Annotated in this window: 51 protein-coding genes, 1 other RNA gene and 1 pseudogene (2 of these 53 only partly in view); 38 read left to right on the forward strand and 15 right to left on the reverse strand. The window is 65.0% G+C overall.

Annotated elements, in window-relative coordinates; genetic code table 11:
• A protein-coding gene (locus HDG39_RS03820) for an ArnT family glycosyltransferase (protein WP_184003394.1) crosses the window boundary here: on the reverse strand, positions 1 to 422 show its start. The gene continues 1423 nt to the left of window position 1, outside the view; 422 of the gene's 1845 nt are visible here — the first part of the coding sequence; its start codon is at positions 420 to 422; its stop codon lies off the left edge, out of view.
• Between the two features lie 109 nt (positions 423 to 531).
• Positions 532 to 906, reverse strand: coding sequence for an Mth938-like domain-containing protein (locus HDG39_RS03825; protein WP_184003396.1), 375 nt, complete (start codon positions 904 to 906; stop codon positions 532 to 534).
• Positions 907 to 1361: 455 nt separating this feature from the next.
• Between HDG39_RS03825 and HDG39_RS03830 the strand changes: the two genes are divergently transcribed.
• From HDG39_RS03830 to moaE, 6 genes are all read left to right on the forward strand, one after another.
• A complete protein-coding gene (locus HDG39_RS03830) occupies positions 1362 to 2609 on the forward strand; it encodes a pyridoxal phosphate-dependent aminotransferase (RefSeq protein ID WP_018418157.1) in 1248 nt (415 codons plus the stop codon).
• A 103-nt stretch (positions 2610 to 2712) separates the two neighbouring features.
• Positions 2713 to 4044, forward strand: coding sequence for a homoserine dehydrogenase (locus HDG39_RS03835; RefSeq protein WP_184003400.1), 1332 nt, complete (start codon positions 2713 to 2715; stop codon positions 4042 to 4044).
• A gap of 8 nt (positions 4045 to 4052) precedes the next feature.
• On the forward strand, positions 4053 to 5504 hold the full coding sequence (thrC, locus tag HDG39_RS03840; RefSeq protein WP_184003402.1) for a threonine synthase: 1452 nt from the start codon (positions 4053 to 4055) through the stop codon (positions 5502 to 5504).
• Between the two features lie 244 nt (positions 5505 to 5748).
• On the forward strand, positions 5749 to 6975 hold the full coding sequence (locus HDG39_RS03845) for a molybdopterin molybdotransferase MoeA (RefSeq protein WP_184003404.1): 1227 nt from the start codon (positions 5749 to 5751) through the stop codon (positions 6973 to 6975).
• A 45-nt stretch (positions 6976 to 7020) separates the two neighbouring features.
• The gene (gene moaD / locus HDG39_RS03850; protein ID WP_184003406.1) at positions 7021 to 7278 is read left to right on the forward strand and encodes a molybdopterin converting factor subunit 1; all 258 of its coding nucleotides are present in this window, start codon (positions 7021 to 7023) and stop codon (positions 7276 to 7278) included.
• 56 nt (positions 7279 to 7334) lie between these two features.
• Entirely contained in the window at positions 7335 to 7811 is a 477-nt protein-coding gene (gene moaE, locus HDG39_RS03855) for a molybdopterin synthase catalytic subunit MoaE (protein ID WP_018418152.1), read from the forward strand.
• A gap of 74 nt (positions 7812 to 7885) precedes the next feature.
• Here moaE and HDG39_RS03860 read toward each other — a convergent pair whose 3' ends face one another.
• On the reverse strand, positions 7886 to 8440 hold the full coding sequence (locus HDG39_RS03860; RefSeq protein WP_184003408.1) for a group III truncated hemoglobin: 555 nt from the start codon (positions 8438 to 8440) through the stop codon (positions 7886 to 7888).
• A gap of 252 nt (positions 8441 to 8692) precedes the next feature.
• On the opposite strand from HDG39_RS03860, the gene HDG39_RS03865 reads away from it, so the two are divergent.
• Both HDG39_RS03865 and clpB read left to right on the forward strand, forming a co-directional pair.
• A complete protein-coding gene (locus HDG39_RS03865) occupies positions 8693 to 9223 on the forward strand; it encodes an Rrf2 family transcriptional regulator (RefSeq protein WP_184003410.1) in 531 nt (176 codons plus the stop codon).
• Positions 9224 to 9393: 170 nt separating this feature from the next.
• On the forward strand, positions 9394 to 11991 hold the full coding sequence (clpB, locus tag HDG39_RS03870; protein ID WP_184003413.1) for an ATP-dependent chaperone ClpB: 2598 nt from the start codon (positions 9394 to 9396) through the stop codon (positions 11989 to 11991).
• Between the two features lie 194 nt (positions 11992 to 12185).
• Here the strand turns inward: clpB and HDG39_RS03875 are convergent, their stop codons facing one another.
• Positions 12186 to 12725, reverse strand: a complete 540-nt coding sequence (locus tag HDG39_RS03875; RefSeq protein ID WP_409339014.1) for a YidB family protein — start codon at positions 12723 to 12725, stop codon at positions 12186 to 12188.
• Positions 12722 to 13297 (reverse strand): ComEA family DNA-binding protein, encoded by a 576-nt coding sequence (locus tag HDG39_RS03880; RefSeq protein ID WP_184003417.1) that lies wholly within the window; start codon positions 13295 to 13297, stop codon positions 12722 to 12724. The genes HDG39_RS03875 and HDG39_RS03880 overlap by 4 nt, the downstream gene beginning before the upstream one ends.
• Before the next feature lie 310 nt (positions 13298 to 13607).
• Between HDG39_RS03880 and HDG39_RS03885 the strand changes: the two genes are divergently transcribed.
• The gene (locus HDG39_RS03885; RefSeq protein WP_184003419.1) at positions 13608 to 14135 is read left to right on the forward strand and encodes a MerR family transcriptional regulator; all 528 of its coding nucleotides are present in this window, start codon (positions 13608 to 13610) and stop codon (positions 14133 to 14135) included.
• Positions 14054 to 14464 carry a carboxymuconolactone decarboxylase family protein gene (locus tag HDG39_RS03890; protein ID WP_184003421.1) on the forward strand — a complete coding sequence of 137 codons (411 nt, stop codon included), beginning with the start codon at positions 14054 to 14056 and terminating at the stop codon, positions 14462 to 14464. Before HDG39_RS03885 ends, HDG39_RS03890 begins: the two co-directional genes overlap by 82 nt.
• Positions 14465 to 14585: 121 nt before the next feature.
• Here HDG39_RS03890 and HDG39_RS03895 read toward each other — a convergent pair whose 3' ends face one another.
• From HDG39_RS03895 to trxA, 7 genes and pseudogenes are all read right to left on the reverse strand, one after another.
• The gene (locus HDG39_RS03895; RefSeq protein ID WP_184003424.1) at positions 14586 to 15965 is read right to left on the reverse strand and encodes an MATE family efflux transporter; all 1380 of its coding nucleotides are present in this window, start codon (positions 15963 to 15965) and stop codon (positions 14586 to 14588) included.
• A gap of 2 nt (positions 15966 to 15967) precedes the next feature.
• Positions 15968 to 17725: an ArnT family glycosyltransferase gene (locus HDG39_RS03900; protein WP_184003426.1), complete on the reverse strand. Its 1758-nt coding sequence runs from the start codon at positions 17723 to 17725 to the stop codon at positions 15968 to 15970.
• A gap of 307 nt (positions 17726 to 18032) precedes the next feature.
• Complete coding sequence (locus tag HDG39_RS03905; RefSeq protein ID WP_018418142.1) at positions 18033 to 18296, reverse strand: type B 50S ribosomal protein L31; 264 nt, start codon at positions 18294 to 18296, stop codon at positions 18033 to 18035.
• A 178-nt stretch (positions 18297 to 18474) separates the two neighbouring features.
• On the reverse strand, positions 18475 to 19308 hold the full coding sequence (locus HDG39_RS03910; RefSeq protein ID WP_184003428.1) for a M90 family metallopeptidase: 834 nt from the start codon (positions 19306 to 19308) through the stop codon (positions 18475 to 18477).
• A 155-nt stretch (positions 19309 to 19463) separates the two neighbouring features.
• Positions 19464 to 19798, reverse strand: a pseudogene (locus HDG39_RS03915) (MFS transporter); the annotation flags it as partial.
• A gap of 149 nt (positions 19799 to 19947) precedes the next feature.
• Entirely contained in the window at positions 19948 to 21216 is a 1269-nt protein-coding gene (gene rho, locus HDG39_RS03920) for a transcription termination factor Rho (protein WP_026225411.1), read from the reverse strand.
• Between the two features lie 280 nt (positions 21217 to 21496).
• Positions 21497 to 21823, reverse strand: a complete 327-nt coding sequence (gene trxA / locus HDG39_RS03925) for a thioredoxin TrxA (RefSeq protein WP_013089343.1) — start codon at positions 21821 to 21823, stop codon at positions 21497 to 21499.
• A gap of 508 nt (positions 21824 to 22331) precedes the next feature.
• Here trxA and ffs point away from each other — a divergent pair.
• From ffs to HDG39_RS03965, 8 genes are all read left to right on the forward strand, one after another.
• An RNA gene (gene ffs / locus HDG39_RS03930) (signal recognition particle sRNA small type) lies at positions 22332 to 22430 on the forward strand.
• Between the two features lie 182 nt (positions 22431 to 22612).
• Positions 22613 to 25144 carry a DNA polymerase III subunit gamma/tau gene (locus HDG39_RS03935; RefSeq protein WP_184003430.1) on the forward strand — a complete coding sequence of 844 codons (2532 nt, stop codon included), beginning with the start codon at positions 22613 to 22615 and terminating at the stop codon, positions 25142 to 25144.
• 73 nt (positions 25145 to 25217) lie between these two features.
• Entirely contained in the window at positions 25218 to 25544 is a 327-nt protein-coding gene (locus HDG39_RS03940; protein ID WP_027197578.1) for a YbaB/EbfC family nucleoid-associated protein, read from the forward strand.
• 229 nt (positions 25545 to 25773) lie between these two features.
• Positions 25774 to 26370: a recombination mediator RecR gene (gene recR / locus HDG39_RS03945; protein ID WP_018418135.1), complete on the forward strand. Its 597-nt coding sequence runs from the start codon at positions 25774 to 25776 to the stop codon at positions 26368 to 26370.
• 105 nt (positions 26371 to 26475) lie between these two features.
• The gene (locus HDG39_RS03950) at positions 26476 to 27717 is read left to right on the forward strand and encodes a CaiB/BaiF CoA transferase family protein (RefSeq protein WP_184003432.1); all 1242 of its coding nucleotides are present in this window, start codon (positions 26476 to 26478) and stop codon (positions 27715 to 27717) included.
• A 160-nt stretch (positions 27718 to 27877) separates the two neighbouring features.
• The gene (locus tag HDG39_RS03955; RefSeq protein WP_018418133.1) at positions 27878 to 28915 is read left to right on the forward strand and encodes an ABC transporter substrate-binding protein; all 1038 of its coding nucleotides are present in this window, start codon (positions 27878 to 27880) and stop codon (positions 28913 to 28915) included.
• A gap of 127 nt (positions 28916 to 29042) precedes the next feature.
• Positions 29043 to 29855, forward strand: coding sequence for an ABC transporter ATP-binding protein (locus HDG39_RS03960; protein ID WP_184003433.1), 813 nt, complete (start codon positions 29043 to 29045; stop codon positions 29853 to 29855).
• A gap of 71 nt (positions 29856 to 29926) precedes the next feature.
• On the forward strand, positions 29927 to 30751 hold the full coding sequence (locus HDG39_RS03965; RefSeq protein WP_184003435.1) for an ABC transporter permease: 825 nt from the start codon (positions 29927 to 29929) through the stop codon (positions 30749 to 30751).
• A 78-nt stretch (positions 30752 to 30829) separates the two neighbouring features.
• Here the strand turns inward: HDG39_RS03965 and HDG39_RS03970 are convergent, their stop codons facing one another.
• Positions 30830 to 31804, reverse strand: coding sequence for an NADPH:quinone oxidoreductase family protein (locus HDG39_RS03970; RefSeq protein ID WP_184003437.1), 975 nt, complete (start codon positions 31802 to 31804; stop codon positions 30830 to 30832).
• Positions 31805 to 32149: 345 nt separating this feature from the next.
• On the opposite strand from HDG39_RS03970, the gene surE reads away from it, so the two are divergent.
• The 6 genes from surE to rlmD all read left to right on the forward strand — a co-directional run bounded on the left by surE (position 32150) and on the right by rlmD (position 38521).
• Positions 32150 to 32908: a 5'/3'-nucleotidase SurE gene (surE, locus tag HDG39_RS03975; protein WP_184003439.1), complete on the forward strand. Its 759-nt coding sequence runs from the start codon at positions 32150 to 32152 to the stop codon at positions 32906 to 32908.
• Positions 32905 to 34116, forward strand: coding sequence for a protein-L-isoaspartate(D-aspartate) O-methyltransferase (locus tag HDG39_RS03980; RefSeq protein WP_184003441.1), 1212 nt, complete (start codon positions 32905 to 32907; stop codon positions 34114 to 34116). The genes surE and HDG39_RS03980 overlap by 4 nt, the downstream gene beginning before the upstream one ends.
• 5 nt (positions 34117 to 34121) lie before the next feature.
• Complete coding sequence (locus HDG39_RS03985; RefSeq protein WP_184003443.1) at positions 34122 to 35072, forward strand: peptidoglycan DD-metalloendopeptidase family protein; 951 nt, start codon at positions 34122 to 34124, stop codon at positions 35070 to 35072.
• An 11-nt stretch (positions 35073 to 35083) separates the two neighbouring features.
• Positions 35084 to 36172 (forward strand): RNA polymerase sigma factor RpoS, encoded by a 1089-nt coding sequence (rpoS, locus tag HDG39_RS03990; RefSeq protein WP_018418126.1) that lies wholly within the window; start codon positions 35084 to 35086, stop codon positions 36170 to 36172.
• Between the two features lie 4 nt (positions 36173 to 36176).
• Entirely contained in the window at positions 36177 to 36953 is a 777-nt protein-coding gene (locus tag HDG39_RS03995; protein ID WP_184003445.1) for a 3'-5' exonuclease, read from the forward strand.
• 137 nt (positions 36954 to 37090) lie between these two features.
• The gene (gene rlmD, locus HDG39_RS04000; protein WP_184003447.1) at positions 37091 to 38521 is read left to right on the forward strand and encodes a 23S rRNA (uracil(1939)-C(5))-methyltransferase RlmD; all 1431 of its coding nucleotides are present in this window, start codon (positions 37091 to 37093) and stop codon (positions 38519 to 38521) included.
• Positions 38522 to 38614: 93 nt separating this feature from the next.
• Here rlmD and HDG39_RS04005 read toward each other — a convergent pair whose 3' ends face one another.
• Positions 38615 to 39475 carry an outer membrane protein assembly factor BamD gene (locus tag HDG39_RS04005; RefSeq protein ID WP_184003449.1) on the reverse strand — a complete coding sequence of 287 codons (861 nt, stop codon included), beginning with the start codon at positions 39473 to 39475 and terminating at the stop codon, positions 38615 to 38617.
• Positions 39476 to 39513: 38 nt separating this feature from the next.
• Here HDG39_RS04005 and HDG39_RS04010 point away from each other — a divergent pair, with 38 nt between their 5' ends.
• From HDG39_RS04010 to HDG39_RS04065, 12 genes are all read left to right on the forward strand, one after another.
• Entirely contained in the window at positions 39514 to 40764 is a 1251-nt protein-coding gene (locus tag HDG39_RS04010; protein WP_184003451.1) for an RluA family pseudouridine synthase, read from the forward strand.
• Complete coding sequence (gene pgeF / locus HDG39_RS04015; RefSeq protein ID WP_184003453.1) at positions 40761 to 41624, forward strand: peptidoglycan editing factor PgeF; 864 nt, start codon at positions 40761 to 40763, stop codon at positions 41622 to 41624. Before HDG39_RS04010 ends, pgeF begins: the two co-directional genes overlap by 4 nt.
• A 604-nt stretch (positions 41625 to 42228) precedes the next feature.
• On the forward strand, positions 42229 to 44043 hold the full coding sequence (phaC, locus tag HDG39_RS04020; RefSeq protein WP_184003455.1) for a class I poly(R)-hydroxyalkanoic acid synthase: 1815 nt from the start codon (positions 42229 to 42231) through the stop codon (positions 44041 to 44043).
• A gap of 194 nt (positions 44044 to 44237) precedes the next feature.
• On the forward strand, positions 44238 to 45419 hold the full coding sequence (locus HDG39_RS04025; RefSeq protein WP_018418117.1) for an acetyl-CoA C-acetyltransferase: 1182 nt from the start codon (positions 44238 to 44240) through the stop codon (positions 45417 to 45419).
• 227 nt (positions 45420 to 45646) lie between these two features.
• On the forward strand, positions 45647 to 46387 hold the full coding sequence (locus HDG39_RS04030) for a 3-ketoacyl-ACP reductase (protein WP_184003457.1): 741 nt from the start codon (positions 45647 to 45649) through the stop codon (positions 46385 to 46387).
• 137 nt (positions 46388 to 46524) lie between these two features.
• Positions 46525 to 47142: a polyhydroxyalkanoate synthesis repressor PhaR gene (gene phaR, locus HDG39_RS04035; protein ID WP_018418115.1), complete on the forward strand. Its 618-nt coding sequence runs from the start codon at positions 46525 to 46527 to the stop codon at positions 47140 to 47142.
• A 434-nt stretch (positions 47143 to 47576) separates the two neighbouring features.
• Complete coding sequence (locus HDG39_RS04040) at positions 47577 to 48623, forward strand: tRNA dihydrouridine synthase (protein ID WP_184003459.1); 1047 nt, start codon at positions 47577 to 47579, stop codon at positions 48621 to 48623.
• 81 nt (positions 48624 to 48704) lie between these two features.
• Positions 48705 to 50099, forward strand: coding sequence for a 30S ribosomal protein S12 methylthiotransferase RimO (gene rimO, locus HDG39_RS04045; protein WP_184003461.1), 1395 nt, complete (start codon positions 48705 to 48707; stop codon positions 50097 to 50099).
• A gap of 3 nt (positions 50100 to 50102) precedes the next feature.
• On the forward strand, positions 50103 to 51053 hold the full coding sequence (locus HDG39_RS04050; RefSeq protein WP_184003463.1) for a sugar kinase: 951 nt from the start codon (positions 50103 to 50105) through the stop codon (positions 51051 to 51053).
• An 85-nt stretch (positions 51054 to 51138) separates the two neighbouring features.
• Positions 51139 to 52323: a beta-ketothiolase BktB gene (gene bktB, locus HDG39_RS04055; RefSeq protein WP_184003465.1), complete on the forward strand. Its 1185-nt coding sequence runs from the start codon at positions 51139 to 51141 to the stop codon at positions 52321 to 52323.
• 63 nt (positions 52324 to 52386) lie between these two features.
• On the forward strand, positions 52387 to 53067 hold the full coding sequence (locus tag HDG39_RS04060) for a hypothetical protein (RefSeq protein ID WP_184003467.1): 681 nt from the start codon (positions 52387 to 52389) through the stop codon (positions 53065 to 53067).
• 84 nt (positions 53068 to 53151) lie between these two features.
• Positions 53152 to 54336, forward strand: a complete 1185-nt coding sequence (locus HDG39_RS04065) for a cystathionine beta-lyase (RefSeq protein ID WP_184003469.1) — start codon at positions 53152 to 53154, stop codon at positions 54334 to 54336.
• 177 nt (positions 54337 to 54513) lie between these two features.
• Here HDG39_RS04065 and serB read toward each other — a convergent pair whose 3' ends face one another.
• Positions 54514 to 55353 carry a phosphoserine phosphatase SerB gene (serB, locus tag HDG39_RS04070; RefSeq protein WP_184003471.1) on the reverse strand — a complete coding sequence of 280 codons (840 nt, stop codon included), beginning with the start codon at positions 55351 to 55353 and terminating at the stop codon, positions 54514 to 54516.
• A gap of 281 nt (positions 55354 to 55634) precedes the next feature.
• Here serB and HDG39_RS04075 point away from each other — a divergent pair, with 281 nt between their 5' ends.
• Complete coding sequence (locus HDG39_RS04075) at positions 55635 to 56870, forward strand: cytochrome P450 (RefSeq protein ID WP_184003473.1); 1236 nt, start codon at positions 55635 to 55637, stop codon at positions 56868 to 56870.
• 201 nt (positions 56871 to 57071) lie between these two features.
• Positions 57072 to 57671 carry the 5' portion of a non-homologous end joining protein Ku gene (ku, locus tag HDG39_RS04080; RefSeq protein ID WP_184003475.1) on the forward strand. It continues 411 nt past the right edge of the window, so only the first 600 of its 1011 coding nucleotides appear in the window; it begins with the start codon at positions 57072 to 57074; the stop codon falls past the right edge of the window.

Below are 57671 nucleotides of genomic sequence, written 5' to 3' on the forward strand. Positions count from 1 at the left end.
AGCGTATTGAAGTGGCCCATCAGGTTCCAGTACGGCGAACAGGCGAGCACGAGTGCCGCGAACACGCCAGTCGCGGCGTTGAACACGCGGGCGCCGGTAAAGCCGATCAGCAGCACGCCGGCGAAGCCCGTCAGCGCGGTGTAGAGGCGCGCCTGCCATTCGCCGATGCCGAACCACGCGAACGTCAGCGCGTTCGCCCACGTTTGCAGCGGCGGCTTCTCGAAGTACTTGTAGGCGTTGTAGCGCGGCGTGATCCAGTCGCCGGTCAGGAACATTTCGCGCGCCATTTCGGCGTAGCGGCCTTCGTCGCTCGGCAGCAGATGGCGCCAGCCGAGCGGCACGAACCAGATCACGGCGAGAACCAGCACCAGCAACAGGATCGCGGTGCGGTTGAGCGGTAGCCTCGACGGCGTATCGTTCATGAAATATCAACCCTTCTTGTTATCGACGGCGCGCGCACGGGCGCGACGCGGGGGGCAGAACCGGGCCGGCCGGGCGCGCCGGCGCGGGATGCACCGGCGCCGGGCACGCTCAGGCCTCGATCAGCAACGCGGCCGCGACCTTGCGGCCCTCGGCCATCAGAATGTTGTAGGTGCGGCAGGCGGCCTTGAAGTCCATCGTTTCTACGCCGATGCGTTTCGCGCTCAGCGCGGCGGTCAGGCGCGGGTGCGGAAAGCGCAGCCGCTCGCCGCTGCCGAACACGACCACTTCGGGCGCCGCGTCGACCAGCATCGCGAAATGCTCGGCGCCCAACTGCTCGAACGACGAGACGGGCCAGGGAATGACCGGCGCGTCCGGCAGCACGAGAATACTGCCCGCGTGACGCACCAGATTGATTTCGACGTAGTCGGCGCCGTAGCCGGTAACGGTATTGAGCGCGCCGCTGGAATCCTGATGTAATTTCAAATTGGTTTTCCGAAGTCGTCGTGAGACGTCATGCGTGTTGCCGGCCTGACTGCACGTCGCACAGGCCGCGCGGTTCGACGCGTGTGGCACACGAGAAGGCCGAAAAGGCTTGCCGATGCGGGTGGTGCATTGCGGAAGTCGGCCAAAATCCGCTAAATTATAACTTTTTAGCCGCCTTGCGGCGCCCCTCGCTCAAGTGCCGCCACAAGCCGCGCTGGGCGCATCGGCGTGGCCCACCGGCTACCTGGGTTGGCATCGCCCGCTTTCGCTGCGTTTTTCCCACGCCGGAACCCGGAAAGCCGCGGCCGCTCGACAGTTCGACCCCATTTCGCGGCTGGCCGCCGTCGCTGGCGCCGCCGCGTCCGAATTCCCCGTAGCGGCGAATCAGAGCAGCCCGGCGTCGTCAGCCAGGCCCCGTTTGCCCAAGGTTTGCCCCAGCCATCAACCAGGATGAAGTGCCCGCCGTGAAACCGATTCTCAAATCAAACAAGTTGTTGAATGTCTGCTACGACATTCGCGGGCCCGTCCTCGAACATGCGAAGCGGCTCGAAGAAGAGGGTCACCGCATCATCAAGCTGAACATCGGCAATCTGGCGCCGTTCGGCTTCGAGGCGCCGGACGAGATCATTCAGGACATGATCCTGAACCTGCCTAGCTCGTCGGGCTACTCCGACTCGAAGGGCGTATTCGCCGCGCGCAAGGCGATCATGCACTACACGCAGCAAAAGGGCGTGCACGGCGTCGAGCTGGACGACGTCTACATCGGCAACGGCGCGTCCGAGCTGATCGTGATGGCGCTCCAGGGCCTCGTCAACGACGGCGACGAAGTGCTGCTGCCCGCGCCCGATTACCCGCTGTGGACCGCCGGCGTGAGCCTCGCGGGCGGCACGCCGGTGCACTACATCTGCGACGAGTCGAATAGCTGGATGCCCGACCTCGATGACATCCGCGCGAAAATCACGCCGAACACGCGCGCGCTGGTCGTGATCAACCCGAACAACCCGACCGGCGCGCTGTACTCGGACGAACTGCTGCTCGGCCTGATCGAGATCGCGCGCCAGCACGGCCTCGTGATCTTCGCCGACGAGGTCTACGACAAGATCGTCTACGACGGCAAGACGCACACGTCGATGGCGTCGCTGTCCGAAGACGTGCTGACCGTCACGTTCAACAGCTTGTCGAAGAGCTACCGCTCGTGCGGCTATCGCGCCGGCTGGATGGCCATTTCGGGCCTGATCGGCGAGAACCGCCGGCTCGCGAAAGACTATCTGGAGGGGCTCGGCATCCTCGCGTCGATGCGGCTGTGCCCGAACGTGCCCGGCCAGTACGCGATCCAGACCGCGCTCGGCGGCTATCAGAGCATCAACGACCTGATCGTGCCGGGCGGGCGCCTGTACAAACAGCGCGAGCTCGCCTACGACATGCTCACGGCGATCCCCGGCGTGAGCTGCGTGAAGCCGGAAGCGGCGCTGTACATGTTCCCGCGCCTCGACCCGAAGGTGTATCCGATCCAGAACGATCAGCAGTTCATCCTCGACCTGCTGCTCGAAGAGCGCGTGCTGCTCGTGCAGGGCACCGGCTTCAACTGGAAGACGCCGGATCACTTCCGCGTCGTGTTCCTGCCGAACGTCGACGACCTCGCGGATTCGATCAACCGGATCGCGCGCTTCCTCGACGGCTACCGCAAGCGTCACACAGCCTGAGCCGGCCTCGCGTACGATGTGGCGCGTGATGTGGCAAATGAGGCGCGCCGCTCGTGCCACCCCCCGACACCCTTTTCAAACCTCTACTAGAAACACACGCTGCATGGAACCAATCAAAGTTGGACTGCTGGGCTTCGGCACGGTAGGCTGCGGCACCTTCACGGTACTGCGCCGCAATCAGGAAGAAATCAAACGTCGCGCGGGTCGCGGCATCGAGATTGCGCGCATTGCCGTGCGCAACCCGGCCAAGGCGACCGCGGCGCTCGGCGGCGAAGCCGGCAGCGTGGCGCTGACCGATGACTTCAACGCGGTCGTCGGCGATCCCTCGATCGCGATCGTCGCGGAAATGATCGGCGGCACCGGCATCGCGCGCGACCTCGTGCTGCGCGCGATCAACAACGGCAAGCACGTGGTCACCGCCAACAAGGCGCTGCTCGCCGTGCATGGCACGGAGATTTTCGAGGCGGCGCGCGCGAACGGCGTCATGGTCGCGTTCGAGGCGGCGGTGGCGGGTGGCATTCCGATCATCAAGGCACTGCGCGAAGGGCTGACGGCGAACCGCATCCAGTACATCGCGGGCATCATCAACGGCACGACGAACTACATCCTGTCGGAGATGCGTGACCGTGGGCTCGATTTCGCGACCGCGCTGAAGGCCGCGCAGGAGCTCGGCTACGCGGAAGCCGACCCGACCTTCGACATCGAGGGCGTCGACGCGGCGCACAAAGCGACGATCATGAGCGCGATCGCGTTCGGCGTGCCGGTGCAGTTCGACCGCGCGTACGTCGAAGGCATCAGCAAGCTCGCCGCGATCGACATCAAATACGCCGAGGAACTCGGCTACCGCATCAAGCTGCTCGGCATCACGCGACGCACCGACAAGGGCATCGAGCTGCGCGTGCACCCCACACTGATTCCGGAAAAGCGTCTGCTCGCCAACGTGGAAGGCGCGATGAACGCGGTCGTCGTTCACGGCGATGCGGTCGGCACGACGCTGTACTACGGCAAGGGCGCGGGCGCCGAGCCGACGGCTTCCGCCGTGGTCGCCGATCTCGTCGACGTTACGCGTCTGCACACGGCCGACCCCGAGCACCGCGTGCCGCATCTGGCATTCCAGCCGGACAGCCTGTCGAACACCCCGATCCTGCCGATCGAAGAAGTCACGAGCGGCTACTACCTGCGCCTGCGCGTCGCCGACGTGACCGGCGTGCTCGCCGACATCACGCGCATTCTGGCGGACACCGGCATTTCGATCGACGCGCTGCTGCAAAAGGAATCGGAGCTCGTCGACGCGAACGGCAAGGGCGAAACCGACATTCTGCTGATCACGCACGAGACGGTCGAAAAACAGGTCAATGCCGCGATCAGGTCGATCGAGGCGCTGCAGACCGTCGTCTCGCAAGTCACGAAGCTGCGCATGGAAGCGCTGAACTAGGCCGAACTATGAACTACCTCTCCACGCGCGGCGCCGGGGCCGGCGAGCGCCATACCTTCTCCGACATCCTGCTCGGCGGTCTCGCGAAAGACGGCGGCCTGTATCTGCCGGCCGACTATCCGCGCGTCGCCGCGGACGAACTCGCGCGCTGGCGCACGCTGCCATACGCGGATCTCGCCTTCGAGATCCTGTCGAAGTTCTGCGACGACATTCCCGCCGACGACCTGCGCGCGCTGACGCGCAAGACCTATACGGCCGCGACCTACTGCAACGTGCGCGACGACGAAAGCGCCGCGCAGATCACGCCGCTGAAGACGCTCGGCGTCGAAGCCGGCGCGCCGCTTTCGCTGCTCGAACTGTCGAACGGTCCGACGCTCGCGTTCAAGGACATGGCAATGCAGCTGATCGGCAACCTGTTCGAGTACGCGCTCGCGAAGCATGGCGAAACGCTGAACATTCTCGGCGCGACGTCGGGCGACACCGGCAGCGCCGCTGAATACGCGATGCGCGGCAAGAAGGGCATCCGCGTGTTCATGCTGTCGCCCCACAAAAAGATGAGTGCGTTCCAGACCGCGCAGATGTACAGCCTGCAAGACCCGAACATCTTCAACCTCGCGGTGGAAGGCGTGTTCGACGACGCGCAGGACATCGTGAAGGCGGTCTCGAACGATCACGCGTTCAAGGCGAAGTACAAGATCGGCACGGTCAACTCGATCAACTGGGCGCGAGTCGTCGCACAGGTTGTCTACTACTTCAAGGGCTACTTTGCCGCGACGAAGTCGAACGACGAGCGCGTGTCGTTCACGGTGCCGTCGGGCAACTTCGGCAACGTGTGCGCGGGTCATATCGCCCGCATGATGGGTCTGCCGATCGAGAAGCTCGTCGTCGCGACCAACGAGAACGACGTGCTCGACGAGTTCTTCCGCACTGGTATCTACCGTGTACGCAAGGCGGCCGAAACGTATCACACGAGCAGCCCGAGCATGGACATCTCGAAGGCATCGAACTTCGAGCGCTTCGTGTACGACCTGCTCGGCCGCGATCCGGCGCGCGTGCTGCAACTGTTCCGCGACGTCGAGGAGAAGGGCGGTTTCGATCTCGCGGCAAGTGGCGACTTCGCGCGCGTAAGGGAGTTCGGTTTCGTGTCGGGCAGCAGCAGCCACGACACCCGCGTCGACACGATCCGCGACGTGTTCCAGCGTTACGACACGATGATCGACACGCACACGGCCGACGGCGTGAAGGTCGCGCGCGAGCATCTGCAGCCCGGCATTCCGATGATCGTGCTCGAGACCGCGCAGCCGATCAAGTTCGGCGAGACGATCCGCGAGGCGCTGCTGCGCGAACCGGAGCGGCCGGCGGCGTTCTCGGGGCTCGAGTCGTTGCCGCAGCGCTTCGAGGTCGTGCCCGCGGATGCGCAGCGGGTGAAGGACTTCATCGTCGCGAATACCGGCGAATAAGGGCGCGCGGGCCGCGTGAGCCGTTTTACGGCTCACGCGGGATGCCGCGTCGATTCACGTTGATCGACGCCCACTCCCGCACTACGAGAAAACGCTGGCCGCACCCTCCGCGGCCACGCATCGAAAAACACAAAAAGCTCCCCATAACGCCCGGCCTCCCAGGCTAACGGCATCGGCCGCTACAATGTTCTTTTAACCTGCGGCTTCCACCCTCCAGATGTCCACACCCACGCCCCGCGCCCCGATGCTCGCCACTGCCGATGCGCTGGCGATCCTGCTCGACGCCGCGCGCGCGCTCGACGGTATCGAAACGCTGCCGACGCTCGACGCGCTGAATCGCGTGCTCGCCACCGACGTCACGTCGCCGCTCGATGTGCCGCCGATGAACACGAGCGCGATGGACGGCTACGCGGTCCGCATCGCCGATCTCGCGCACGGCAGCCGCCTGCCGGTCTCGCAACGCATTCCGGCCGGCCATGCGCCGACGCCGCTCGCGCCCAACAGCGCGGCACGCATCTTCACCGGCGCGACGGTGCCCGCCGGCGCGGACGCGGTCGTGATGCAGGAGCAGACCGAGGTGGCTGGCGACGAGGTGACGATCGTGCATCGTCCGCAGGCGGGCGAGTGGATCACCGCACAGGGCGCCGATATTCGCGCGGGCTCGGTGATCCTGCCGGCCGGCACGCGGCTCACGCCGCAGGCGTTGGGACTTGCCGCGTCGGTCGGATGCGCGCGGCTCGAGGTGCGCCGCCGCGTGAAGGTCGCCGTATTCTTCACCGGCGACGAACTGACGATGCCCGGCGAGCCGCTGAAGCCCGGCGCGATCTACAACTCGAATCGCTTCACGCTGCGCGGCCTGCTCGAGAAGCTCGGCTGCGACGTGACCGACTATGGCATCGTCGCCGATCAACTCGACGCGACCCGCGCGACGCTGCGCGAAGCCGCCGAGGCGCACGATCTGATTCTCACCTGCGGCGGCGTGTCGGTCGGCGAGGAGGATCACGTGAAGCCAGCGGTGGAGGCCGAAGGGCGTCTGTCGATGTGGCAGATCGCCATGAAGCCGGGCAAGCCGCTCGCGTTCGGCGCGGTGCGGCGTGGTGCGGGTGGTGCAAATGGGGGCGAGCCGGCCGAAACGTTTTTCATCGGCCTGCCCGGCAATCCGGTGTCGAGCTTCGTGACGTTCCTGCTGTTCGTGCGTCCGTTCGTACTGCGGCTGGCCGGCGTGCAGGCGGTCGCGCCGCGCGCGCTGTCGCTGCGCGCGGACTTCACGCAGGGCAAGGCCGATCGCCGCAACGAGTTCCTGCGCGCGCGCGTCAATGTGGCGGGAGGGCTCGATCTGTTTGCCAATCAGAGTTCGGCCGTGTTGACGTCGACCGTGTGGGGCGACGGTCTGATCGACAATCCGCCGAACCACGCGATCAGCGCCGGCGAAACCGTGCGCTTCATTCCGTTTTCCGAACTGTTGAACTGAGGCCGCTCGTCCGCGGCACGCGCGGCTTGGACCGGCGGTATCCCGATGAAGATTGAACTCCGATACTTTGCGAGCGTGCGTGAAGCGCTCAATACGTCCCACGAAAGCGTCGAGGTGCCCGACGGCATCGCGACCGTCGGCGATGTGCGCGCGTGGCTGCGCGTGCGTGGCGGCATCTGGGCCGAGACGCTCGCCGAAGGCCGCGCGCTGCGCACGGCCTGCAACCACGTGATGACCGGCGCGAGCACCCGCATCACCGAGGGCTGCGAGGTCGCGTTCTTTCCGCCCGTCACCGGCGGCTGAGCCGCGCTCTCGCACATCACGTTCACGCCAGCGACAAAAGCCCTCAGGAGCCGTCCATGCCCGTTCGCGTCCAGACCGAAGACTTCGACCTCAGCGCCGAGGTGGCCGCGCTGCGCGCGCGCAATCCGAGCATCGGCGCGGTCGCGTGCTTCGTCGGCACCGTGCGCGATCTCAACGAGGGCAGCGCGGTCGAGACGATGGAGCTCGAGCATTATCCGGGCATGACGGAGAAGTCGCTCGAGGCGATCGTCGAGCGTGCGCGCGAACGCTGGCCGGGCATCGAGGTGCTGATCGTGCATCGCGTCGGCAAGCTGTATCCGCTCGATCAGATCGTGCTCGTTGCGACGACGGCCGCGCATCGCGGCGACGCGTTTGCGTCGTGTGAATTCGTGATGGACTATCTGAAGACCGAAGCGCCATTCTGGAAGAAGGAGAAAACCGACGCGGGCGAGCGCTGGGTCGACGCGCGCGTGACCGACGATGCCGCGCTCGCGCGCTGGGGAATCGAATCGGGAAATCGGACTCCGGAGTAAACGCGTCGCGGGCCGCGGAGTTGCGACGGCGCACGCGGCGTCTTTGTGTGAGGGGCGTCGGCGCCGGCCGACCTTCACTCGTCCCGCGAGCGTCCGATGATCGGCACCGGGAACGGCTCCCCAGCCGGCCGTGACGGATGCTCGCCATCGTCGTCAACGTCGCCATCTCGCGGCCGACGCTTCGGCGCCACCCGCTCGAGCAGCGCCTGTTGCTCCGGCGGGATCTTGTAATCCCAGCCGAAACGGCTCAGTTGCAGACTCTGCGCAATCCGCAGCGCCGGCTCCATGAAACGGACCGCCGCGGCCGGCTGATAGCGCGATTCGACCGTATCGAGGAACAGATACAGCCAGCGGCTGAAATGCTGCGGCTCGATGCCTTCGAGCGGCTGATGCGCCTGCTGCACGTTGCCGCGATACTGCTTCGCGCCGAGCACGAGGCTGCTCCAGAATGTGCACATCTTCGGCAGATGGTCGTCCCAGCGGCCCGCGAGCTTCGCGTCGAAGACCGGACCGAGCAGCGGGTCGGCACGCACGCGATCGTAAAAGCCATAGACGAGGTCGCGGATATTGGCGTCGGTGGGTTCGGCCGCGCGTTCGACCGGCGGCGCGACGGGGAAAGACGGATTCATGCGGATTCCAGAAAATTGCGGTTGCCGATGTCGGCTGAACTGAACCTTGCCCCCCCGTTTTTCTGACAAACGGTTGATGCGGAAAAAGCTACTATTGCTATCCGAAACAGTTTTGCAGCGCGATTCGGGGAGCGACGCCAGCCAGCCAGTCATGTTAGGGCGTAGCGCTCGTTCCCGGCAACCCTCGCGTCGACACGGTTATCGGGACGTTCAAGGCACTTGCTCGCAGCCTTTCAAGCTATACCAGGACCTATGAGACTTACCGACTATACGGATTACGCGCTGCGCGTGCTGCTGTACCTCGCGGTGCGGGGCGACGGATTATCGACGATTCAGGACATTTCGCAAGCCTACGGCATCTCGAAAAACCATCTGATGAAGGTCGTGCAGCAGCTGGGCGAGCTCGGCTGGGTCGAGACCGTGCGCGGCCGCAACGGCGGCTTGCGGCTCGGCGCGCAATCGCTGTCGCTGACCGTTGGCGACGTGGTGCGGGTCACGGAAAGCGACTTTGCGCTGGTCGGCTGTCTGCCGGACCGCCAGGGCCAACAGCGGCCTTGCGTCATCACGACGCAATGCCGGCTCCGTGGCGCGTTGCAGGCGGCGAACCTCGCTTTTCTCGCCGAGCTCGATCGTTTTACGATCGGCGAAGTCGCGCAACCGAAAAGTCCGCTCGCGGCGTTGCTTGGGTTAGGCTCCACGATTCAGATGGCGCCGCTGCCGATTCCGGTGGCATCGGATAGCACGCGCGGCGGCAGTCCGGCGACGCTGGGCCACAAGAACTAGAACATCCGGCCGGCTCCCGGGTGCGCAAACCCGCCCGGCCGCGCCACTGGGGAAGGATCGCGGCAGTTCTTGCGCTCAAATGTTAAATAGTTGCGACCGAGGCCAAAAAAGCGCTTGAAACCCTAATAAAACGCCTCATTTTGGTGGTAATCGAAATTGGAGGTCTCTTGATGAGAATCGACAAACTCACCACTAAATTCCAGGAAGCGCTCGCGGACGCCCAGAGTCTGGCGGTTGGCCACGACAATCAGTACATCGAACCCGTCCACGTGCTCGCGGCACTCGTCGCGCAGCACGACGGCTCCGCTCGCTCGCTGCTGTCGCGCGCCGGTGTGCACGTACAACCTCTACAAACCGCGCTGAACGACGCAGTCACGCGGTTGCCGCAAGTGCAGGGCACCGACGGCAACGTGCAGATCGGCCGCGAACTGACCGGTCTGTTGAACCAGGCGGACAAGGAAGCGCAGAAGCTCAACGACACGTTCATCGCGAGCGAAATGTTCCTGCTCGCGGTCGCCGACGACAAAGGCGAGGCCGGCCGTCTCGCGCGCGAGCACGGGTTGTCCCGCAAGGCGCTCGAAACCGCGATCGCCGCGGTGCGCGGCGGCTCGCAGGTGCATAGCCAGGACGCCGAAAGCCAGCGCGAAGCGCTGAAGAAATACACGATCGACCTGACCGAGCGCGCCCGCGCAGGCAAGCTCGACCCCGTGATCGGCCGCGACGACGAAATCCGCCGTTCCATTCAGATCCTGCAGCGCCGCACCAAGAACAACCCGGTGCTGATCGGCGAGCCGGGCGTCGGCAAGACCGCGATCGTCGAGGGGCTCGCGCAGCGCATCGTCAACGGCGAGGTGCCGGAAACGCTGAAGAACAAGCGCGTGCTGTCGCTCGACATGGCCGCGCTGCTCGCGGGCGCCAAATATCGCGGCGAGTTCGAAGAGCGCCTGAAGGCGGTGCTCAACGACATCGCGAAGGACGAAGGGCAAACCATCGTCTTCATCGACGAGATTCACACGATGGTCGGCGCCGGCAAGGCCGAAGGCGCGATGGACGCGGGCAACATGCTGAAGCCGGCGCTCTCGCGCGGCGAGCTGCATTGCGTCGGCGCGACCACGCTCGACGAATACCGCAAGTACATCGAAAAGGATGCCGCGCTCGAGCGCCGCTTCCAGAAGGTGCTGGTGGACGAACCGTCGGTCGAGGCGACCATCGCGATCCTGCGCGGTCTGCAGGAGCGCTATGAGCTGCACCACGGCGTCGACATCACGGACCCGGCGATCGTCGCGGCCGCCGAGCTGTCGCATCGCTACATCACGGACCGCTTCCTGCCCGACAAGGCGATCGATCTGATCGATGAAGCCGCGTCGAAGATCAAGATGGAAATCGACTCCAAGCCGGAGGAGATGGATCGGCTCGACCGTCGTCTGATCCAGCTGAAGATCGAACGCGAAGCGGTGAAGAAGGAGAAGGACGAGGCGTCGCAGAAGCGTCTGCAACTGATCGAAGAGGAAATCGAGCGGCTCAACCGCGAATATTCGGACCTCGATGAAATCTGGACCGCGGAAAAAGCGGCGGTGCAGGGCAGCGCGCAGCTGAAGGAAGAGATCGAGAAGACGCGTGCGGAAATCGTGCGTCTGCAGCGTGAGGGCAAGCTCGAGAAGGTGGCCGAATTGCAGTACGGCAAGCTGCCGGGTCTCGAGGCGCAGCTGAAGGAAGTCACGCGCGCCGAAGCCGAGGAGCAGAACAGTCCGAAGCGTCCGCGTCTGTTGCGCACGCAGGTCGGCGCGGAAGAGATCGCCGAGGTCGTGTCGCGGTCCACCGGTATTCCGGTGTCGCGCATGATGCAGGGCGAGCGCGAAAAGCTGCTGCAGATCGAGTCGAAGCTGCATGAGCGCGTGGTCGGCCAGGACGAGGCGATCAACGCGGTCGCCGATGCGATTCGCCGCTCGCGCGCGGGTCTGTCGGACCCGAACCGTCCGTATGGCTCGTTCCTGTTCCTCGGGCCGACCGGCGTCGGCAAGACCGAGCTGTGCAAGGCGTTGGCGTCGTTCCTGTTCGATTCGGAAGAGCATCTCATCCGTATCGACATGAGCGAGTTCATGGAGAAGCACAGCGTCGCGCGTCTGATCGGCGCGCCGCCGGGTTACGTCGGCTACGAGGAGGGCGGTTATCTGACCGAGGCCGTGCGCCGCAAGCCGTATAGCGTGATCCTGCTCGACGAAATCGAGAAGGCGCATCCGGACGTATTCAACGTGCTGCTGCAGGTGCTCGACGACGGCCGCATGACCGATGGCCAGGGCCGCACCGTCGACTTCAAGAACACGGTGATCGTGATGACCTCGAACCTCGGTTCGCAGGTGATCCAGGCGATGGTCGGCGAGCCGCAGGAAGCCGTGAAGGACGCCGTGTGGGAAGAGGTGAAGCTGCACTTCCGTCCCGAGTTCCTGAACCGGATCGACGACGTCGTCGTGTTCCATGCGCTCGATCGCTCGAACATCCAGTCGATCGCGCGGATCCAGTTGCAGCGTCTGCACGAGCGGCTCGCGAAGCTCGACATGCAGCTGGTGGTATCGGACGCGGCGCTCGAGCACATCGGCAAGGTCGGCTACGACCCGCTGTTCGGTGCGCGGCCGCTGAAGCGCGCGATCCAGCAGGAGATCGAGAACCCGATCGCGAAGCTGATTCTGGCCGGCAAGTTCGGTCCGAAGGATGTGATTCCGGTCGAAGTGGACGACGGCGAGGTGCTGTTCGAGCGCGTCGTGCACTGAACGCTTTGGCTTGATGACACGACGGGAGGACGGCAGTCGAGCCGTTCCCGCCAACGTTAAGAAACCGGCAACGAAGGTGACTTCGTTGCCGGTTTTCTTTTGCCCGCCGATTTCAAACCGGGCGTTGGCGTTGGCGTTGGCGTCGGCGTCGACCGGCAGCCTAAGCCGCCGCCAGCGCATGGCGCACAGCGTGCTTAAGCGTTGCCCTTGTTGCCGAGCAGCGCCGACAAGCCGCCGAGCGCGCCGAGCACCGTGGTCGCGTTCAGCTTGCCATCGGCCGGCACTTCGCCTTCCGGCGTGGCCGCGTTGACGACGTGCGGCAGGATCTGCGATAGCAGACCCGTCACCTGATCCGGCTGGACCCCGGCCTTCGCGGCGAGGCCGGTCACGGCTTCCGAGCCCAGCACGTTATGCAGCGCGTCGGGTGCGATGGGCTGGTTTTCGCCATTGCCGACCCACGACGACACGACGTCGCCGAGGCCCTTTTCCTGGAAGCGCTGGATCAGGCCGTTCAGGCCACCAGGCTGCGTGTTGACGAATTCGAGCGCGGCGGCGATCAGCGCTTGCTGGCCGCCGCCTTCTGGCGATTTGCCAAGCAGGGAACCGATGGTGTCGAGTAGGCTCATGACGGTCTCTCTTGAATGCCGGCGCGTGCATGACGGCCGGGCGGGTGACGACGACGCGCGGTTGCGCGTCGCGGTAAAACGCAAGGGCGGCAGCCCCGCCGGCCTCAAGCGCCGGACGCAGCCGCGGCGGATGCCGCCTTGCTCTTCTTCGCTTTCTTCTTCGAAGCCTTGGTGCCGGACGCGTCGGCTGGTGCGCTGGCTGCCGCGGCGGCCGGAGCCGAAGCGGCTGCCGCGTCGGATGCTGCGGCCTTGTTCTTCTTCGACTTCGACGGCTTCGCGGCCGAGGCAGGGGCAGGAGCGGCCGGCGCTGCCGTCGTGGCAGCGGGCGCGGCGGCGGTGGTTGCCGCGGGAGCCGCCGGTGTGGTCTTCGTGGCCGACTTGGTGGACGTCTTCGCACCGGTCGGCGCTGCCGACGAGCCGTTGATCGTCAGTCCGGCCGCTTCGAGGTTCTCGACCGATTTCTGGCCGATGCCCTTCACACGCGCGGCGAGATCGTCGGCGTTCTTGAACGGGCCGTTTTTGGCGCGTTCGTCGAGGATCGCTTTCGCATGCACGGGGCCGATGCCCTTGACCGATTCGAGCGCGGCCTGATCGGCGGTATTCACTTCCACGGCCGCGGCAAATCCGGCCGACAGCGACAAAGCCACAGCGACGCAAAGCATGAAAAGCTTCTTCAGCATGGCAAGCACTCCATTGAGGGCAAAAAGTTAGCCGGGAACGGACGACCTATCCTGTCAGCGGGCGCTGCGTTTAAGCATAGGACAAATCGCAGGACCGATTTGAGATAGCGGACGATTTATACCGTTCGATTGATGACAAGTAAATCCGCCACACAATATTTAAAGCTTTTAGCGGCATGCAGTGCCGGTGAATTTATCGTTCGATATCGGTCGCGATAACTCGTCTGCGATAAAGAATGAGCAACGCAAAGGAATGACAGCATCCGACGCTTGACTTAGAGTGCACTCGAAGTCCTAACCTGAGTCCGTCATGTCGAAACACTCAACCGCGCTCACCATCGGTCAGGTTGCCGAAACGATCGGCGTGTCCACGCACACGCTGCGCTATTACGAGCAGGCCGGCTTGATCCGGCCGGTCGGACGCACGCAGACGGGGCACCGGCTGTACTCGCCGGCCGATCTCGACTGGTTGCGCTTCGTGATGCGTCTGAAGGCAACGGGCATGTCGATCTCCGGCATGCAGCAGATCGCCGCGCTGCGCGCGCAAGGCCATCCGACGATGCGCGCACGCCGCGACCTGCTGGTTGCGCATCGCACCGCGCTGCTCGCGCGGATCGCCGATCTGCAGAGCAACCTCGGCGCGATCGACGACAAGATCGCGTACTACGAGGCGGCCACGAGCGGCGCGCTTGAGCCCGATCCGGCACGACAGGACGACGAAACCTCGTCGCCCTCACACCCCGATAAGGACTCGCAATGGACTACGCACACAACGACCGCTACGCGCGGGGCTGGGACAAGCTCAGGGAAATCGACGGTTCGGCGGGCGAGCAGGTAATCGCCGCGCTCGCGCCAGTCGCGCCGGAATTCGGACGCCTGTTGATTGAATTCGGCTTCGGCGACATCTACAGCCGGCCGCAGCTCGATCTGCGCACGCGTGAGATTGCGGCGATCGCGTCGCTCGCGACCCTCGGCTGCGCCCAGCCGCAGCTGAAGGTACATATCGAGGCGGCGCTGAACGTCGGCTGCACGCGCGAGCAGATCGTCGAGGTGTTCATGCAGATGGCGCTTTATGCGGGCTTTCCGGCCGCGCTCAATGCGCTGTTCGCGGCGCGGGAAATTTTCGAGGCCAAGGATCGGGAGGGGGAGGCCGCATACGCGGCGTGAGCGGGCTGAGCTGCGTGGGGAACGGAAAGGCGGATGCAGAACAGGTCGTCTCTCACCCCGGCTTGGGTGCAACTGACGGTCCGGTCGGTGCTATTCGTGGCCTTCCCAACCCCCCATCCCTTCAAACAACCGGATCGACCCGCGCCGCCGCAGCCTCGCGCAAATAGCGCTGGCTCACGAATCGCCAGTACACGAGCAAGCCGAGCCCGGCAATCGCGAGACTTGCGGAATTCGCGACCCAGAAGCCGCGCGCGCCGGTCAGCCAGGGCGGCGTGAGGCCGGTCGTATCGAAGCCGAGCGCATAGCCGCCGCCGAGCCCGACTCCCCACAGCGCCACCGCATAGATGATGGTCGGCACGACCGCGACCTTGTAGGCGCGCAGCACGAACGCGGTCGAGATCTGCAACGCGTCGAACAGGTGGTAGCAGGCGACGATCAGCACCAGCGGCAACGCCTTCGCCGCGACCTGCGCGTTCGTCGTATAGCCGTCGACAATGTACGGCCGCAGCACGAGCACGAGCGCGCCATAGCAGCACGCGATCGCAACCGCCATCGCGATGCCGTGACGCGACAGCGTGCGCGCCGCCTGCGGCCGATGCGCGCCGAGCGCCTGCGCGACCAGCGTCGACGACGCGATGCCGATCGACAGCGGCGTCATATAGAGCACCGCGCCGACGTTGCCGGCGATCTGATGTCCGGCGAGCGTCGTCGTGCCGAAGCGCGCGATGAAAAGCGCCATGAACGTGTACGACGTGACCTCGATCAGATACGACAGCCCCATTGGAATACCGAGCCGCAGTTGCGCGGCCTGGCGCTTCCAGACCGGCCAGCAGAAGTGCGTGAAGATGCCGAGTGCCTTGAAATCGTCGACGCACGCGAGCAGCAGCATGCCGAGCGCCGCGAGTGCCCAGTTGAGCAGCGTGCTCGCGAGCGCGCAGCCCGGACCGCCCAGCGCGGGCACGCCGAGGCCGCCGAAAATGAACCAGGTATTGAGCGGAATTTTCAGCAGCAGCGCGGCGATCTGCAGGAACATCACGAGCCGCGGTTTGGCGAGCGCATTGGCAACGGAGCCGTAGACCCGGAAGGCGAGGCCGGCGGGCAGCCCGAACGCGAGAATCCGCAGGTACGCGAGCGTGCGCTCGTGCAGCGCGTCGGGCACGCGCGACAACGCCAGCAGCGGTCCGGGGAAGAACAGGATCAGAAAGCCGATCACGGTCAGCGCGGCGGCAAGCCACCATGACTGGCGGACCTCTTCGCCGATCTCGACGTAGCGACGCGCGCCGTACAGCTGCGCGGTGATCGGCTGCAGCGCGGTCAGGATGCCGGTCAGGCCGATATAGACCGAGACGTAGATCGACGAGCCGAGGCCGAGCGCGGCCAGATCGACGGCCGAGTAGCGCCCGACCATCGCCGTGTCGATCACGCCGAACGCGATGATGGCCAACTGGCCGATCAATACGGGCCACGCGAGCGCGGCAATTTTCCGTACGTCGGCGAACATGGTCAGTCGAGCTTCTTGTGCCAGTTGCGGCGCTTGCCGGGCGGCGGCTTGGGACGGTCGATGCGCACGTACAGGCGGAAGCGCTCGTCGCGGTCCGCCGCGCGGCGACCTTCCCATACGAGCTTCCAGATGTAGTCGGGCATCGCGCTAGGGTCGCCGTAGTCCTGCGAGTCCTGACGCAGGATCACGTCGCAGTCCTGGTCGAACGAGAAGTGCATGTCGCCGAAATACGCGAACGTCGCGATCTGCGCATTGCCGAGGCGTACCGGCGCGATGCACGTGTAGTCATCGGGCAAGTGGTTGGCGATCTGCTGCGCGACGTCGCGATAGGTCCGGCTGTAGTTGACGACCGGCAGCCACAGCGTCATCAGCAACACCCACATCAGCGTGGTGCCGGCGCTCGACAGCACGACGCTGCGCCACAGCACCTTCGGATGACGAGCGAGGCGCCAGCGCACCAGCAGGAACCAGCACACGGTCACCGCGACCGCGCACACGAACGACAGAATCTTGAACTGCGGCACGAAGCCGGGCGCGAGTCGCGCGAGATTGCGCGCGAGCGGGTGCGGAAAGCCGGTCAGGCCTGCCACATACACGAGCCACACGAAGCTGCCGAGGATCGTGAAGCTCAGCAGCGCGAACCAGTCGATCGCGTTGATCGCGCCGCGCTTGAGCGTCGGCAACGCGAAAGTGGCGAGCACCGCGAGCGGCGGCAGCAGCAGCATGTAGAGTCGGTTCGACTGATGGCTTTGCAGCACGACGAGCACGAACAGCGGCCCGATCACCGACAGCGGAATCGCCACGTGCGGCGCGCGCCGCAGTCCCTGCCAGCTGAACCACGACCACAGCGCGAGCGGCCAGGCTGGCCATGTGAAGAGCGGCAGGTTTTTCAGCGCATACGCGGCGACCGAGCCGGGCGGGCCCGCGAACGAGCTCAGGCTCACGTGCAGCCACTGGTTCAGATACCAGACAGCGTCGTCCGGGAACGCGGCGAGCGCGATGATCGGCCACGACACCGCGAGCACGAGCGCCACGGGCAGACCCGCGAGCAGCAGCCAGCGCGATCGCGTTTCGCGCACGATCAGCGTCATCGCGAGCGTGCCGAGCAGCAGCGCGCCGACCAGCACCGGACTGCTCGCGAGTGTGACGAGGCCGATCGCGAGACCCCAGGTCAGCGCGCCCTGAATCGGCTTGTCGATCATGCGCACGAGGCCGTACACGAGCATCGCGATGCAGACGAACTGCACGAGCTGCGGCGTGGTCTCGTGACCGCGCTCGGCGAGGCCGAAGCACGCGAGCAGGATCAGCAGTGCGCCATCGGCGAGCGTGCGGCCATAGTCGCGCGGTTCCGGCTCGCCGCCGAATGCATATTTGAACGGCTGCACTTCGGCGCGCCGGCCGAGCAGATACGCCGCGTACCAGACGAACGCGCAGCCCGCGCAGAACAGCAGGCCCGTGAACACGCGCGACGCGTTGCTCGCGTCGACCCACGGTGCGAGGACGCGGATCGCGCTCGCGCCGAGCCAGTAGCCGAGCGGGCCGTCCTCGGTCAGATATTTGCCGACCAGATTAGGCAGCAGCCAGTCGTGCGCGCCGCCGTTCGCCATCGTCCACATCACACCAAAGCCGGCTGCGTCCTCGTTCTTCCACGGATCGCGGCCGAACAGGCCGAACGAGGCGTAGACGATACAGATGGCCAGCAGCAGCCAGCGCGGCAACGCACTGGTCGCAGAGGCGGTGAGGCGAACGACAGGTCTCATGCGGTGTGTGGAGTCTGGATAAGCGATGCAACCGGAGCGGCCTGGCAGGTCAGGGCGCGAGGGCCCGTTTCGAGCATCCGGCATTGTAGTCGTGCCGTGCGATGCACGTCACGGCCGGTAACGCCCGGCAACGTCAATGGACAAGCTGTAACACAGTGTCGTGAAAGCGCGGCGTGCTCCTTCCGGCTGAAGGCTTCGCGCGGCGTGCGACCCAGCGGGCGCACAAGCGCAGGCGACAAAAAAGGGCAGCTCGCGCTGCCCTTTCTGTTTGCTCCGTTGCCGGCGGGAAGCCGGCACCGTTGCGGTATTACTTTACTGCCTTGCCCGAAGCACGTGCGCCGAACTTCTTGTTGAACTTCTCGACGCGGCCGGCCGTGTCCATGATCTTTTGCTGGCCGGTGTAGAACGGGTGCGATTCCGACGACACTTCGACCTTCGCGAGCGGGTAGGTCTTGCCGTTGAATTCCGCGGTTTCGCGCGTCTGGATGGTCGAGCGCGTCACGAACCTGAAGTCGTTCGACATATCGACGAACAGGACTTCGCGGTAATTCGGGTGAATGCCTTCTTTCATGGTCTTTCCTTTAATCTGGCGGTAGCCAACCCGCGTGCAGCCTCGAATTGGACTGCCTTCAGGCGCGAGCCACTTGCCTACGGTCGAAAAACCGCGATTATGCCAGAAAATCAGTCGTTTGGCGATTTTGCTGCCAGCGGATTCTATTGCGGCGCAAGCGGCGCCCGTTCGCGGCGTCTCAAACCGGCGTGAACGTCAATCCGACGCGCGCTGGATCTTGCCGGTAGTAGCGCGCGAGCAGTCGGTACAGTTCCGGATACTCCGCCTCGAACGCTTGGGGCTTGACGAACAGCGCCTCGCTGCACACGGCAAAAAATTCCGACGGATGGTCCGCCGCATACGGATCGACCAGCGACTCGCGTTCGAAACGCGCCCAGCGTCGCTCGGGCACCACGTCGACTTTCGCACAGAAGTGATCGTATGCATGGTCGAACACATCGGCCCATGCCTGCGCATCGAGCGGCGCGTGCCAGCGGCGCATCAGCGGCGGGTGGCCATCCGCTTCGCCGTTGAGCATGTCGATCTTGTGCGCGAACTCGTGGATCACGACGTTGTATGCGTCGCTGCCATCGGTCATCTGCGCGTCTTCCCACGACAGCACCACCGGGCCGCCTTCCCACGCCTCGCCGCTGGCGTCGTGTTCGATCTCGTGCACGACGCCATCTTCGTCCTCAACGGTCTTGCGGATCACGAACTCGCCCGGATAGACGATTACGCCGACCCAGCCGCGATACAGATCGAGGCTCAGGTTCAGCACCGGCAGGCACGCCTGCGCGGCGATGCCGACCGTCATCGCATCGGTCAGCTCGAGCTCGTGCGCGGTCGAGAACTCCTTCTGCGCGAGGAAGAGACTCGTCATCTCGCGCAGCCGCGTGAGATCGGGCGCTTCCAGATGCGTGAGAAAGGGTAGGCCGGCGAGTGTCGCCTGCCACAAGGAATCGTCGATCGCGTAGTCGCGCAGCGCGCGCTCGCGACGCCGTGTGCCCAGCCAGTTCGTGAGTTTCGACAGCATGCTTGGAGCCCACCTTCAGTCGATCTGTTTTTGCCTCGCGGCGAACAGGCCGCCGCATATCGCGACGCCGATCAGAAAATAGAAACCGTCGAGCGACGCGAGCAAACTGGCCTGCTGCGCAATCGACCGGCTGATCGACGCGATCGTGTTCTGGTAGACCGGATTGTACGGATTCACGGACTCCGCGAGGCGACTTTGATGCAGCGCGAGCCGGTGCTGCTCGACGATGATCACCGAGGCGGTCGAGAAGAAGATGGTCAACTGCCGGACGATGTTTTTCAGCCGGTAGCCGTGCGTGAACTCCTCGGTCCGGCGACATGCGCGTCATCCACCCGGCGGCGAACGCGGCCACCGCGAAGCCCGGCACGATGATCCACTTCTTGCGCAGCAGCAGCTTCGCAAAACGCAGATAGACGAACAGCGCGCTCGCCGAAATCAGCGATGTGGTGCCGACGTGCCGCCCGGTGTTTTCGACCGGATAGCCGAGGCCCCTTCGAGAAACCGTGTGTACGTTCACGTACATGTTGAGGCGGCGCATTGTCTCTGCGGACGATGGACGAAAAAAACCGCTCGCAGTTTGCGAGCGGTTTTTCATGCATTGCAGTTGCCGACTAATACGGCCAGCACGAAGGTCGCGCGTTAGCTGCCGCCGCCACGACGCATCATGTCGAAGAACTCGGAATTGCTCTTCGTCTGACGGATCTTGTCGAGCAGGAATTCCATCGACTCGACTTCGTCCATGTCGTGAATGAACTTGCGCAGTACCCAGATTTTCTGCAGCGCTTCGGGCTTGATCAGCAGCTCTTCGCGGCGCGTGCCCGACTTGTTCAGGTTGATTGACGGATAGACGCGCTTCTCGGCGAGACGGCGCTCGAGGTGCACTTCCATGTTGCCGGTGCCCTTGAACTCTTCGTAGATCACATCGTCCATGCGGCTGCCGGTTTCGATCAGCGCCGTGCCGATGATGGTGAGCGATCCGCCTTCCTCGATGTTGCGCGCCGCGCCGAAGAACCGCTTCGGGCGCTGCAGCGCGTTCGCGTCGACACCGCCCGTCAGCACCTTGCCCGAGGCCGGTACCACCGTGTTGTAAGCGCGCGCGAGACGCGTGATCGAGTCGAGCAGAATCACGACGTCGTTCTTCATTTCGACGAGGCGCTTGGCCTTCTCGATCACCATTTCGGCGACCTGCACGTGACGCGCAGCGGGTTCGTCGAACGTGGAGGCGATCACTTCGCCGGCCACCGAACGCTGCATTTCCGTCACTTCCTCCGGGCGCTCGTCGATCAGCAGCACGAACAGCACGACGTCGGGATGGTTCTGCTTGATCGCGTGCGCGATGTGCTGAAGCATCACGGTCTTGCCCGACTTTGGCGACGCGACGAGCAGGCCGCGCTGACCCTTACCGATCGGCGCGATCATGTCGATGATGCGGCCGGTCACGTTCTCTTCGCCACGCATTTCACGTTCGAGCAGCAGCACCTTGTTCGGGTGCAGCGGCGTCAGGTTTTCGAACATGATCTTGTGCTTGGAGGCCTCCGGCGGCTGGCCGTTGACCTTGTCCACCTTCACCAGCGCGAAATAGCGCTCGCCGTCTTTCGGCGTGCGCACTTCGCCTTCGATCGTGTCGCCAGTATGCAGGTTGAAGCGGCGGATTTGCGACGGGCTGATGTAGATGTCATCCGTGCTGGCGAGGTAGGAGGTTTCCGGCGAACGCAGGAAGCCGAAACCGTCCGGCAGCACTTCGAGGGTGCCGTCGCCGAAGATCGTGTCGCCCGCTTTGGCTCGTTTTTTTAGAATGGCGAACATCAATTCCTGCTTGCGCAGGCGGTTCGCGCTTTCGATCTCGAGGCCATTGGCCATCTCGATCAATTGGGACACGTGCAAAGTCTTAAGCTCGGATAAATGCATACGGAGAACCCGCAGGAGAAGGTGCGACGAAATGAAATCTGGGAGGAGGGTGAGCGGAACCGCTCAAAGACTTACACGTCTTTTCGACGTTTTGTGGATTCTAGCATAGCACACGCCAATTTAAGCCAGTGCGGCGGCGTGGCATCTTTGTTGCAAAGCGTGTTGCCGGCTGACAACACGCTTGACCGGCGCGCGCGGCGGTTTGCTCCACTGATGCGCCCGATTCTCGAACTGCCTGCGGCGCGCGATGGACCCGCGAACGCCGCGGCGTACTGCTGCTTTACAGGTTGCCGTCGAGGAACGCGGTGAGTTGCGACTTCGACAGAGCGCCGACCTTCTGAGCGGCAACGGCGCCGTTCTTGAACAGGATCAGTGTGGGGATGCCGCGCACGCCAAACTTGACCGGCGTGGACTGATGCTCGTCGACATTGATCTTCGCGACTTGCAGGCGATCGGCGTAATCCTTCGCGACTTCGTCGAGGATCGGCGCGATCATCTTGCACGGACCGCACCATTCGGCCCAGAAATCGAGCAGCACGGGTTTATCGGATTTCACGACGTCCTGTTCGAACGATGCGTCGCTAATATGCTTGATTTGTTCGCTCATTTATGAATACCTCTGTCGGTTCGAGGCCCGCCTGAATTGCTCGCCACGATACGTCAAAAACTGGGAAAACTCCGTTCGCTTTGCCGCATCCAGAGCCTTGCCGCGCCTGCCTGTGAAAATCAGAAAAAACGATCTGAAAAACGCCGGATCTTCACGGAATGCGCAGAAAGAGTCGCGTATGCGGGTCTTTCAACTGGCAGTGTAGCTTAATTCGCTATGCGTTGCCGATGGCGATAGTACTCATCAGGACAGTGGGGCTAATAGGCCGCCGCCGCAGCGTCGGCCGGTTTCTGCGGCTCACGGATACCGCGTTGCAATCTAGATGGTGGCGCGCGCCGCGAACTCAAGTGCCGCGCGTGGCGGGCGTCGCCGCGGTGGCTGGCAGGGCGTCGGGCGGCGTGCAGGAAGCGGGCGCAAACAGTGCGAAGTCGTTCGAAGCGAAGCGTCGTTCGCGTTTTGCTCGCGTCAACAGTCGCACAATGCGCGCGGCAATGATAGAATCTTTCGTGACGGGCCTCCTCGCATGGAGGGATGGTCAATCTGGTCAGGTCGGGAACGAAGCAGCCACAGCCGTTTTCCACCAGTGCCGAGGGTCGGGCTCGTCACCTTTCCTTGCTTTTTTCTCCGCGGCCGTTTTCACGGCTTGTCCGCAGTTTCTCCACAGTCATTCCCAGCTTCTGTATTGATCGTTCGCCGTGTTCGGATGGAGCGTCGTCGTGGCCGTTTCGCGCATTTCACGCGTCTTCCCGAATCGGTTTTGCGCGCCATTGTTACTGATACAATTTCCGCATGACCTATCAAGTTCTCGCACGCAAATGGCGGCCGAAGGATTTCGCTTCGCTCGTCGGACAGGAGCACGTGGTGCGCGCGCTCACCCATGCGCTCGACGGCGGCCGTCTGCACCATGCCTATTTGTTTACAGGTACGCGCGGCGTCGGCAAGACCACGCTGTCGCGCATCTTCGCGAAGGCGCTCAATTGCGAGACCGGCGTGACGTCGACGCCTTGCGGCGTATGCCGTGCGTGTCGCGAGATCGACGAAGGGCGCTTTGTCGATTACGTCGAAATGGACGCGGCGAGTAATCGTGGCGTCGATGAAATGGCCGCGCTGCTCGAGCGCGCGGTGTACGCGCCCGTCGATGCGCGCTTCAAGGTCTACATGATCGACGAAGTGCACATGCTGACGAACCACGCGTTCAACGCGATGCTGAAGACGCTCGAAGAGCCGCCGCCACATGTCAAGTTCATCCTCGCGACCACCGACCCGCAGAAGATTCCGGTCACCGTGCTGTCGCGCTGTCTGCAGTTCAACCTGAAGCAGATGCCGGCCGGCCATATCGTGTCGCATCTCGAACGCATTCTCGGCGAAGAGAACGTGCCTCACGAGGCGCAGGCGTTGCGCCTGCTCGCGCGCGCGGCCGACGGTTCGATGCGCGACGCGCTATCGCTGACCGATCAGGCGATCGCCTATTCGGCGAACCAGGTCAGTGAAGACGCGGTGCGCGGCATGCTCGGCGCGCTCGATCAAAGCTATCTGATCCGCCTGCTCGACGCGCTCGCGCAGGGCGACGGCGCGGCGGTGCTGGCGGTCGCCGACGAGATGGCCTTGCGCAGCCTGTCGTTCTCGACGGCGCTGCAAGATCTGGCGAGCCTGCTGCATCGGATCGCGTGGGCGCAGTTCGCGCCTTCGTCGGTGCTCGACGAATGGCCGGAGGCGGCCGACTTGCGCCGTTTCGCCGACGCGTTGAGCGCCGAGCAGGTGCAACTGTTCTATCAGATCGCGACGATCGGCCGAAGCGAATTGGGCCTCGCGCCCGACGAATACGCGGGCTTCACGATGACGCTGCTGCGCATGCTCGCGTTCGAGCCGGCTCCGACAGGCGGCGGTGGCGGAGTGGCGGGAGCCGCTGGCACGCAGAACGGTGCGGGCGCCGCCGCCGGTGCGAAGCGTGCTGGTGCACCGACGGTTGCCGCGCTGCGCGCGCTGTCACCTTCGTCCGCGACGGCCATGGCAGCTGCTGCACACGTTCGCGGACCTCAGGTAGGCGTTGCCGGCGAGGAGCAGGGCGACGCGATGAAATCGATCGCGCCGACTGCAAAGCCGACCGCGAAGCCCGCAGCCGACTCCGCGCAGTCTGAAGCAGCACCGCAATCGCCCAATGCCGAAGTCGCCCGCGTGACAGACGCGCCTGCCACTACGGCGCCCCCGCTGGCGCCGTGGGAAGACGCGCCCGCGAATGCCGTCGCCACGATTGCCAGCTCGACCGCGCCGGTCTCGAACGAAGTTTCCGACATCGCACCTTCGTCCGCACCGAGCGCGCTTGTAACTGCCGCGCCTGGTCGCGCGGAAGAGGCCACGTCACCCGAACTGGAAGCGCGGCCGGAATTGGCGGCGCCCGCCTCAACGGCGGCACCGGCGGCCGCAGCCGACTCCGCGCCGCGCCGCGCGGGCGGCGCCAGCGCCGCGCTCGACGTGCTGCGCAACGCCGGCATGAAAGTATCATCCGACCGTGGCCGCGCTAACACGGCCGTGTCCGCGAAGCCGGCCGCACCGAACCCCGCCGCGCCGCGTGTGGTCGTGCCGGTGCCGACGCCCGGTGCGCCACGCCGCGTGTCGCAGGACACCGCCGCGCAGGCGGCGCCAGCTCGCGACGCAAACAGCGGCGCGAGCAGCAATGCGCAGCAGAACAGCCCGTCGATCCCACCATGGGACGACATGCCGCCCGACGACTACATGCCGTTGTCGGCCGCTGACGACGCGTACTTCATTCCGCCAGACGACAATTTCGTGCCGGTATTCGACCGCGGCCCCGACGACGTCCGCATGGACGGCCCGGCCGTGCACGCCGCCGCGCCTGCGCCGGTCGCCGATACGCGCCCGCTGCCGCCTGCCGTGTCGCTCGATCCGCTAGGTTTCACCGGCGACTGGCCGGCGCTCGCCGTCGATCTGCCGCTGAAGGGCATCTCGCATCAGCTTGCGTTCAACAGCGAACTGATGGCGCTCGACGGCAGCACGCTGAAGCTCAATGTGCCGGTGCCGCAATACGCAGAAGCGTCGCAGGTCGCTAAACTGAAGGCAGCGCTCGTAGAGCGGCTCGGCCAGAACGTCGACGTGCAGGTCGAAGTCGGCCCGGCGCGCCGTACCGCCGCCGCGCACGACGCGAAGCTGCGCGCGCAGCGCCAGCAGGAAGCCGAGCGCGAGATCAGCGCCGATCCGTTCGTGCAGTCGCTGATTCGCGAGTTCGGCGCGAGCATCGTGCCGGGCTCGGTCCGCCCGATTACCCCGGACGCCGCCTCGAACGGCGCGTCGCCGGCCCACTGATCCATCGTTCGCGGCGTCGTCGCAGCGCGGCGCCGGAATGCCAGATTTCACGCTATCTAGAAGGAGCACGTCCATGATGAAAGGCCAACTCGCCGGGCTGATGAAGCAAGCCCAGCAGATGCAGGAAAACATGAAGAAGATGCAGGAGCAACTCGCGCTGATCGAAGTCGAGGGGCAGTCGGGTGCCGGTCTCGTCAAGGTGACGATGACCTGCAAGAACGACGTGCGCCGCGTGTCGATCGACCCGAGCCTGCTCGCCGACGACAAGGACATGCTGGAAGATCTCGTCGCCGCCGCGTTCAACGACGCCGTGCGCAAGGCCGAGGCGACCGCGCAGGAAAAGATGGGCGGCATGACCGCCGGCCTGCCGCTGCCGCCGGGTTTCAAGCTGCCGTTCTGAACCTGTTCTGATTGAGAAAGGGCTGAAGCGGGTGAGCGCCGCGGCGGTTCATTGCCGCGGTGCGAACGCAGACGCTCGCCGCCGCGCGCCGCGTGCAGGCTGGAAACATCGAACCTGCACAGCCGCGCGTGAAAGCGTCGTCACGGCGTGAAAGCGCGGCCCGGTTCGAGCAACACCCCCGCATCCCGATTCGCCCACCCGGGCACCACCCACGTCGACGCCGATCCGCATGAAACAACCTTCCGCCCTGTCGGCGCTCGTCGAAGCGCTGCGCGCGCTGCCCGGTGTCGGGCCGAAGTCCGCGCAGCGCATGGCGTATCACCTGATGCAGCACGATCGCGAGGGCGCCGAAAAGCTCGGGCGCTCGCTGTTGTTCGCGACCGAGCATCTGCGTCACTGCGAAAAGTGCAACACGTTTACCGAAGCGCAGATCTGCGAGGTCTGCCTCGATGAGGAGCGCGATCCGTCGCTGCTGTGCGTCGTCGAAACGCCGGCCGACCAGATCATGCTCGAACAGACGATGACCTATCGCGGGCTCTATTTCGTTCTGATGGGACGGTTGAGTCCGCTCGACGGCATCGGACCGAAGGAAATCCATTTCGACCGGCTCGTGAAGCGCGCGTCGGATGGCGTCGTCAAGGAAGTCGTGCTGGCCACCAATTTCACCAACGAGGGCGAGGCCACCGCGCATTACCTCGGACAGACGCTGAAGGCGCGCGGCCTTGCCGTGACGCGTCTCGCGCGCGGCGTGCCCGTGGGCGGCGAGCTCGAGTATGTCGACGCGGGCACGATCGCGCGCGCGATGCTCGACCGTCGTTCGATGTAGCCAGGCGGCTTTCGTTGGCCGCCATATCCGTCCAGGCACGCATCGTCGCAAGTCGTTGCAAGGCAGAGAGACTGGGTACACAACGATGCAGAACCAGGGAGACTCATGAGCGCCACCCCCGAATCAGGCGCGAGCGCTGCACCGCATGACGCGTGCGGTCCGCTCGCCGGCGTCAAGGTGCTGGAACTCGGCACGCTGATTGCCGGGCCGTTCGCCGCGCGTTTTCTCGGCGAATTCGGCGCCGACGTCATCAAGATCGAAGACCCCAAAGGCGGCGACCCGCTTCGCAAATGGCGCAAGCTGTACCCGGAAGTCGGCGGTACGTCGCTGTGGTGGGCCGTGCAGGCGCGCAACAAGAAGTCCGTCACGATCAACCTGAAGGCCGAAGAGGGCAAGGAGATCGTGCGGCGACTGGCGAAAGAGGCTGATATCGTCGTCGAGAATTTCCGGCCCGGTCTGCTCGAAAAGCTCGGGCTCGGCTACGACGTGCTGTCCGCCGAGAACCCCGGCCTCGTGATGGTGCGTCTGTCGGGCTATGGCCAGACGGGCCCGTATCGCGACCGGCCCGGCTTCGGCGCGATCGCCGAGTCGATGGGCGGTCTGCGCCATATCACCGGCTATCCGGATCTGCCGCCGCCGCGCATCGGCATTTCGATCGGCGATTCGATCGCCGCGCTGCACGGTGTGATCGGCGCGCTGATGGCGCTGCATCACAAGCAGGTGAACGGCGGCAAAGGGCAGGTCGTCGACGTCGCGCTGTACGAGGCCGTCTTCAACATGATGGAAAGCGTGGTGCCCGAATACGGCGTCTACGGCATGGTGCGCGAGCGTACCGGCGCGTCCCTGCCGGGCATCGTGCCGTCGAATACGTATCCGTGCCGCGACGGCAGCATCGTGATCGGCGGCAATAGCGATCCGATCTTCAGGCGCCTGATGATCGCGATCGAACGCGACGATCTCGCGAACGATCCGACGCTCGCGCATAACGATGGCCGCGTGCCGCGCACGCGGGAAATCGACGCCGCGATCGGCGCGTGGCTGTCCACGCGCACGATCGACGAAGCGCTCGCGGTGCTGAACGCGGCCGACGTGCCGGTGGGCCGCATCTACAGCGTCGCCGACATGTTCACCGATCCGCAGTTCATCGCGCGGCAGATGATCCAGCGGTTCAAGTGGCAGGACGGCAAGGAAATCACGCTGCCCACGATTACGCCGAAGCTGTCGGCGACGCCCGGTGAGACGCGCTGGCTGGGGCCAGAACTGGGTGAACATACCGATGAAGTCCTGCAATCGCTAGGTTATGATGCTGACGGCATCGCGCGGTTGCGGGCGCAACAGATCGTCTGATGCGCACAGCGCAACGCATGGAGAAAGGCGCGTAAAGCGCGGCGCTGACGCACGATTCGCGCCGCGCGACCGGCAGCCCCACACCGTGCCCAAGCGCTTGCGCAACGCGCACCCGGGCGGTCAAAAAGCCGGACTACAAAAAATCTGGAGACAACGGACCATGCAACGCAGAACCTTCCTCGCCGGCGGTGCGGCGCTCGCGGGCGCCTCGCTCGCGGCCACGCCGTTCGCTTTCGCACAGGGCAAGCCCGAGACCACCAAGGTCGCCATCGCGGTCGGCGGCAAGAACCTGTTCTACTACCTGCCGCTGACGATCGCCGAGCGCCGCAACTACTTCAAGGACGAGGGGCTCGAAGTCGAGATTTCCGACTTCGCGGGCGGCTCGCAGGCGTTGAAGGCGGCAGTCGGCGGAAGCGCCGACGTGGTCTCCGGCGCGTTCGAACACACGCTGCTGTTGCAGGCGCAAAAACAGATGTTCCGCGAATTCGTGCTGCAGGGCCGCGCGCCGCAGATCGTGCTCGCGGTGTCGAAGAAGACGATGCCGAATTACAAGTCGATCGCCGATCTGAAGGGCAAGAAGATCGGCGTGACCGCGCCGGGTTCGTCGACGTCGATCATGGCGAGCTTCGTCCTCGCGAAAGCGGGGCTCAGTCCGAAGGACGTCGCGTTCATCGGCGTGGGCGCCGGTGCCGGCGCGATCGCCGCGCTGCAGTCCGGGCAGATCGACGCGATCGCCAATCTCGATCCGGTCGTCACGCGCCTCGAGCGCGCCGGCGACGTGCGCGTCGTGTCGGACACCCGCACGCTCACCGATACGCACATCGTGTTCGGCGGCGACATGCCGGCGGGCTGCCTGTACGCGTCGCAGTCGTTCATCACGAAGAACCCGAACACCACGCAGGCGCTCACCAATGCGATGGTGCGCGCGCTCAAGTGGCTGCAGAACGCGAGCGGCAGCGAACTGATCAACACGGTGCCGGAGAGCTATCTGCTTGGCGACCGCGCGCTCTATCTCGACGCGTGGCAGCACGTGCGCGAAGCGATGTCGCCCGACGGCCTGATGCCCGCCGACGGTCCCGCGACGTCGCTGAAGACGCTGAAAGCGTTCGATCCGGTGATCCAGAACGCGCAGATCGATCTGTCGAAGACGTGGACCAACGACTTCGTGAAGAAGGCGCTCGCGACCGTCAAGGCCTAAACGACGCGGCGCGCACACAGGCGCATCGAATGGGACGTGGGCAAGGCGATTCGCCGCGTTCACACCCGTCGCCCCAGCGTCGCCGCGACAACTCCCCGCAAACCCGATTCCCGAAGCGAGCCGTACGATGACCGTTGCTGCCCTGGCGCTCGAAAACATCACCTGCACGTTCGCCGCGCGTGACAACCGCGCACAGCGCTACACAGCGGTCAAGGACACGACGCTGCGTATCGAGCCCGGCGAGTTCGTGTCGGTCGTCGGGCCGACTGGCTGCGGCAAGTCCACGCTGCTGAACATCGGCGCGGGGCTGCTCCAACCGTCGACGGGCGGCGTCAGCGTGTTCGGCGAAAAGCTCAGTGGCCTGAATCGCCGTGCGGGCTATATGTTCCAGGCAGATGCGCTGATGCCGTGGCGCTCGGCGCTCGACAACGTGATGGCCGGCCTGTCGTTTCACCGCGTGCCGGCCTCGGAAGCGCGCGCGAAGGCTGAAGAGTGGTTGAAGCGTGTCGGTCTCGGCGGCTTCGGCGACCGCTATCCGCATCAGCTGTCGGGCGGCATGCGCAAGCGCGTTGCGATGGCGCAGACGCTGATCCTCGACCCCGACATCATCCTCATGGACGAGCCGTTTTCCGCGCTGGATATTCAAACGCGGCAGCTGATGGAAAACGAGTTGCTCGATCTCTGGGCCGCGAAGCGCAAGGCCGTGCTGTTCATAACGCACGATCTCGACGAAGCGATCGCGATGTCGGATCGCGTGGTGGTACTGTCGGCCGGGCCTGCGACGCATCCGATCGGCGAGTTCCGGATCGATCTGCCGCGGCCGCGCGATGTCGCCGAAATCCGTTCGCATCCGCGCTTCGTCGAGTTGCATGCGCAGCTCTGGGGTGTGCTGCGCGATGAGGTGCTCAAGGGTTATCAGCAGCAACTGACCGCTGTTTGAATGTGCCGCGCATCCCCGCCTGCACATCGAAAAGAAGACGTGTTCAATAATCGTCCAAGGCAAACCAAGTCATGTGGAAGACGTTGCGCCCGAGCCGGGCGAATCTGGTGATCTGGCAGTGGCTGCTGCTCGTGCTGTGCTTCGTGCTGTGGTACGTGCTGACGAGCCCGACGCTGATACCGCCGTTCTATTTCGACGATCCGAACAAGGCGGCGTTTTTCTTTGGCGAGCCGCAGAAAGTACTGCAGCGGATCTGGGAATGGTTCACGGGCGGCGAGATCTATCTGCATCTGTGGATCACGCTCGTCGAGACCGTGCTCGCGTTCGTCTTTGGCACCACGATCGGGCTCGGCGTCGGCCTGTGGCTCGCGCTCGCGCCGACCGCGAGCGCGCTGTTCGATCCGTACGTGAAGGCCGCGAACTCGATGCCGCGCGTGATTCTCGCGCCGATCTTCGGCGTGTGGTTTGGCCTCGGCATCTGGTCGAAGGTCGCACTCGGCGTCACGCTGGTGTTCTTCATCGTGTTCTTCAACGTCTACCAGGGCGTGAAGGAAGTGAGTCCGATCGTGCTCGCGAACGCGCGCATGCTCGGCGCGAACCGTAAGCAGCTGCTGCGTTTCGTCTATCTGCCGAGCGCGATGAGCTGGGTGTTTTCGAGCCTGCATACGTCGGTGGGGCTTGCGTTCGTCGGCTCGGTGGTGGGCGAGTATCTGGGCTCGGCGCGCGGCGTCGGCTATCTGATCCTGCAGGCCGAGGGCACCTTCGATATCAACACGGTGTTCGCGGGGATTCTGGTGTTGACCGCGTTCGCGCTGATTCTCGATGCGATCGTCGGGACCGCGGAGCGGCGTTTGATGAAGTGGCAGCCGCGCACCGGGGATACCGAGAAGCTGTGACCGCGGATCGCAAGCGGCGCGGCGGCCGAAATCGCAGTCGGCCGCCGCGCCGTTTTTGAGGCTGCTTTACTGGTTGTGCTACGGCGTGATGACCACCTTGCCGATCACGCGGCGCTCGGCCATGTCGCGCAACGCGCGGCCGGTGTCGTCGAGCGAGTAGCGGGCGGACACGTAGGGCTTGAGCTTGCCTTCACGAATCCAGCCGGTCATCTGCTCGAATGCCGCGCGATTGCGCTGCGGCTCACGCTTCGCGAAGTCGCCCCAGAACACGCCGATCACGCTTGCGCCCTTGAGCAACATCAGGTTCAGCGGCAGCCTTGGAATCTCGCCATTCGCAAAGCCGACCACCAGATAACGCCCCCTCCAGCCGATGCTGCGAAACGCCGGCTCCGCATACACGCCGCCGACCGGGTCGTAGATCACGTCCGGACCTTTGCGGTCGGTGAGCGCCTTGATGCGCTCGCGCAGATCCTCGGTGTTGTAGTTGATCGTCGCGTCCGCGCCGTGCTTCACGCAGGTCGCGAGCTTTTCGTCGCTCGATGCCGCCGCGATCACGCGCGCGCCAAGCGCCTTGCCGATTTCGACCGCCGCCAGCCCGACTCCGCCGGCCGCGCCGAGCACGAGCATCGTCTCGCCAGGCTGCAGCGCGCCGCGATCGACCACCGCATGATGCGAGGTGCCATACGCGAGCGTGAACGCGGCCGCGAGTTCGAACGACACGTCATCGTCGAGCGGCACGCAGGCCGCGGCGGGCGCAAGCGCCTGCTCGGCAAAACCGCCGGAGCCGGTGAACGCGGCCACGCGCGAACCAGGCGTGAACTGCGTGACGCCTTCGCCCACCGCGCGCACGATGCCCGCGGCTTCCGAACCGGGCGTGAACGGCAGCGGCGGCTTGAACTGGTATTTGTTCTCGATGATCAGCACGTCGGGAAAATTGACGGCCGCGGCCTTCACGTCGATCACGACGTGGCCAGGCGGCGCTTCGAGATCCGCCAGGTTGTCGACGACCAGGCTCTCGGGCGGCCCGTACTGCTTGCAGCGAATCGCGCGCATCGTGTCTCCGTATCGTTCAGGGTTCGCACTGTTTTCGAGTGTAAAGTAAAGCGCACGACCGTGCGATTTATTGCGCTGCGGGTTACGACGTGCAGCGCGCTTTTGATGCGTCGCGTGCGCTTCATCACGCAAGCCGTATTGCATTGCACAGCGTGAAGCACGCACAGGATGCCGACTCATTGACGAGCGCGTACGGCCGCGCGTTCAGTGCGAAGCAGCATCTTTGCGTTCGATACAAGGATCCGCGCACCTGGAAAATACTGGCTCGCACGACGCTTGTGCACACCACGCAGACACGCCGTCCGTGTCGTTCGCGTGCCATCTTTCCTCGGTTACAATCGGCGCATGCGAATCCTACTCAGCAACGACGACGGTTATCTGGCGCCGGGCCTCGCCGCGCTTTACGAAGCGCTGAAGCCGATCGCCAACATCACCGTGATGGCTCCCGAACAGAACTGCAGCGCCGCGTCGAATTCCCTGACGCTGTGGCGGCCGCTGTCGGTCCTGCGTTCGGCGAACGGTTTCTACTACGTGAACGGCACGCCGACCGACTCGGTGCACATCGCACTGACCGGCATGCTCGACCATACACCGGACCTCGTCGTGTCGGGTATCAACAACGGCCAGAACATGGGCGACGACACGCTGTATTCCGGCACCGTCGCAGCCGCTACCGAAGGCATCATGTTCGGGGTGCCGGCCATCGCGTTCTCGCTCGTCGACAAAGACTGGGCGCATCTCGAAGACGCAGCCCGCGTTGCCGCCGAAATCGTCGCGCATTATCTCGCGCGGCCGTTGCCGGGACATCCGCTGCTGAACGTCAATATTCCTAACCTGCCGTATGACGAACTGCGCGGCTGGCAGATCACGCGACTCGGCAAACGTCATCCGTCGCAGCCGGTGATCCGCCAGACCAATCCGCGCGGCGAACCGATCTATTGGATCGGCGCCTCGGGCCAGGCGCGCGACGCGAGCGAAGGCACGGACTTCCATGCAGTGGCCAACGGCGCCGTGTCGATCACGCCGCTGCAGCTCGATCTGACCTACACGCAAATGCTGCCCGCGGCGCGCGACTGGCTGCGCGCCGGGAGCGGCAGTTCATGACCGGCGAGCGCGCGAAGCGCTTTCCGCTAGGGCTCGAGGACCTGGTGCGCGAACCGCGCCGGCCCGAGGGACGTCCAGGTGAGATGCGCGCGGCGGCGCTCGCGGCGAGCGCGGCGTTGAACGCACGGCAGCAGTCGGCGAAGCCGACGCAGGGCGGCGCGGCCGCACGGGCGCAAGCGAGGACCTCGGTTGCTGCGCAATCTGCGCCGGCGACGCGACCCCAGGTGATTCCCCAGGCGAAGACGCAAAGCGCTTCGTTGGGTACGTCAACGGCGGCGACCGGTGCGATGCCGCCAAAGCCGCAGGCCGCTCCAGTCGCGAAGACAACAGCGAACGCGTTCGCCGGTGCATTGGCGGGACAGCCTGTCAAGCAAGCACCGAAGTCGTCGGTCAAGCCAGGCAAAACCTCGACGCATGCGTCTGGCCACAGCGCGCGCGCGACACCATCGCCACTTCAGTCGCAACTGCAGCAAAGCGCGAAACCCGCGCCGAACGCCGCGTTGGCCGGTGCAATGGGCGGCGCATTCGGCGGCGCGACCAGCGGTGCGATGAACAACGCCTTGGCGCTGACCTCGGAACGGGTTCGCGAACGCATGGTCGAACGCCTGCGAGCCAATGGCGTCAGCGATCAGCGTGTGCTGAACGCGATGGCGGCGGTGCCGCGCCACATGTTCGTCGATCCGGGTCTTGCGGCCCAGGCGTACGAAGATGCCGCGCTGCCGATCGGTCATCACCAGACTATCTCGAAGCCGTCGGTGGTCGCGCGAATGATCGAACTCGCGGCGGCCGGGCGCGCGTTGAACACCGTGCTCGAAATCGGCACCGGTTGCGGATATCAGGCGGCGGTGCTGAGCCGGGTCGCACGCGAGGTTTATTCGATCGAGCGCATCAAGCCGCTGTCCGAGCGCGCGAAGACGAATCTGCGTCCGCTGCGCATTCCGAATATCCGGCTGCATTACGGCGACGGGCGGCTCGGTTTGCCGTCGGCGGCGCCGTTCGACGCGATCGTGATCGCGGCTGCTGGGCTCGACGTTCCGCAGGCGTTGCTCGAGCAGCTCGCGATCGGCGGACGTCTGGTTGCGCCGGTCGGCTCACAGGAAGGACAGAGCCAGGTGCTGACGCTGGTCGAGCGCCTCGGCCCCGCGCAGTGGCGCGAGTCGCGGCTTGATCGCGTTTTCTTTGTACCCTTAAAATCCGGAGTGATTTGACACCGATGAGTATGTTGCGCGCGATGCAGAGAACCACCCCGAATACCCCCCTGACCGTAACCCAGCGCAGCGTGTGCGTGCTCGCCTTGTCCCTGTTGATGACGGCCTGTGCATCCCGGCTCGACCAGGCGCCCGTCGTCGATCGCTCCGGCGGCGGCACGCTCGCCACCGCGCAGGGCGCGGCGCAACCGGCGGTGCCGCTCGGCCCGCCGCCGCCGGGCTACTATCGCGTGAAGCCGGGCGATACGCTGTACCGCATTGCGCTCGAAAACGGCCAGAATTACCGCGACATCTCGACGTGGAACAACCTGACCAACCCGAATCAGATCGAAGTCGACCAGCTGCTGCGCGTCGTGCCGCCGGGCGCGAATACCGCGGCCATGACGCCGGGCGTGTCGACCGCGCCGATCGGCAGCACGGGCGCGGTCCAAAGCGCACCGCTGAACAACAACGCGCCGGCCGCGGTCGGCGCCGCGATGCCGCCGCTTTACGGCGGCGCGACGACCGGTACGCTCGCGAATGGTGCGGTAGCTGCGCCTCCGGCCAATCCCTCTGCGGCGAGCGCCGACATCGGCAGCGCAGCGGCGGGCAACGTAGCATTTGCATGGCCGGTGCGCGGTCCGCTGCTCAACACGTTCAACGACTCGACCAACAAGGGCGTCAATATCGGCGGCTCCGCGGGCGAGCCGGTTAAAGCGTCAGCCGATGGTCGCGTCGTCTATGCCGGAAATGGGCTGCGTGGTTACGGCAATCTCATTATCATCAAGCATGATGCAACTTATCTCACTGCGTATGCACACAACCGCGCTTTGATGGTAAAAGAGGGGGACGCGGTTACGAAAGGGCAGAAGATCGCAGAGATGGGCAATAGCGATTCCGACCGTGTGATGTTGCATTTCGAAGTTCGCCGACAGGGTAAACCAGTCGACCCACTGAAGTATTTGCCCTCGCAATAAGCGATACGACCATGCCGAAATCGAAGCGCCGCCCGCCGCAAGCCGAGTCTGAGACGATCAGCGAAGTCACGTCTGCCGCAGTGGACGAAAGCGGCGCTTCGGAAGTGGAAGAAGAGGTCGCGGAGGAGCGCGATCTCGACGAACGCCAGAGCGGCCTCGACGACAGCGAGAGCGCTGACGCGCGCGAAACCACCGGCGAGGCGCCGCCCGACGCCGACGATTTCCGCGCACTGCTGCAGGCCGAACTCACGGCCGACACGATCCAGCATTATCTGAATCGCATCAGCGTGAAGCCGTTGCTCACCGTCGAGGAAGAGCAGAAATATTCGCGCCTTGCCAAGGCCGGCGAGTTCGAAGCGCGGCAGGTGATGATCGAGCGCAATCTGCGGCTGGTCGTCAGCATTGCCAAGGGTTATCTGAATCGCGGCGTGCCGCTGCTCGATCTGATCGAGGAGGGCAACCTCGGCCTCATGCACGCAATCGAAAAATTCGATCCGACGCGCGGCTTCCGTTTCTCAACCTACGCGACGTGGTGGATCCGCCAGAGCATCGAGCGCGCGATCATGAACCAGGCGCGTACGGTGCGATTGCCCGTGCATGTGATTCGTGAGCTCAACCAGGTGTTGCGCGCGAAGCGCCATCTGGAAAAGAACTCAATGAATTCGGGGGAGGCGGCCGAGCGCCGCGACGCGAGCATCGACGACATCGCTTATCTGACCGGCAAGACCACCGACGAAGTCACCGACATCCTCGCGCTGAACGAGCACACCGCATCGCTCGATGCGCCGCTCGATCTCGATCCGGCGAGCAGCCTGCTCGATCTGCTGTCGGACGACCAGAGCCAGTCGCCAGACGCCGAAGTGCAGCATCGCGAGCTCGAAACACTGACACGCGCATGGCTCGCGCGTTTGTCGGACAAGCACCGCCATGTGATCGAGCGGCGCTTCGGTCTGAATCACATCGAGCCCGCCACGCTCGAGGAGCTGGCCGACGAAATGGGCCTCACGCGCGAGCGTGTGCGCCAGATCCAACAGGAAGCGCTGGTGCGACTGAAGCGCTTCTTCGCCTCAAACGGTGTCCGCAAAGACGCCGTTCTCTGACCTGATGACACCGATTCTTGTTTTCGACATCGAGACGATTCCCGATGTCGCCGGCATCCGCCGGCTTGAAGATTTGCCCGCGTCGATGAGCGACGCCGACGTCGCCGGGCACGCGTTCGCCGCACGCCGCGAAAAAACTGGCAGCGATTTTCTGCCGCATCACCTCCAGCGGGTCGCGGCGATTTCCTGCGTGTTCCGTGACGACAACGGTTTTCGCGTGCGCTCGCTCGGTACGCCCGAGGACGGCGAGGCGACGCTCGTGCAGTCGTTCTATCGCGTGATCGAAAAGTACACGCCGCAACTTGTGTCGTGGAACGGCGGCGGTTTCGATCTGCCGGTGCTCAACTACCGCGCGCTCGTCAACGGCATCCCCGCCTACCGGTTCTGGGATCTCGGCGAGGACGACCGCGACTTCAAGTGGAACAATTACATCAGCCGCTACCACGCGCGACACACCGATCTGATGGACGTGCTCGCGATGTACCAGGCGCGCGCGAACGCGCCGCTCGACGCGCTCGCGAAGATGTGCGGCTTTCCGGGCAAGATGGGCATGGACGGCAGTCAGGTGTGGCAGGCGTTCCAGCAAGGGCGCATCGAGGAAATCCGCAATTACTGCGAGACCGACGTCGTCAATACGTACCTGCTGTATTGCCGCTTCCAACTGATGCGCGGTGGCTTTTCGCCGTCGGAGTATGCTGACGAGATCAACCTCGTGAAGAACGCACTCGCGCTGGAAAGCGCACCGCAGTGGGCCGAGTATCTGGCGGCGTTCGAGCAGTAAGCGCGCGCGAGCAGAGCCTCCGCCGAGGGGCCGCGATCCGCACTCGCTCCACGTGTGGTCCGCACCGCATCGCAGGCAGGCCCGGCGCTTCGTCTACAATCTCGCCTTTCCCCCATCGTTTGTCAGGAAGTCCGCAGGTGTCCCGAACTGCCCCCCAACGTCGCTCGCCGCGGCGCTCATCGAAGCATGCCAGAGCGCACGCCCCGGCGCCGGCGCCCGTCATTACTGGCAACGAACCGCTCATCGAAATCGTTTCGCTCGATATGGAAGCGCGCGGCGTAGGCCGCACCACGAGCGAAGACGGTACGCCAGGCAAGGTCGTGTTCGTCGAAGGTGCGCTGCCGGGTGAACTCGTCAGTTATTCGACGCATCGCAGCAAGCCGAAATTCGAGCAGGCCGAAGTCGTCCAGGTATTCCGCGAAAGCGTGATCCGCACGACGCCGAAATGCACGTACTTCAACATCTGCGGCGGCTGCTCGATGCAGCATCTCGACATGCGCGCGCAGGTGGCGGTCAAGCAGCGCGTGCTCGAGGACAACCTGCAGCATCTGGCGAAGCTGCGCCCCGAAACGGTGTTCCGGCCGATTGACGGACCGTCCTGGGGTTATCGCTATCGCGCGCGGCTCGCGGTGCGCTACCTGCCGGAGCGCGGCGGCATGCGCATCGGCTTTCACGAGAAAAAGAGCAGCTATATCGCCGACATGAAGACCTGCGAGGTGCTGCCGCCGCATGTGTCGGCGATGCTGATGCCGCTGCGTTTCATGGTCCGCAAGCTGTCTATCTACGACCGCATGCCGCAGCTCGAGCTCGCGGTCGGCTCGTCGGTCACGGCGCTCGTCGTGCGCAACCTCGAACCGCTGACGGCCGGGGACGAGCAGGTGCTGCGCGAGTTCGCGGACGAGCACAAGGTGCAGTTCTGGATCCAGCCGGGAGGTCCCGACACGGTCACGCCGCTTTATCCTCTCGACGTGCAGCTCGACTACACGCTGCCCGAATACGGCATCCGTATGCCGTTCAAGCCGACTGATTTCACCCAGGTCAATCACGCGATCAACCGCGTGCTGGTGAGCCGCGCGTTGCGCCTGCTGGCGCCGGCACGCACCGACCGCGTGCTCGACCTGTTCTGCGGGATCGGCAACTTCACGCTGCCGCTCGCGCGAATCTCGCGGGAAGTGGTCGGCATCGAGGGTAGCGAAGTGCTGACCCAGCGCGCGCTCGCGAATGCGGAGCTGAATGGTGTCGCCGGGCACACGTCGTTCGCGTGCCGCAACCTGTTCGAAGTCACCGCCGACGACTTGCGCGCGCTCGGCCAGTTCGACAAGTTCCTCGTCGATCCGCCGCGCGAAGGCGCGCTCGCGATCGCGAAGGCGCTCGCGGAGATCGCGCAGAGCGGCAACGGGCCGCTGCCGAAGCGCATCGTCTATGTGTCGTGCGCGCCGGCCACGCTCGCGCGCGATGCCGGGCTGCTCGTGCATGAGGCCGGCTATCGGCTGGTGGGCGCGGGCGTCGTCAATATGTTCCCGCATACGTCGCACGTGGAATCGATTGCGCTGTTCGAGCGCGATTGAGTCTCGCGGCGCGCATAAACGAAAACGCCACGACCGAGGTCGTGGCGTTTTCGTTTTCAGACGAAGGTCAGTGTGCCGTCGGCGCGTGAGGCGTCAGAACTGCCACCACGACTTCGCCGTGCCGGGCCGTGCGCGGCCGGTCACATACGGGCTGTCGGGGAAGGTGCCGGCCAGCACGCGACGAGTGTCGTCGGCGAGTTGCTGGTTGTTCAGCTTCTCGTACGACAGGATCATGATGTGCAGCGCGTCTTCGATGGCCGGCGCGTTCTTGTACTCGCGCAATGCGAGCTGCGCACGGTTGATCGCGGCGACATAGGCGCCGCGGCGATAGTAGTAGTCCGCGGCGTGAACTTCGTGCGATGCGAGCGCATTCACGATGTAGCGCATGCGCTGGGCGGCGTCCGGCGCGTACTTGCTGTTCGGGAAGCGGTCCACCACGACCTTGAACGCGTCATACGACTCGCGCAGCGACTTCGGATCGCGCTCGCTCATATCCTGGCCCGAGAAGCGGCCGAACAGACCGAGGTCGTCGTTGAAGTGGATCATGCCCTTCAGGTAATACGCGTAGGCGATGTCCGGATGATCCGGGTGCAGCTGGATGAAGCGGTCGATGGCCTGGTCGGCGGCGGCGTTTTCGTTGTCTTTCCAGTTGCAGTACGCAACGTTGATCTGCGCCTGCTGGGCGAAGTGGCCGAACGGGTCGCGGCCCTCGAGCAGCTCGAAATACTTCGCGCACTTGCCCCAGTCGCCACCGGTCAGGGCGTCGTTCGCCTCCGTATATAATTTGTTGTTGTTCCACGCTGCCGTTTCGTCGGTCTTCTCCGGCAGGCCGTGGCAAGCCGCAACAGCGACGACGGCCGCGGCGCACGCAATGTATCCGGCCACTTTCCGGGCCGCCTTCTTGATGGCCGCCAAATTGATCGCCGCTTCAGTGATGGTGTTCAAGGCTCGCATTTTCCAGTCTAGCTTTACGTCCAGGTGACCCAGATTCAATGACCCGCTCAAATACTCCAGGCGCCGCAGGCGCCGGGAATAGCAACGAAGATTATAGCGTAAGCGCCGACCTGGCCGACGCGTTGGGCGTCGATCCCTTCGACGACGATTTCTCCAGCGACGCGCTCGCCGCAAGCAGCCCGCAAGGCTCTGCGGCCGCGGCGGCACCCGTGCCCGTGCGCGCGGCCGACGAAGCGCCGCGCAGCGTCGTGGTACCCGACGAACTGGCCGGCGAGCGCCTCGACAAGGTGCTGGCCAAAGTATTCCCGGAGTTCTCGCGCAGCCGTCTGCAAAGCTGGATCGAGGCGCAGCGGGTGCGCGTCGACGGCAAGGCGGCGAAGATCCGCCAGCCGGTGCCGCTTGGCGCGACGATCGAGCTCGTGCCCGATCTGCTGCCCGAGCAGCTCGCCTTCACGCCCGAGCCGGTGCCGCTCGACATCGTCTACGAGGACGACACGCTCGTCGTCATCAACAAGCCGGCCGGCATGGTCGTGCATCCGGCGGCTGGCAACTGGAGCGGCACCGTGCTGAACGGGCTGCTCTACCGCTATGGCGAGTCCGCGGCGGGTCTGCCGCGTGCGGGCATCGTGCATCGGCTCGACAAGGAGACCTCGGGGCTGATGGTGGTCGCGCGCACGCTCGAGGCGCAGACCGACCTCGTGCGCCAGTTGCAGGCGCGCACGGTCAAGCGCCGCTACCTCGCGCTCGTGTGGGGCAACCTGCCCGACGAAGGCACGATCGACGCGCCGATCGGCCGCGATCCGCGCGAGCGCACGCGCATGGCCGTGGTGACGGGCGCGGCCGGCAAGCCGGCGCGCACGCATTTCCGGCGCGTGTCCTCGGCGATCTGGCAGCGTCAGCCGGTCACGGCGATTCACTGCGATCTGGAGACGGGGCGCACGCATCAGATTCGCGTGCATTGCGCGCACATCGGTCATCCGTTGCTCGGCGATCCCGTGTACGGACGCGCGCGCGGCAAGCGCTCGGTCACGCCGCTGCCAGACGGCTTCGCGCGCCAGGCGCTGCACGCGTGGCGGCTCGGCCTGATTCATCCGAAGACCGGCCGCTCGATGCAGTGGCGCGCCGACCTGCCGGCCGACATCGAGGCGTTGTCGGCCGCGCTCGGTCTGGGTCGCGACGACGCGGGCGAGTTCGACGATGCGTATGGCGAGGACGAGGACTACGATGCGTCGTTCGACAACGGCGCGTACGATGAAGACAGCGACCACGACGAGGACGATCACGCATGAGCACCAATCTGCCGGAGCTGGGTTTTGCCGACGTCGTGCAACCCGCATGGAACGTGTCGCCGCGCGTGCGCGCGCTCGTGACCACCCGCGACGGCGGCGTCAGCGACGCGCCGTTCGGCCGCTGGCGCGACGGCGCCGCCCAGCCCGGCGGGCTGAATCTGGGCATGAAGACCGGCGACGATCCCGCCGCGGTCGCGCGCAATCGCGCACGGCTCGTCGCGCTTACCGGTGTTCGCGAGGCCGCGTGGCTCGAGCAGATCCATGGCGCCGGCGTCGTCCGCGCCGAGGATGCGATCGCGCGCGCGCGCGAGCATGGTGCGCCGGCGCGCGCCGACGCGAGCGTCACCGATCGCGCGGGCATCGCGTGCGTCGTCATGGTCGCCGATTGCATGCCGGTGCTGTTGTGCGACGAAGCGGGGCGCGCGGTCGGCGCCGCGCATGCCGGGTGGCGCGGACTCGCGGCGGGCATCGTCGAGCAGACTGCCGCGCGGGTCGCGGCGCTGGCGGATGTGCGCGCGAGCGAGCTGCATGCGTACCTCGGACCGTCGATCGGGCCCACCGCATTCGAAGTCGGCGCAGACGTGCGTGACGCCTTCATGACCGTTGCCGACGATGCACAACTCGACGCGACCGCGAAGGCGTTCGTCGCGCATCCCGGGAATGCCGGCAAATATCTCGCCGATCTGCCGGCGCTGGCGCGCCTGCGGCTGCAGCGGCTCGGCCTTACGCGCATCAGCGGCGGCGATCTGTGCACGGTCACGTTGCGCGAGCGTTTTTATTCGTATCGCCGTGATCGCGAGACCGGACGCATGGCCGCGTTGATCTGGATCGACGACCAGGCGCAATCAATTGCCGATTAATTCGGGATGGCGCGCGGGCGCATCTTGTCATACTTTTAGAATCGAACGGTTGTTTTATTTCGCGTGAATGCGCGCCGGTTCGTTAATCGCGAATCCCACTGCCGGCCCGTCGCTGAGGGCCCGTTGGCCGGCCTTCACACGCATCTTTTGTTGCGCTGCCGGAAGGCCCGCCGATAGCGCGAATCGCCCGCCGGCTGTGTGGGCGAGCGAACGAATAAATATGCTTAAGTGCCATGCGCCGTAGGAGTTTTTTGATTTACCCCGGCAGGCATCATTTGATTCGTTAAAGCGCGATTTGCCATACAGGGAAAACGATAATTAAAAAACTATCGCACTGCGGCAAAATCGGGAGCAAGCATTGACATGCCTTGTGATGGGGAGCAAGAATGTTCCTCCCAAGCTCCTCGTCGTTCATGGGACAGGGCGTGACGAAGTCGCGAGCAATCGCCACGTGCGCACGGAGCTGCCTCTCAACCCGTCCGCAAGGACTTACCGGTCAAAAGCAGGTATGGCAGCATCTCATTCCTCAGCTTCCCCCAGCACCGACTCCTCGAAGGAGCAGACGCAGCAGGCCGGTACTAGCGGCGCATCGTCAGCCGCAGGCATGCAGCAATTTCTCGACGCCTGGATGAACGCCTGGCGTTCGTTCGGCGCGCAGCCCAATGGCACGTCATTTCAGATGCCCTCAATGCCGCAGATACCGGACTTCGCGCAGATAACGGCGGGCTTCCCGCAAATACCGGCGTTTCCCGGCATGCCCGACTTCAGCAAGCTGGCCGCCGGTGCGTTGCCGTCGTTGCCGGGGCTGAGCATTCCCACCGCCGCGATTCCGCCCGAGCGTTTGCAGAAGCTGCAGACCGACTATTCGCGCGAGGCGATGGAGCTGATCCAGCAGGCCACCACGTCGGCGATCAAGGCGCCCGAGCTCAAGGACCGGCGCTTTAGCGCGGACGCCTGGAGCGCGGCGCCCGCCTACGCGTTCACCGCCGCGTGGTATCTGCTGAACGCGCGCTATCTGCAGCAGCTGGTCGACGCGCTCGACACCCAGCCGAAAACCCGCGAACGCATTCGCTTCGCGGTCCAGCAGTGGACCGCGGCGGCCTCGCCGAGCAACTTCTTCGCGCTGAATCCCGAAGCGCAGAAAACGCTGCTCGACAGCAAAGGCGAGAGCTTGCGCCAGGGCGTGATGAACCTGCTCGCCGACATGCAGCGCGGCAAGATTTCCCAAACCGACGAATCGCGTTTTGCGGTCGGCGAGAACCTCGCGAACACCGAAGGCTCGGTCGTGTTCGAGAACGATCTGCTGCAGCTGATCCAGTACAAGCCGCGCACGGCGACCGTGCGCGAGCGGCCGCTCCTGATCGTGCCGCCGTGCATCAACAAGTACTACATTCTCGACCTGCAGCCCGAAAACTCACTCGTCGCGCACGGGCTTGATTCGGGCCATCAGGTGTTCCTGATTTCGTGGCGCAACGCGGATCAGTCCATCGCGCACAAGACGTGGGACGACTATATCGGCGAGGGTGTGCTCACCTCGATCGACACCGTGCGCAAGATCAGCGGCCGCGAGCAGATCAATACGCTCGGCTTTTGCGTCGGCGGCACGATGCTCGCCACCGCGCTCGCGGTGGCTGCGGCGCGCGGCGAACATCCGGCCGCGTCAATGACACTGCTCACCGCGATGCTCGACTTCTCCGACACGGGCGTGCTCGACGTGTTCGTCGACGAGGCGCACGTGCAGATGCGCGAGCAGAGCATCGGCGGCAAGAACGGCGCGCCGCCGGGACTGATGCGCGGCGTCGAGTTCGCGAACACGTTCTCGTTCCTGCGCCCGAACGACCTCGTATGGAACTACGTCGTCGACAGTTACCTGAAGGGCCGCACGCCGGTACCGTTCGACCTGCTGTACTGGAACAGCGACTCGACCAGTCTGCCAGGGCCGATGTACGTCTGGTATCTGCGCAACACGTATCTCGAGAACAAGCTGCGCGAGCCCGGTGCGCTGACCACCTGCGGCGAGCCGATCGATCTCTCGAAGATCGACGTGCCGACCTTCATTTACGGATCACGCGAAGACCATATCGTGCCGTGGCAAACCGCGTATGCGTCGGCGCCTCTGCTCACCGGGCCGCTGAAGTTCGTGCTCGGCGCGTCGGGCCATATCGCCGGCGTGATCAATCCGCCCGCGAAGAAGAAGCGCAGCTTCTGGAAGCTCGATACCGACGCGAAGACGCTGCCCGAAAGCGCGGACGAATGGTTCGACGCGGCGACCGAAGTACCCGGCAGCTGGTGGCCGGAATGGACCGACTGGCTCGATCAGTACGGCGGCAAGAAAGTGAAGCCGCGCGCCAATTTGGGCTCCGACGAATTCCCGGTCATCGAGCCGGCGCCGGGCCGCTACGTGCGGCAACGGGAGTAGGTTCACGCACAGGCTCGATGCGCTTACGACATTGCTGTCGACGTCGGCATAGCGCGCAGTCGGCCGGTGCATAGGTGTTTGGCAGGTGAATGAGCGTCTGGTTGATGAAGGCGTGAGAGCAACGCAAGTTGCAACGCAATTTTTAACGTAACGGGCTGCGGCGCGGTTGGCCGGGATGCCCGGAGGATATGGAAATGACTGATGTTGTGATCGTATCGGCCGCTCGTACTGCAGTGGGCAAGTTTGGTGGGTCGCTGGCGAAGATTGCCGCACCTGAACTCGGCGCGCTCGCGGTGCGCGCCGTGCTCGAACGGGCAGGCGTGAAGCCGGAACAGGTGAGTGAAGTTATTCTGGGCCAGGTGCTGACGGCGGGCTCCGGTCAGAACCCCGCGCGTCAGGCGCTGATCAAGGCGGGTTTGCCGTCGGCCGTGCCGGGCATGACGATCAACAAGGTCTGCGGCTCAGGTCTGAAGGCCGTGATGCTCGCGGCCAACGCGATCATCGCCGGTGACGCGGACATCGTCGTGGCAGGCGGCCAGGAAAACATGAGCGCCGCGCCGCACGTGCTGCCGGGTTCGCGCGACGGTTTCCGCATGGGCGACGCGAAGCTGATCGACTCGATGATCGTCGACGGCCTGTGGGACGTCTACAACCAGTACCACATGGGCGTGACGGCCGAGAACGTCGCGAAAGAACACGGCATCACGCGCGAGCAGCAGGACGCGTTCGCGGCGCTGTCGCAGAACAAGGCCGAAGCCGCGCAGAAGGCGGGGCGCTTCAACGACGAAATCGTGCCGGTCGAGATTCCGCAGCGCAAGGGCGAGCCGCTGCGCTTCGCCACCGACGAATTCGTGCGTCATGGCGTGACGGCCGAATCGCTCGCGAGCCTGAAGCCGGCGTTCTCGAAGGAAGGCACGGTCACGGCGGCCAACGCATCGGGTCTGAACGACGGCGCAGCCGCGGTGCTCGTGATGTCGCTGAAAAAAGCGGAAGCGCTCGGCCTCACGCCGCTCGCGCGCATCAAGGCATACGCGAACGCGGGTGTCGATCCGAAGGTGATGGGTATGGGCCCGGTACCGGCTTCGCGCCGTTGCCTCGAGCGCGCGGGCTGGACGCCGGCCGACCTCGACCTGATGGAAGTCAACGAAGCGTTCGCCGCGCAGGCGCTCGCCGTGCACAAGCAGATGGGCTGGGACACGTCGAAGATCAACGTGAACGGCGGCGCGATCGCGATCGGCCACCCGATCGGCGCGTCCGGTTGCCGGATTCTCGTCACGCTGCTGCACGAAATGCAGAAGCGCGATGCGAAGAAGGGTCTGGCGTCACTGTGTATCGGCGGCGGCATGGGTGTCGCGCTGGCGGTCGAGCGCGTTTAAAGTACGCTGGGTACGCCGCGCGCATTCGCGACCGGTCGCGCGCGGTCTTCGCCGGCACAGGCATCTGGCCGCGCCGCACGCCAACTGGCGGTGCGGCGCGTTGCAACAGGCGACTCGTGTCGACAGTGCGCGTTGCCAGACGGTCGCCCGGCGGCAACGCGAACCAGCATCAGGCGAGGCACGAGGCCGCCGGCAGGCGCCTCGACAACGATAACGGAGTGTGGTTTATGACACAGCGAATTGCGTACGTAACGGGCGGCATGGGCGGCATCGGCACCAGCATCTGCCAGCGTCTGCACAAGGAAGGCTTCAGGGTGATCGCCGGCTGCGGCCCGAATTCGCCGCGCCGTGCGAAGTGGCTCGACGAGCAGAAGGTACTCGGCTACGACTTCGTCGCCTCCGAGGGTAACGTCGGTGACTGGCAATCGACCAAGGACGCATTCGACAAGGTCAAGGCCGAAGTCGGCGAGATCGACGTGCTGGTCAACAATGCCGGCATCACGCGCGACGTCGTGTTCCGCAAGATGACGCACGAAGACTGGACGGCGGTGATCGACACCAATCTGACCAGCCTGTTCAACGTCACCAAGCAGGTGATCGACGGCATGGTCGAGCGTGGCTTTGGCCGGGTGATCAACATTTCGTCGGTGAACGGCCAGAAGGGCCAGTTCGGCCAGACCAATTATTCGACCGCGAAGGCCGGCATTCATGGCTTTACGATGTCACTCGCGCAGGAAGTCGCGACCAAGGGCGTGACGGTCAACACCGTGTCGCCGGGCTACATCGGCACCGACATGGTCAAGGCGATCCGCCCGGACGTGCTGGAAAAAATCGTCGCGACGATTCCGGTGCGCCGCCTCGGTCAGCCGGGCGAAATCGGCTCGATCGTCGCGTGGCTTGCGTCGGAAGAATCGGGCTTCGCCACGGGCGCCGATTTTTCGCTGAACGGCGGCTTGCATATGGGCTGAGCCATCGGCGCGCCGGACCGGAAGGCGGCGCGCTTCGGCTCAGATGGTTTCGCCGGCGTCCCGGCTGCGCAATGGATCCCGTTGCACAGCCCGGACGCCGTTTCCGCGTTTGCTTAACTCGAGCTTAAAGGCGTTACATGACTACTACTACAAAGAAAACGGCCGAACGACTGATCAAGAAATATCCGAATCGTCGGCTCTACGACACCGAGACGAGTACCTACATCACGCTGACTGATGTGAAGCAACTCGTGCTCGATCAGGAAGATTTCAAGGTGATCGATGCCAAAAGCAACGAGGACCTGACGCGCTCGATCCTGCTGCAGATCATTCTTGAAGAAGAGAGCGGCGGCCTGCCGATGTTCTCGTCGTCGATGCTGTCGCAGATCATCCGGTTCTACGGTCATGCGATGCAGGGCATGATGGGCACGTATCTGGAAAAGAACATCCAGGCCTTCATCGACATTCAGGCGAAGCTTGCCGACCAGTCGAAGAATCTCTATGAAGGCAAGGCGATGAACCCCGAAGTCTGGTCGCAGTTCATGAACATGCAGGCGCCCATGATGCAGGGCATGATGACCAGCTACATCGAGCAATCGAAGAACATGTTCGTGCAGATGCAGGAGCAGATGCAGAATCAGGCGAAGACCATGTTCGCCACGTTCCCGTTTACGCCGGGCGGCGCGGTCAATGCGAACAATGCGAGCAATGCGCCGGCCACGCCGCAGGACAATCCGGAGACGGAGAAGAAGTGAAGGAGTGAATGGCGGCGAGGTCTGCTCCGGTCGACGAGGGCTTTGGGGTTGCCTGTGGACGCGAAGCCGACCTTCATTGCCGCAACGAGATCGCGCGCCTCGAGTACGGGCTGGGCCAGCGACCGGTCGTCGGCGTACCGTTGACATTCAGCCTCCGTCGCCGATCCTCCTGCATGGCTCGCGGGAGTGCGAAGCCGCCGACGCGCTACAATGGCGGCCCGCGCGTGGGGACGCTTTTCCGTCGGAACGGATTCCGGCTGCGGTTCAATGACCGTTGCGTCCACTGCCGGCACATCGCTGCTTGCGCCGTTACCGTTTTTCTTCCGCTGGACCCATCCCATGTTTCAGACCGTTTTCCTGATCGCGTCAGCGTCTTCCGTTGCGAAGGCCGCGCGGATCATTCTGCTCTGACCCGCCGTTCACCCACACCGCTCATGAGTCGGCTGTTTCTCGCCCCGATGGAAGGGCTTGCGGACTATGTGCTGCGCGACGTGCTGACGAGCGCGGGCGCTTTCGACGGCTGCGTGTCCGAGTTCATCCGCATCACAGGCTCGCTGCTGCCGACGCGCGTCTACGAGCGCGAGGCGCCCGAAATCCTGCACGCGAGCGTGACCGCCAGCGGCACGCCGATGGTGATCCAACTGCTCGGCAGCGATCCCGAGTGGATGGCACGCAATGCCGCGTACGCGGCCATGCTGTCGCCCTACGGTATCGACCTGAACTTCGGCTGTCCCGCCAAGGTCGTCAATCAGCACGGCGGCGGCGCGATGCTGCTCGCGAACCCGAAGTTGCTGAACCAGATCGTCTCGGCCGTGCGCGCCGCGGTGCCTGCCGATATCGCGGTGACGGCAAAAATGCGCCTCGGCGTGTCCGACACGTCGCGGGCGATCGAATGCGCGCAGGCGCTCGCGGACGGCGGCGCGGCCTCGCTCGTCGTGCATGCGCGCACGCGCGACGACCGCTATCGGCCGCCTGCGCACTGGGAGTGGATCGCGCGCATCGACGACGCCGTCGACGTGCCAGTCATCGCGAACGGCGAAGTCTGGACGGTGGCGGACTGGCAGCGTTGCCGCTCGGTCAGCGGCTGCGCGGACGTGATGATCGGGCGCGGCGCCGTGTCGGATCCGTTCCTCGCGCAGCGAATCCGCGGCCTCATCGACCCGTGTCCGTCTGCCGACGAATGGCAGCAGGTGCTGGGTTCGATCGTCGGCTACATGAACAAGCTGCGGGCGCATGGCACGCTGACCCATGAGCACGGCCGCGTCAAGAAGTGGCTCAGCTACCTGCAGCGGACCTGGCCGCAAGCCGCCGAACTGCATGCGGCGATCCGGCGAGTGCAGGACTCTGACGAAATTCTTACGGTAATCGGCCAGGCGCTGGCGGCCGGAGCCGCGTCGGCGCCGACGCGTCAGCACGTTTCCAGCGACGAAGAAAATAGCGAGCTGGATCAACCCGGTCCTGCCGAACCCATCCCCGTTTGAAGACTAGAATTCAAAGACTTACGAGCGGTGGCAGTGGCGAACCGCTACAATTCACGGTTTAACGTCTTCAAGCGGTTCCCCATGTCTTCCACCCCCTCGAACGCTCCGGCCGTACCGGGCGCCACGCCGAAAGTCGGCTTCGTCTCTCTCGGCTGTCCCAAGGCCCTCGTCGACTCCGAGCAGATCATCACCCAGCTGCGCGCCGAAGGCTACGAAATCTCCGGCACCTATGACGGCGCGGACCTCGTGGTCGTCAACACCTGCGGCTTCATCGACGAAGCCGTGCAGGAAAGCCTCGACGCGATCGGCGAAGCGCTCAATGAAAACGGCAAGGTGATCGTCACCGGTTGCCTCGGCGCGAAGAAGAGTGCGAGTGGCTCGGGGCTGATCGAGGAAGTGCATCCGAAGGTGCTCGCGGTGACCGGCCCGCACGCACTCGGCGAGGTGATGCAGGCGGTGCACAGCCATCTGCCGAAGCCGCACGATCCGTTCGTCGATCTGGTGCCCGCCGCGGGCGTCAAGCTCACGCCGCGCCACTACGCGTACCTGAAGATTTCCGAAGGCTGCAATCACCGCTGCACGTTCTGCATCATCCCGTCGATGCGCGGCGATCTGGTGTCGCGCCCGGTCGCGGAAGTGATGCTCGAAGCGGAGAACCTTTTCAAGTCCGGCGTGAAGGAACTGCTCGTGATCTCGCAGGACACGAGCGCATATGGCGTCGACGTCAAATACCGCACCGGTTTCTGGAACGGCAAGCCGATCAAGACGCGCATGACGGATCTGGTCGCCGCGCTCGGCGAACTTGCCGCGCAATACGGCGCGTGGGTGCGCCTGCATTACGTGTATCCGTATCCGAGCGTCGACGAAGTGATTCCGATGATGGCCGCGGGTCCGTACAAGGGCCACGTGCTGCCGTATCTCGACGTGCCGTTCCAGCACGCGCATCCCGAAGTGCTGAAGCGCATGAAGCGCCCGGCCAACGCCGAGAAGGTGATGGAGCGCGTCAAGGCCTGGCGCGAGATCTGCCCCGATCTGACGATTCGCAGCACGTTCATCGCCGGCTTTCCGGGCGAGACCGAAGAGCAGTTCGAGACGCTGCTCGACTTCATCCGCGAGGCGGAGCTCGATCGCGTCGGCTGTTTCGCGTATTCGCCAGTCGAAGGCGCGAGCGCGAATGAACTCGACGGCGCGCTGCCCGACGAAGTGCGTGAGGAACGTCGCGCGCGCTTCATGGAAGTGGCCGAACAGGTGTCGGCCAAGCGCATCGCGAGGAAGGTCGGCAAGACGCTGAAGGTGCTCGTCGACGAAATCAACGCGGACGGCGGCATCGGCCGCACCGCGGCGGATGCGCCGGAGATCGACGGCGTCGTCTATATCGCGCCGTCCGCCAAGGCGTCGAAGCGCTACAAGGTCGGCGATTTCGTGTCGGTGAAGATCACCGGCGCGGACGGCCACGATTTGTGGGGTGAGGTCTAGGCGATGACGCACAGCGCGGCCGCACGGCCTGAAGCTCAAACACCGGACATCCTCGCGCTCGGCGAGGCGATGATCGAATTCAACCAGTCGGCGAAGGACCAGCCGAACTATCTGCAAGGCTTCGGCGGCGACACGTCGAACTTCTGCATCGCGGCCGCGCGCCAGGGTGCGAGGACCGGTTTCGTGTCGGCAGTCGGCGCCGATCATTTCGGACGCCTGCTGGTCGATCTGTGGGAGCGCGAGCAGGTCGACACGTCGTTCGTGCGCGTCGATCCGCAGGCCTCGACCGGCGTCTACTTCGTGTCTCACGGCCCCAACGGCCACGCGTTCGACTATCTGCGCGCGGGCTCGGCGGCGAGCCGCTATGCACCCGCCGATCTGCCGCGCGACGCGCTCGCGGCGGCGAAGGTCGTCCATCTGTCCGGCATCAGTCTCGCGATCAGCGTGAGCGCCTGCGACGCCGCGCTCGAAGCGATCGCGCATGCGCGCGCGAACGGCGCGCGCGTGAGCTTCGACACCAATCTGCGTCTTAAGCTGTGGCCGCTCGCGCGGGCGCGCGCGGTGATGCTCGAGGCGATCCGCCAGACCGACATCTGCCTGCCGAGCTGGGACGACGTCACCGAACTGACGGGGCTGACCGGCCGTGACGAGATCGTCGATTTTCTGCTGTCGCACGGACCGGGCGTGGTCGCGCTGAAGCTCGGCAAGGACGGCTCGTATATCGCGACACCTAACGAGCGACGCGTCGTGCCGGGTCACGTCGTCGATGCGGTCGATGCAACCGGCGCCGGCGACTGTTTCGGCGGCGCATTCGTCGCGCGCATCGTCGCGGGCGATGATCCATTTGCCGCCGCGCGCTACGCGAACGTTGCCGCCGCGCTGTCCACGCAAGGTTATGGCGCGGTCGCGCCGATTCCGTCGCGCGAGACCGTCGAGCGGCTGCTGGCGGGGTAGATATCACGTAAGCTGCGCGGCGCAGCATGGCCCGCGCTGGCGCAATCATCCAGGCAGACTGGAGAGACAACAGGAGGGACAAGCGATGCAACGGGACGTAGTGGTGGTGAGCGGTGTGCGCACGGCAATCGGCACGTTCGGCGGCAGCCTGAAGGATTTCGCGCCGACCGACCTCGGCGCGCGTGTCGTGCGCGAAGTGCTCGAGCGCGCGAGCGTGTCGGGCGACGAAGTCGGCCACGTCGTGTTCGGCAACGTCGTGCACACCGAGCCGAAGGACATGTATCTCGCGCGCGTCGCGGCGATCAACGGCGGGGTCGCGCAGCATACGCCCGCGCTGACCGTCAACCGGCTGTGCGGCTCGGGCTTGCAGGCCATCGTTTCGGCCGCGCAGAGCGTGCTGCTCGGCGACGCCGACATTGCGATCGGCGGTGGCGCGGAAAACATGAGCCGCGCGCCGTACTCGATGCCGGCCGCGCGCTTCGGACAGCGCATGGGCGACGCGCGTCTCGTCGACATGATGGTCGGCGCGCTCAACGATCCTTTCCAGTCGATCCACATGGGCGTGACCGCCGAGAACGTCGCGCGCAAGTACGAGATCTCGCGCGACGCCCAGGACGCGCTCGCGCTCGAGTCGCACCGCCGCGCGGCCCACGCGATCACGAGCGGCTACTTCAAGGAACAGATTCTGCCGATCACGATTGCGTCGAAGAAGGGCGACGTCGTGTTCGACACGGACGAGCACGCGAGGCTGAACGCAACGGCGGACGACTTCGCGAAGTTGAAGCCGGTGTTCGCGAAGGAAAACGGCACGGTGACGGCGGGCAACGCCTCGGGCATCAACGACGCGGCCGCGGCCGTCGTACTGATGGAGCGTAGCGTCGCCGAGCGGCGCGGCGTGAAGCCGCTGGCGCGGCTCGTGTCGTACGCGCATGCGGGCGTCGATCCGGCGTACATGGGCATCGGGCCGGTGCCGGCGAGCCGCAAGGCGCTCGAGCGGGCGGGTCTGACGGTCGCCGATCTCGACGTGATCGAGGCCAACGAGGCATTCGCCGCGCAGGCCTGCGCGGTCAGCAAGGAACTCGGCTTCGATCCGGCCAAGGTCAATCCGAATGGCTCGGGCATTTCGCTCGGCCATCCGATCGGCGCGACCGGCGCGCTGATTACCGTCAAGGCGCTGTATGAGCTGCAGCGCATCGGCGGGCGTTATGCACTCGTCACGATGTGCATCGGCGGGGGGCAGGGCATCGCGGCGGTTTTCGAGCGTCTCTGATCGCGCACGGAAGCCCGGCGCGGCATAGGTAGCGAGCAGGAACCAGTAACAAGGATAGACAGGATGCAGGAAGCGAAAGTGACGAAGGGTTCGGCAACCCGCACGGCAACGCGCGCCTTGCGCCGGCGCGCCGGCGTGGTGGCGAGCGCTGCCGCACTGCTGTGCGCCGGCACGGTGCTGTGGCTGCCGTCGCAGGCGTGGGCGGAAAGCGATGCGGTCAAGGCACTGGCCGCGCCGCCGCCGATCCAGCTGCCGCTGAAACCGAGCCCCGAGTTCGCGAAGTTTCCGCGCTACGCGGGCACGCTCGGCGCGCGGCCGATCGTGCTGCGGCTCGGGCCCAAGACCGACGATCCATCTGGCGTGCACGGCGAGTATCAGTACACCGATAGCGGCGAGGTGATTCTGATCGCCGGCGATCGCGACGGCGATACGCTCGAAGTCGAGGAATCGAACGACGGCACGCATATCACCGGCAACTGGGTCGGCAAGTTCGCGGCGGACGGCTCGCTCGAAGGCGACCGCATGAACGTCGACGATTCGAACCCGCAGGAATTCAACCTGAAGCCGCTGGCGGCAGGGCAGGCGGTGCCGGTGGCCGGTTCGGCCGGCGGTGCGGCGGCGAGGCCTGCAGCCCCCTCACCGCAACCGGCCGCGGCCAACGGCGCAGCGGCGGCTCCCGCGCCGGCATCCGCTGCCGGCGGGCACCCAGTGGGCGGCGTCAGCAACCTGCAAACGGGCTACTGATGCGCACGCGCGCCGGGCATCCGGAATCGCGCAGTGCGGCCGTTGCTTCAGGTTCGCTTCACTATGTTTTTCACCGAGCTTCACATGACTGAATCCAAATTCAAACATGGCTTGCAGACCCGCATCGTGCGTGCCGAGGACCAGATCACGCCGGGCTTCGAATCGTTCTCGACGCCCGTCACGCGCGCGTCGACGGTGGTGTTTCCCGACCTCGCCGCGATGCGCGCGCTCGACTGGAAAAACGACGCGCAATGGCGCTACGGCCTGCATGCGACGCCGACGCAGATCGCGCTCGCTCAACGCCTCGCCGCGATCGAGGGCGGCAATCATGCGCTGCTGCAACCGTCGGGGTTGTCGTCGATCTCGAACGTCTACTTCGGCCTCGTGAAGACCGGCGACGACGTGCTGATTCCCGATAACGTGTACTCGCCGAACCGCGACCACGGCGACTGGCTCGCGCGCGATTTCGGTATCACGGCGCGCTACTACGATCCGCTGATCGGCGCGGGCATCGCCAGTCTGATCCAGCCGAACACGCGCCTGATCTGGATCGAGGCGCCCGGCTCGGTGACGATGGAAGTGCCCGACGTACCGGCCATCACGGCGGAGGCGCGCGCGCGCAAGGTCGTCACCGCGATCGACAACACGTGGTCCGCAGGCCTCGCGTTCCGGCCGTTCGACCACGGCGTCGACATCTCGGTGCAGGCGCTGACCAAATACCAGTCGGGCGGCGGCGACGTGCTGATGGGCGCGACGATCACGGTCGACCGCGACGTGCATGTGAAGCTGAAGGCGGCGCGCATGCGCATGGGCATCGGCGTGTCCTCGGACGACTGCTCACTGATCCTGCGCAGCCTGCCGAGCATGCAGTTGCGTTTCGCGCAGCACGATCGCGCGGCGCTGTCGCTCGCGACGTGGTTGAAGAGCCGGCGGGAAATCGTCGCGGTGTTGCATCCGGCGCTCGCCGACTGTCCGGGTCACGAAGTGTACAAGCGCGATTTCAGCGGCGCGGGCGGACTGTTCTCGGTGGTGTTCGACGAGCGGTACAGCGCGGCGCAGATCGACACGTTTTGCGAGTCACTCGAACTGTTTTCGCTCGGCTGGAGCTGGGGCGGCGCGCATAGCCTCGCGATGCCGTACGACATCGCGTCGATGCGCGCTGCGGCGCAGTGGCCGCATCGCGGCACGTTGGTGCGCTTCTATATCGGTCTGGAAGACGAGGCGGACCTGCGTGCGGATATCGAGCAGAGCCTGGCCAGGCTGGCTTAACACGCGTTAGCCCTGTTCGACACGTTGTTCGAGAAGCCCGCCGGGATCTCTTCCCAGCGGGCTTTTTTGTTGCCCTGAGTATCAGGCAGACCCGACCGTTCGGCCGAATGTTCGATGCCGCGGCGCGACGCTACGTTGTGCCGACGCGAGCGATAACGGATCCCTCAAGCGCCAGCCTCAAACCAACCGCAGCAAACCGTCCAGTCCAACGAAATTGAACGACACGCTGGCTGCTTCCCGCACCACCGGCTTCGCCCGGAATGCAACGGAGAGTCCGGCTTCGGCCATCATTTTCAGGTCGTTCGAGCCGTCGCCGATCGCAATTGCGCGCGACGGTTCGATGCCGAGCGTCGCGCAGGTTTCGCGCAGCATGCGCGCTTTCACCTCGGCATTGACGATCTCGCCCATCACATTGCCGGTCAGCTTGCCGTCGATGATCTCAAGCGTGTTCGCGCGCGTGAAATCGAGCCCAAGGCGCGTCTTCAGCTTCGCGGTGAAGAACGTGAAGCCGCCCGACACGAGCAGCGTTTTCAGGCCCGCCTGTTTCGCGCCGGCCAGCATGCGTTCGGCGCCCGGCGACAACCGCAGCCGCTCCTCGTACACGCGCTCGAGCGCGCTGGCGTCGAGCCCTTTCAGCAGCGCGACCCGACGAATCAGGCTCTCGTTGAAGTCCTTGATCTCGCCGCGCATCGCAGCCTCGGTGATCGCCGCGACTTCGGCTTTGAGCCCGCAGAAATCGGCGATTTCGTCGATGCACTCGATCGTGATCAGCGTCGAATCCATGTCCATTGCGACGAGGCCGAAGTCGCTCAACAGGCGGCCGGTTTCGACAAACGCGTAGTCAAGTTGATGCGCATAGCAATACGCTTCGACGTCGGCGCGTTGCGCGAGGTTCGCGTCGGCGATGCGGATCGCGTGCTCGTCGATGACGGCGGCGTGCGAGCCGCGTGCGAGCGCGACGAGCGTTTTGTGGTGGTCGGCGGAAAGGGGGGCGACGCTTTGAATCACGAGGTTCATGGACGACCGGTGGCGCGGAAAGAAAGAGGCGCGTGGCGCGCGGAAAATCCCGCTATTGTATCGGTTCTGTGCGTTGGCCCGTCGCAGGCGGCTGTGCCGGACTTGCCGTGCGCTCCGGCGGCGTGCGGTTCATACTGGCGCATCGAATCATGTGATGCAGTCGTCGCGTTGGCTCAAGCCGGCGTTCGGCGCATCGCCGTAACGGAACAGACCGAATGAATACGGTCACACGAACCCACCACCCCACACGGGCGCAACAAGACGCCCCACGGAGACAACGCATGACCCCGGCAACCGCCAGCGAGGCATCCTCCCTTGCCCGCGACTTCGATCTGCGTCATCTGAGCCCGGCGTTCTACGCCGATCCCTATCCGGTCTATCACGCACTGCGCAGCTATGAGCCAATCCGGCGCATGCCCGACGGCTCGCTGTTCCTGACGCGCTTTCGCGACGTGCAGGCGGTCTACCGCGACCCCAAGACCTTCAGCTCCGACAAGACCGTCGAGTTCCGCCCGAAATACGGCGACTCTCTCCTCTATGCGCATCACACCACGAGTCTCGTGTTCAACGATCCGCCGCGCCATACGCGTGTGCGCAAGCTGATCGCCGGCGCGCTGACCGCGCGCGCGATCGCGGCGATGGAGCCCGCGCTGATCAGGCTCGTCGACGGCCTGCTCGATGCGGCCGCGCAGCGCGGACGTATCGATCTGATCGACGAATTCGCGTCGGCGATTCCGGTCGAGGTCATCGGCAATCTGCTCGACGTGCCGCACGATGAACGCGCGCCGCTGCGCGACTGGTCGCTCGCGATACTGGGCGCGCTCGAGCCGTCGCTGACCGACGCGCAGTTCGAGCGCGGCATTCGCGCGGTCAGCGAATTCGTCGACCATCTGCGCGGCCTCGTCGCACGACGCCGCCGCGAGCCGGGCGATCCGCAGCACGACGTGCTGACGCGGTTGATCCAGGGAGAGGGGCCGGACGAGCACCTATCTGAAGCCGAACTGCTGCAGAACTGCATTTTCATCCTGAACGCCGGGCACGAAACGACCACCAACCTGATCGGCAACGGGCTCGTCACGCTGAGCGAGTGGCCTGACGAGCGTGCCGCGCTGCTGCGCGAGCCGGAGTTGATCGGCACCGCGGTCGAGGAGTGCTTGCGCTTCGAGAGTTCGAACCAGCTCGGCAATCGCATGGCCACCGTCGATACCGAGATCGGCGGCGTCGCGCTCGCGCGCGGCACACCGGTCACGCTGTGCATCGGCGCGGCCAATCGCGATCCCGAGCAGTTCGCCGAGCCGGACCGCTTCGATATCCGCCGCGACCCGAACCGGCATCTCGCGTTCGGGTTCGGGATTCATCAGTGCGTGGGTCTGTCGCTGGCGCGGCTGGAGGCGCGGATTGCGATCGGGCGCTTCGTGCAGCGCTTTCCGGCGTATCGCGTCGACGGTGAGCCGACGCGGGGCGGTCGCGTGCGGTTTCGCGGGTTTGCGTCGGTACCGGTCCTGCTCGAGCCTTGATGCGGGCGCCGCGTGGACCGCGCGCACCAGGAATGCCGTAGGTTTTGCCGCCTCGTCGCAAGACTTACAACCCCATGACAGCACGCCGCTGGTTCGACCCGCTCCTGCTTTGCGCGTGGCAGCAGTGTCGAGCGCGCCGAAATGCGGGCACGCTTGCTGCTTCGCGTGATATCTCAGGGCCATGGGACAGGGGAGCGCGCGATGGCACACATGATCTGGAAGGGCGCAATCAGTTTCGGGCTCGTCCACGTACCGGTGCAGCTTTATCCGGCGACGCAGTCGGAGAAGGTCGGCTTCAATCTGCTCGACAAGCGCACGATCGATCCGATCGGTTACAAGCAGTTCAACAAGCGTACCGGCAAGGACGTGACCCGCGACAACATCGTGCGCGGCTTCGAGTACGAGAAGGATCGCTACGTCGTCCTGTCGGACGACGAAATCCGCTCGGCGAACCCGGAGTCGACGCAGACGGTCGACATCCTCGCGTTCGTCGACGCCCCCGACATCTCGTTTCTCTATCTCGATACGCCGTATTTCCTGACGCCCGACCGCAAGGGTGAAAAGGTCTATGCGCTATTGCGCGAGGCGATGACGGCGTCGGGCAAGATCGGCGTCGCGAGTGTCGTGCTGCACAACAAGCAGCATCTGGCGGCGCTGATTCCGCTCGGTCCGATGCTCGCGCTGAACACACTGCGCTGGGCCGACGAGGTGCGCAATTTCGACGAATTCAACGTGCCGCCCGAAGGCATGAAGGCCGCCGGCGTGTCGGCGAAAGAACTCGACATGGCGAAAAAGCTGATC

This window comes from Paraburkholderia lebeckiae (assembly GCF_014201005.1).
Taxonomy (GTDB): domain Bacteria; phylum Pseudomonadota; class Gammaproteobacteria; order Burkholderiales; family Burkholderiaceae; genus Paraburkholderia; species Paraburkholderia tuberum.

Coding starts and splice junctions, on each gene's coding strand:
- rho (WP_026225411.1), bottom strand. CDS start 21,216: ATGCATTTATCCGAGCTTAAGACTTTGCACGTGTCCCAATTGATCGAG.
- serB (WP_184003471.1), bottom strand. CDS start 55,353: ATGAACCTCGTGATTCAAAGCGTCGCCCCCCTTTCCGCCGACCACCAC.
- trxA (WP_013089343.1), bottom strand. CDS start 21,823: ATGAGCGAACAAATCAAGCATATTAGCGACGCATCGTTCGAACAGGAC.
- moaE (WP_018418152.1), top strand. CDS start 7,335: ATGCCCGTTCGCGTCCAGACCGAAGACTTCGACCTCAGCGCCGAGGTG.
- phaR (WP_018418115.1), top strand. CDS start 46,525: ATGACTACTACTACAAAGAAAACGGCCGAACGACTGATCAAGAAATAT.
- HDG39_RS03865 (WP_184003410.1), top strand. CDS start 8,693: ATGAGACTTACCGACTATACGGATTACGCGCTGCGCGTGCTGCTGTAC.
- thrC (WP_184003402.1), top strand. CDS start 4,053: ATGAACTACCTCTCCACGCGCGGCGCCGGGGCCGGCGAGCGCCATACC.
- rimO (WP_184003461.1), top strand. CDS start 48,705: ATGTCTTCCACCCCCTCGAACGCTCCGGCCGTACCGGGCGCCACGCCG.
- HDG39_RS03965 (WP_184003435.1), top strand. CDS start 29,927: ATGTGGAAGACGTTGCGCCCGAGCCGGGCGAATCTGGTGATCTGGCAG.
- HDG39_RS03845 (WP_184003404.1), top strand. CDS start 5,749: ATGCTCGCCACTGCCGATGCGCTGGCGATCCTGCTCGACGCCGCGCGC.
- HDG39_RS03995 (WP_184003445.1), top strand. CDS start 36,177: ATGACACCGATTCTTGTTTTCGACATCGAGACGATTCCCGATGTCGCC.
- HDG39_RS04050 (WP_184003463.1), top strand. CDS start 50,103: ATGACGCACAGCGCGGCCGCACGGCCTGAAGCTCAAACACCGGACATC.
- HDG39_RS03935 (WP_184003430.1), top strand. CDS start 22,613: ATGACCTATCAAGTTCTCGCACGCAAATGGCGGCCGAAGGATTTCGCT.
- HDG39_RS03955 (WP_018418133.1), top strand. CDS start 27,878: ATGCAACGCAGAACCTTCCTCGCCGGCGGTGCGGCGCTCGCGGGCGCC.
- HDG39_RS03835 (WP_184003400.1), top strand. CDS start 2,713: ATGGAACCAATCAAAGTTGGACTGCTGGGCTTCGGCACGGTAGGCTGC.
- phaC (WP_184003455.1), top strand. CDS start 42,229: ATGCAGCAATTTCTCGACGCCTGGATGAACGCCTGGCGTTCGTTCGGC.
- clpB (WP_184003413.1), top strand. CDS start 9,394: ATGAGAATCGACAAACTCACCACTAAATTCCAGGAAGCGCTCGCGGAC.
- HDG39_RS04005 (WP_184003449.1), bottom strand. CDS start 39,475: ATGCGAGCCTTGAACACCATCACTGAAGCGGCGATCAATTTGGCGGCC.
- moaD (WP_184003406.1), top strand. CDS start 7,021: ATGAAGATTGAACTCCGATACTTTGCGAGCGTGCGTGAAGCGCTCAAT.
- HDG39_RS03895 (WP_184003424.1), bottom strand. CDS start 15,965: ATGTTCGCCGACGTACGGAAAATTGCCGCGCTCGCGTGGCCCGTATTG.
- HDG39_RS04025 (WP_018418117.1), top strand. CDS start 44,238: ATGACTGATGTTGTGATCGTATCGGCCGCTCGTACTGCAGTGGGCAAG.
- rpoS (WP_018418126.1), top strand. CDS start 35,084: ATGCCGAAATCGAAGCGCCGCCCGCCGCAAGCCGAGTCTGAGACGATC.
- pgeF (WP_184003453.1), top strand. CDS start 40,761: ATGAGCACCAATCTGCCGGAGCTGGGTTTTGCCGACGTCGTGCAACCC.
- HDG39_RS04010 (WP_184003451.1), top strand. CDS start 39,514: ATGACCCGCTCAAATACTCCAGGCGCCGCAGGCGCCGGGAATAGCAAC.
- surE (WP_184003439.1), top strand. CDS start 32,150: ATGCGAATCCTACTCAGCAACGACGACGGTTATCTGGCGCCGGGCCTC.
- HDG39_RS03985 (WP_184003443.1), top strand. CDS start 34,122: ATGAGTATGTTGCGCGCGATGCAGAGAACCACCCCGAATACCCCCCTG.
- HDG39_RS03890 (WP_184003421.1), top strand. CDS start 14,054: ATGGACTACGCACACAACGACCGCTACGCGCGGGGCTGGGACAAGCTC.
- HDG39_RS03980 (WP_184003441.1), top strand. CDS start 32,905: ATGACCGGCGAGCGCGCGAAGCGCTTTCCGCTAGGGCTCGAGGACCTG.
- HDG39_RS04040 (WP_184003459.1), top strand. CDS start 47,577: ATGAGTCGGCTGTTTCTCGCCCCGATGGAAGGGCTTGCGGACTATGTG.
- HDG39_RS03905 (WP_018418142.1), bottom strand. CDS start 18,296: ATGAAAGAAGGCATTCACCCGAATTACCGCGAAGTCCTGTTCGTCGAT.
- HDG39_RS03970 (WP_184003437.1), bottom strand. CDS start 31,804: ATGCGCGCGATTCGCTGCAAGCAGTACGGGCCGCCCGAGAGCCTGGTC.
- HDG39_RS03885 (WP_184003419.1), top strand. CDS start 13,608: ATGTCGAAACACTCAACCGCGCTCACCATCGGTCAGGTTGCCGAAACG.
- HDG39_RS03860 (WP_184003408.1), bottom strand. CDS start 8,440: ATGAATCCGTCTTTCCCCGTCGCGCCGCCGGTCGAACGCGCGGCCGAA.
- HDG39_RS04075 (WP_184003473.1), top strand. CDS start 55,635: ATGACCCCGGCAACCGCCAGCGAGGCATCCTCCCTTGCCCGCGACTTC.
- HDG39_RS03910 (WP_184003428.1), bottom strand. CDS start 19,308: ATGCTGTCGAAACTCACGAACTGGCTGGGCACACGGCGTCGCGAGCGC.
- HDG39_RS04065 (WP_184003469.1), top strand. CDS start 53,152: ATGACTGAATCCAAATTCAAACATGGCTTGCAGACCCGCATCGTGCGT.
- HDG39_RS04060 (WP_184003467.1), top strand. CDS start 52,387: ATGCAGGAAGCGAAAGTGACGAAGGGTTCGGCAACCCGCACGGCAACG.
- bktB (WP_184003465.1), top strand. CDS start 51,139: ATGCAACGGGACGTAGTGGTGGTGAGCGGTGTGCGCACGGCAATCGGC.
- recR (WP_018418135.1), top strand. CDS start 25,774: ATGAAACAACCTTCCGCCCTGTCGGCGCTCGTCGAAGCGCTGCGCGCG.
- HDG39_RS03900 (WP_184003426.1), bottom strand. CDS start 17,725: ATGAGACCTGTCGTTCGCCTCACCGCCTCTGCGACCAGTGCGTTGCCG.
- HDG39_RS03960 (WP_184003433.1), top strand. CDS start 29,043: ATGACCGTTGCTGCCCTGGCGCTCGAAAACATCACCTGCACGTTCGCC.
- HDG39_RS03940 (WP_027197578.1), top strand. CDS start 25,218: ATGATGAAAGGCCAACTCGCCGGGCTGATGAAGCAAGCCCAGCAGATG.
- HDG39_RS03880 (WP_184003417.1), bottom strand. CDS start 13,297: ATGCTGAAGAAGCTTTTCATGCTTTGCGTCGCTGTGGCTTTGTCGCTG.
- HDG39_RS04030 (WP_184003457.1), top strand. CDS start 45,647: ATGACACAGCGAATTGCGTACGTAACGGGCGGCATGGGCGGCATCGGC.
- HDG39_RS03950 (WP_184003432.1), top strand. CDS start 26,476: ATGAGCGCCACCCCCGAATCAGGCGCGAGCGCTGCACCGCATGACGCG.